This window comes from Haloflavibacter putidus, from assembly GCF_006546625.1.
Classification (GTDB): domain Bacteria; phylum Bacteroidota; class Bacteroidia; order Flavobacteriales; family Flavobacteriaceae; genus Mesonia; species Mesonia putida.
In genome coordinates, this window is record NZ_VIAR01000016.1 from 1 (window position 1) to 56,013 (window position 56,013).

Genomic DNA, 56,013 nt, shown 5'->3' on the forward strand with positions numbered 1-56,013 from the left:
TTCAACGGCCGTTTTTCCGTTATCAAATTCTTTGAGGATCTTAGCGATCTGTTGTGGGGAAAATTTACTCTTTTTCATACTGTTTAAATTTAAGATAAATATTCTACTTTTAAACAGTTCGGTTTTAAGGGAAGCTTACACTTTTATGCGCTTCTCAAATGTAAACATTTATTCATAAAAAAAGTAGTTGCCTCAAAAGCTATGTGTTTTAAGACAACTACTAATTCTATAAACTTTTTAATTTTTTAATACTTCGTCAAAACCCATTCTCCTTTTTGAATAAGCGGAATGGCTTGTTTGTATTTTAAAGTTTTACTTTCCCCGTTTCGCACATTTTTGATGGTAACCTTATCATTACGTCCAATTTTTGGTCGGTCGCGCGTTATGGTTTCGGTTACTTGTGGTTTTTGTTGTGCTTGCTCGCCGGCAGCTCTGCTTTGTGCCGCACGCTCGTCCATATTAGGAATTTCTTCCTTGCTGGTTTCTACTTGTTCTTTCGGTTTTTCTGCAGCCTCCTGAATATTATTTTCTTGCTGCTGCGGAATTTCCCCTTTAAACAAGAACGAAATTACATCTCTATTAACCTCTTCTAACATGGCTTTAAAAAGTTCAAAAGCTTCAAACTTATAAATTAATAAAGGATCTTTTTGTTCGTGAACGGCCAATTGTACACTTTGTTTTAGCTCATCCATTTTGCGTAAATGGGTTTTCCAAGCATCGTCTATAATCGCCAAGGTAATATTCTTCTCAAAATCTGTGATAAGGTTTTTACCTTCGGTTTCGTAAGCTTCTTTTAAGTTGGTAGCAACCTGCAAGGTTTTGCTGCCATCTGTAAACGGTACGGCAATGCGCTCAAAACGGTCGCCTTGCTCTTCGTAAACCCGTTTAATTACCGGATAGGCTAATTCTGCATTCCTATCCATTTTATTTTGGTAGTTTTCGTAGGCTAAATCATAAACCTGCGCAGATAATTTTTGCGTGCTTATTTTTTCAAATTCTTTTTCCGTTACCGGGGAATTCATCGAGAAGTACCGAATTAACTCAAACTCAAAGTTTTTAAAATCGGCTGCAGCCTTATTGTTTTCGGTAATCGAAGCAGCAATATCAAACAACATATTGGCAATATCTACGCGCAATCTTTCGCCAAATAAGGCGTGGTATCTACGCTTGTAAATTACCTCCCGTTGGGCGTTCATCACATCGTCATATTCTAACAATCGTTTACGTACGCCAAAGTTGTTTTCTTCTACTTTTTTCTGGGCGCGTTCTATAGATTTTGAAATCATTCCGTGCTGAATAACTTCGCCTTCTTCCAAGCCCATTTTATCCATCAGCTTCGCAATACGTTCCGAACCGAAAAGACGCATTAAATTGTCTTCTAAAGAAACATAAAATTGCGAACTTCCGGGATCTCCTTGTCGACCGGCACGACCTCTTAACTGGCGGTCTACTCGTCTGGAGTCGTGACGTTCTGTACCAATAATGGCAAGACCTCCGGCTTCTTTTACTTCTTTGCTTAATTTAATATCTGTACCACGTCCGGCCATATTGGTCGCAATGGTTACAATACCAGATTTACCGGCTTCTTCTACAATATCTGCCTCTTTTTTATGCAATTTGGCGTTCAAAACATTATGCGGAATGTTTCTAATTTTTAACATTCTGCTTAGCAATTCAGAAATATCTACAGAAGTAGTACCAATTAGCACCGGTCTGCCGGCTTTAGAAAGTTGGGTTACTTCTTCTATAACTGCATTGTACTTTTCGCGTTTGGTTTTGTAAACCAAATCTTCTTTATCTTTTCTTGCAATTGGACGGTTGGTAGGTATTTCTACTACGTCTAATTCGTAAATTTCCCAAAACTCTCCTGCTTCGGTAACCGCAGTACCGGTCATCCCCGAAAGTTTATGGTACATTCTAAAGTAATTTTGAAGCGTTACGGTTGCAAAGGTTTGTGTGGCGTCTTCAATTTTTACATTTTCTTTGGCTTCTATAGCTTGGTGTAAACCATCACTATAACGGCGCCCGTCCATAATACGACCGGTTTGCTCGTCTACAATTTTAACCTTGTTTTCCATCACCACATATTCGGTATCTTTCTCGAATAGGGTATAGGCTTTTAATAATTGTCTAAGGGTGTGAATGCGTTCACTTTTAACGCTATAATCTCTAAAAAGCTCTTCTTTTTTCTCTGCTTCTTCTTCTTTGCTGAGGTTTTGGTTTTCTATTTTAGAAATTTCCATTCCCATTTCCGGCATTACAAAGAAATCCGGATCTTCTTTTCCAGATAAAAACTCAACCCCTTTATCGGTAAGTTCTATTTGGTTGTTTTTTTCATCAATAGTAAAATACAACTCGGCATCTACCTTTGGCATTTCTCTATTGTTGTCTTGCATATAATGGTTTTCGGTTTTTTGTAGCAACTGCCGAATACCTTCCTCACTTAAAAATTTAATAAGAGCTTTGTTTTTTGGTAAACCACGGTAAACGCGTAGCAGTAAAAATCCGCCATCTTTGGTATCTCCTTCTTTAATTTTCTTTTTAGCTTCTGCCAATACGCCAACTAAATATTTGCGTTGGGCTTCTACCACTTTAGAAATTTGCGGTTTTAATTGGTCAAATTCGTGCACATCGCCTTTTGGCACCGGTCCCGAAATAATAAGCGGCGTTCTGGCATCGTCTATTAAAACGGAGTCTACCTCATCTACAATAGCAAAGTTATGCGGACGTTGTACCAAATCTTTGGGTGAATGACTCATATTGTCACGCAGGTAGTCAAAACCAAATTCGTTATTGGTGCCATAAGTAATGTCTGCATTATAAGCTTTTCTACGCGCTTCAGAATTTGGGCGGTGATAGTCTATACAATCTACACTCATCCCATGAAATTGAAATAAAGGTGCCATCCAGGCGCTATCTCTTTTTGCCAAATAATCGTTTACGGTAACCAAATGTACCCCGCGCCCGGTTAAAGCATTTAGGTATACCGGTAAGGTAGCTACCAAGGTTTTACCTTCACCGGTTTGCATCTCTGCAATTTTACCTTGGTGCATGGCAACCCCGCCAATAAGCTGTACATCGTAGTGAATCATATCCCAGGTTACTTCTTTCCCAGCGGCATTCCATTGGTTGTGCCAAATGGCTTTTTCGTCTTCGAGTACCACGTAATCTTTGGTAGCCGAAAGTTCGCGGTCATAGGCGCTGGGTGTAACTTCTAAGGTTTCGTTATGGTAAAAGCGTTTTGCGGTTTCTTTTACTACGGCAAAAGCTTCGGGAAGTATGTCGTTTAATACAGCTTCAGAAAGTTCGTAAACTTTTTCTTCTGCAGCATCTATTTGGGCATAGATATCTTCTTTTTCGGTAATATCTTCTGATTCTTCTGCTTTCTTTTTTAAATCTGCTATTTCTTGGGTAACAGATTTAGTAGCTTCTGCTATCTTTTCTTTAAACTCGGTGGTTTTAGCACGAAGTTCGTCTAAAGATAGTTGTTCTAATTTTTCTTCAAAAGATTTTATTTTGTCTACGATAGGCTGTAGCGCCTTTACATCCTGTTTGGATTTATCGCCTACAAATAATTTTAGTATAGAGTCTAAAAAACTCATAATAGGTGTTTGTTTTTAAATAGGGTTCAAATGTAAGCAAAAAAAAAGCCTCAATTTGAGACTTTTTATACTTAGTTTTTTGCTTTTTTAATATTCATCCTCGTTCCAGAGATAATCTTCATCTGTGGGATAGTCCGGCCAGATCTCTTCTATAGAGTCGTAAGAATCTCCTTCGTCTTCAATGGCTTGCAGGTTTTCTACAACCTCTAAAGGAGCTCCTGTTCTAATTGCATAATCTATTAACTCATCTTTTGTTGCCGGCCAAGGAGCATCACTTAAATAGGATGCTAATTCTAACGTCCAATACATCTGATTCTAGTGTTTTAATTTTTGCAAAAATAAATTTTTAATTGTAATAAGCAAGTAAAAAATCTATTAATTAATCAATACTTTTAAGAACTTAGTTTGTTTTTTACAATTTTGCTAGATGGATTCTTAATGGCCAAAAAATATAGCAAAAAATTTTAAAAACAATAATTTTTTCTCTTAAAAGAAATAAAATGGTAAGTTTTTAAGGTAATTATTCCTTTTCCTTTTTCGGAATCCATTGTATTTCTTCTGCGTTTAAGTCTTTTGTCAACTTTCGTGCCAGCACAAATAAATAATCTGACAATCTATTTAAATATTGCAAAATAGCATCGTCAAATGCTTCTTCGTGGTATAAAGCAGCAGCACGGCGTTCTGCGCGTCTGCAAACGCAACGCGATAAATGACAATATGACACGGTTGGGTGGCCGCCCGGAAGTATAAAATGCGTCATTTGTGGTAAATCATCGTTCATCTTGTCTATTTCTTTTTCCAATTGCTCAATATGACTGGCATTTATTTTAGAAATATCAAGTCGGTCTTTACCGCTTTTTAGCTTTGCTTTTTTAGGATCTGTGGCCAATTCCGCGCCAAGCGTAAATAAATTATATTGTATATCTTTTAAAACATCTTTGCTATGCTTGTCAATAGCTTGATCTGCTATTAAACCAATATTCGCATTTAACTCGTCTACCGTGCCGTAAGCTTCAATACGGTAATGACTTTTAGGAACGCGCGAACCGCCAAATAAAGCAGTAGTGCCTTTATCGCCGGTTTTAGTATATATCTTCATAGTATTTTTTCTTTTAATCTCTAAAGGTATAAAAAGTTTTTGAGTGGTTTGGTTTGTGAGTTAAGGAGTTTTTGAGTTTTCAGTAAAAAAGTAAACCAGTGAATCGGTAAATTAGTGAACGAGTCAACGAATCAACAAATCACCGAATCAACCAATTAACCCATCAACTAATCAACTATTCTCTTCTTTATTCTGTTGCTTTTCTCGTTTTTCGTAAAAATTTTCTCTGAAATTTCTACTTTTTCTATGGTAGCGTTTGTTTTTGTTTCGGCGATTATTGGCTACTACCGCAAAAAACAAAATACCTATTAAGACAATGCTAATTATAAGTTGAATTTCTTCGGGAATACCTTTTAACATCCTTATAGCTTTTTACGTTCGTCGCTTTCTATCAAGCCGTCCCGAAGTCGGATGATTCTGTGTGCGTGTTCGGCGATGTCTTCTTCGTGGGTAACCAAAATAACGGTATTTCCGGCTTGGTGAATGCTGTTAAACAGTTTCATTATTTCTACTGAAGTTTTAGAATCTAAATTTCCGGTAGGTTCATCTGCCAAAATAATGGAGGGCTTGTTTACCAAAGCTCTTCCTACAGCAACACGTTGCCGTTGTCCCCCCGAAAGCTGATTGGGTTTATGGTCCATCCGGTCGCCCAGCCCTACTTCTGTTAAAACTTGTTCTGCTCTTTTTACGCGGTCTTGTTTGCTTTTTCCGGCATAAATCATTGGTAAAGCCACATTATCTAAAGCAGTGGTGCGGGGTAAAAGGTTAAAGGTTTGAAACACAAAACCAATTTCTTTATTGCGTATTTCTGCCAATTCATCGTCGCTTAACTCCGATACATCTTTTCCGTTTAATACATAGCTGCCGGCAGTGGGCGTATCCAGACATCCTAATAAATTCATTAGAGTAGATTTACCCGAACCCGACGGTCCCATAATGGCAACATATTCTCCTTTATCTATTTGTAAATCTATACCTTTAAGAACCTTAACTATTTCCTGCCCTAGCGGGAAATCTCTTGTAATTTTTTTTATCTGTATAACTTCCTTGTGCATGCTGGTTTTCTTTCTAAATTAAAGACGCTTTTATATTGCATTTGTTACAAATATACTAACAAGTGAAAGAGTAAAATAGTCAAAAAGGTTAATAGTTGATTAGTCATTGAGTCAATGAGTTAAGAAGTGAAAGAGACAAGGGGTTTAAAAGATAAAAGTCAATGAAGGCGATAAGGTTTATGCTGTAAGTAATGTTTTATACTGTATAATTTTTAATTTAAAATTCTGAATTTTTTATCCCTACTTGGAATAAAGATCTCTCCTTCGTCGAGATGACATTTCTAAGTCAAAGAATATTTTCGCATTCATTGCAGTGGAGAAAATGATTAATAAATCCATTCGCTTAAAGCATATAGCATTAAAAAAAGATGGAGGAATGACTGAGCAATCTTTTTGCTTAAAGCTTATTGCTTACCGCATATAGCGTTAAAAACAGATATCTTCTTTCGTCGAGATGACTTGCGAAAAACAAAAACTATACTCGCTGTCATTTCGATGGAGGAACGAGTGAGAAATCTTTTTCTGCATTAACATGAATCTATCCAAAACGGTTAACATTATGTAGGGCAGCGCAGTCTAAATTTGAAATTTGCCCTCACCACTCACCACTGCCAACTTAAAACCAACATTCACCAATACGAATATTCGAAAAGAGCGATAAAGAGATTCTGAATAAAATCTTTCCTCCGGTCAGATTTTTCCAGAATGACAGCTTTTGATATTTCCTAATCCCTAATCCCTAATCCCTATGCTACAATCGAACCTTAAAATGTTCTTTACGTTGCTCTTTACGGAAAAAAATCAGGCCCCAGAAAAAGGTGTCGATACTAACTTTTACTTGCGGATACGCCTTGATTGTTTCCCAAGCTTCTTGCATTTCCGGAGACCAATAAATATCGTCTAAAATGAAAAATGAATTGTTATGAATGTAAGGTAAGAGTTTTTCGAAGTAACTTAAAGTAGCTTCTTTTTGGTGATTGCCGTCTATAAACGCCATATCTATTTGCTTAAATGGTATTTCGGCAATTTTTTCCGTAAAGTCACCTTGGGCCAATTGAATATTATTAAATCCGAATTTTTTAAAGTTATTGCGCGCCACATTAGCAATCTCGGGACAACCCTCTATCGTATATAAATTCACCGGATTTTCACAAGCAATGGCGGCGCTGCCCATTCCCACAGAAGTTCCCAGTTCTACTGCATTTCTTACCTGAAAATAGGCCGTTAACCTATTTAAAAACTTGCTGCGTTTTAAACCTGTAGCCGAATTTTTTGCTACCTGTGCAACTTTTCTTTTTTCGTTATTAAACACGCGCGACCCAGCACCTAAGTCGGTTACATTTAATTCCCGTTGATCACGCAACAAGTTTTTGCGATATTGCTTTAAGATAGGATAGGAGGGATGTTCTTTTTTGTCGTAAAAACACCGCGTTACCAATTGGTATACAAAAGGAGAATGTATACCGTGTTGGTTAGAACTTTTCCACCAGAATTTTGGATACGATTTTACTAAATGCTGCATAGCTGTGTTTTTGCAAAGATACGGAATTGGGGGATTAGCTGTAAACGATTTTTAATTTTGAAATTTTTTGCGAGTTATCGGAATATCACGCGCCAAAAGATCTCTCCTTTCGTCGAGATGACAAACGGAAAGCAAAACACCTCATTGCCGTTGGAAGAATATCCAAAAATTGATAATTAAAAATTCATCATTCCTAATTAAGTAAATCTATATTCTCCTGTCATTTTGATGGAGGAACGACTGAGAAATCTTTTTCTGTATTGTCTTTTAGCCTATCCAAAACGGTCAATGTTATTTTTGAGAACATCAGCTATTTGCTATTTTTTAAACTGTATAATGTATACTGTAAATTGTATAATGCGGTTTAGAATTCACTGACTAATAAACACTTGCCATATCAAGGACAAAGTAGTATTTCTGACACCTAATGACTAATTCTTAATCCCTAATTTTGATATTTGATATTTGATATTTGATATTTGTAATTTGAAGTTTTTTCATTTTAAACTCACCAACTCACCAACTCACCAACTCACCACTGTCTACTTAAAACCACTAATCGCCAATACGAATATTCGGATACCCTATAAAGAGATTCTGAATAAAATCTTCCCTCCAGTCAGATTTTTTCAGAAGGACAGTTTAACTTTTTTTACCATAACTGACCACTAAACCCTGCCAACTTAAAACCAACAATCACTAATAGGACTATTCGGATACCCGATAAAGAGATTCTGAATAAAACCTTCCCGCTGGTCAGATTTTTTCAGAATGACAGTTTGGATTTTTTTACTCATCAACTCATCAACTCATCAACTCACCAAGCTCAAACCAGCGTTCTGTTTTTTGTTCTATATTATCTTCTATTTCTTGGAGTTTAATGGACTTTTCTGTTATTTCTTCTTGACTTAAGTCCTTTAGGAAATCTTTTTGTAGTTTTTCTTTTTTAGCTTCTAATTTGGCGATTTCCTTTTCTAAATTTTTGTATTCCTTTTGCTCCTGATAGCTCAGCTTGGCCGTAGTTTTACTCTCTTGCCATTCTTTTTTGGCGGCAGAGGTTTTCTTTTCGGTTTCTCCTTGGTGTTTTTTGCTGCTTTCGTAACTGCGATAGTCGCTGTAATTGCCGGGGAAATCCTGAATTTTGCTTTCTTTCTTAAAGATAAATAAATGGTCTACTATTTTATCCATAAAATATCTATCGTGGGAAACTACGATTAAGCATCCCGGAAAATCTAATAAGAAATTTTCTAAAATATTTAAGGTTACAATATCCAAATCGTTGGTAGGCTCATCCAGAATTAAAAAGTTGGGGTTTTGTATTAAAACCGTACACAAATACAAACGCTTTTGTTCGCCTCCGCTGAGTTTCTCTACAAAATCATACTGCTTTTTACGATCGAATAGAAAGCGTTCCAACAATTGCTGCGCAGAGATTTGCCGACCTTTCTTTAGCGGAATATAGTCGCCAAACTCCCGAATTACATCAATTACTTTTTGACCTTCTTTTATAGTAATGCCGCTTTGGGTGTAGTGACCAAATTTTACGGTTTCGCCAATAACAATTTTGCCGGTATCCGGTTTAATATTCCCCGTAAGGGTTTTTAGAAAGGTGGTTTTACCCGTGCCGTTTTTACCGATAATGCCAAGTCGCTCACCGGGTTGAAAATTATAATCAAAATTTTCAAAAAGCGTTTTTTCTTCATACGATTTAGAAATATTATGCAGCTCTACAATTTTGTTTCCCAAACGTTCCATATTTATTTCCAACTGCACTTTTTGTTCGTTTCGGCGTTGCGATGCACGAGCTTTGATATCCGAAAAGTCTTCTATACGCGATTTAGATTTGGTGGTGCGGGCTTTGGGTTGCCTGCGCATCCAATCTAATTCTTTTTTATAGAGTTGTTTGGCTTTTTCTGTATTCGATTTTTCGTTTTCTATGCGAGCTTCGCGCTTTTCTAAATAATAGCTGTAATTGCCTTTATAATTATAAAGAATGCCGGCTTCCAGCTCTATAATCTCGTTACACACCCGCTCTAAAAAATAACGATCGTGGGTAACCATAAATAAGGTGATGTTTTGTTTTTTAAAGTAACCTTCCAACCACTCTATCATCTCCAAATCGAGGTGGTTGGTGGGCTCGTCTAAGATTAAAAGATCAGGATTATCTAATAAAGTTCCCGCCAGGGCCAAACGCCGTTTTTGTCCGCCAGAAAGTAATTTTACTTTTTTATCTAAGTTTTCCAGGTTTAGTTTAGAAAGTATTTGTTTGTATTGGGTTTCAAAATCCCAGGCCTGTTTTGCTTCCATTTGGTCAAAAGCTTTTTGATAAGCCTCGGTGTCACCGGCATTTTTTAAAGCCTTTTCGTAAGCAGCAATAGTTTTTAAAATTTCGTTATCGGAAGAAAGAATGGTTTCTTCTATCGTTAAGTTTGCATCTAAGCTTGGTTGTTGCGGTAAGAAAGAAACTTTTATGTCTTTACGATAAGCCACTTCGCCACGATCGGGGAGATCTAATTTGGCCAAAATATTCAGTAGGGAAGTCTTGCCTGTACCGTTTTTGGCAATCAAGCCTATTTTTTGACCTTGGTTAATACCAAAGGATATATCCTCAAACAAAACCCGCTCGCCATAAGATTTTGCAATTTGTTCAACCGAAACGTAATTCACCACAATAATTTTTGCTGCAAATTAAAATAAATTATGGAGTATTCCCATTTCATGTTTTAATATTAAGCTTGAAAACTTATATTTGTCGCTCAATTTTTTAGCGAAAAGAAAATAGATGAAATATATACGCTTTTTAACGCTTTTGTTGTTGGCTCTACAAATGGGTTCGTGCATTGGTACCAAAAAACTTACTTATTTGCAACAGCCCGAAAATCAAGAGATGCTAGATAGTTTGGTAAGCGTAAAGCGTATACAAAAGCCGTATCGCGTACAGATTAACGATTTGTTAGACATTAATGTAAAAGCTTTGGATCAAGCTGTGGTCCAAATGTTTGATAAATCTACGCAAGAAGGTAGTAGTGGGGGCCAGAAAATGAATGCGGAACAATTATATTTTGATGGTTATCTAGTAGACGCGCACGGCAACATACGTGTTCCTACTTTAGGAGAAATAAACGTCTTAGGCTATACTACCGAAGAGATTCGTAAAAAAATAGAAAGTCTATTATTGGAAAATTATTTTAAAGAAGAGGCAAATTTATTTGTCACCGTAAAGTTGGCCGGGGTTCGTTATACTACTGTCGGTGAAATTGGTACGGGAACACAAATTTTATATGATAATGAAGTTACCATTATGGAGGCTATTGCGAATGCTGGCGATATTCCCGTGACCGGCGACAGAAAAGACGTTATGATTTTACGCCAATATCCCGAAGGACAAAAAGTACACCATATAGACCTTACCAGTATAGATGCCGTAAACTCTCCTTATTATTATATACAGCCAAACGATTTGATTATCGTAAAACCCCTGCCGCAAAAATCTTATGGTTTTGGGGTTAGTGGATTAGAAACTTTTTCGGCAATTGCCAGTGTAGTAACCTTGTTTACTTCCTTGCTTATTTTAACAACCCGCTTATAGATGGAAGAAGAATTTGAAGTACAGGAATCGAATATAAACTTTGATTTTAAAGGGTTTTTACTTAAAATCTTAAGTTATTGGTATGTGTTTGTACTGGCTATTGTAATTGGCTTGGGCATTGCCTATTATATAAATGTACGCAAGTTGCCGGTATACCGTTTAAGCAGTTTAATTACCATAAAAGATGCACAAAATCCGTTATTTACCTCTAATCAAAGCTTAACATTTAACTGGGGAGGCGTTTCCGATAAGGTAAATACCGCCGTAACTACTTTGCAAACCCGTTCGCATAACGAAAAGGTAGTGGAGCGTTTAGAATATTATGTACAATATTTACAAGAGGGCGAATATCAAAAAGTAGATGCTTATGGCAGAGTACCGTTTCGTTTTGAAGTAGATAGTTTACATGGACAAATTTTAAACACGCCTATTGCCATAGAGTTTATAGATTCTACCCGTTTTAAACTTCGGCTTAGTATAGAAGAACCGGGTAGCTTTAATCTGATGCGTTACGATCAAAACTTGGTTAAATCTTTATATATAGACAAAAAACTCAGCGAGTATAAATTTAGATTGGGACAGCCAATAGATTTACCGTTTATTCATGGTAAACTAGAAAAAAATGAGCGTAAAATACTTCCCGGTCAAATTTACTACCTTCAATTTTTAAACTTTAACAGTGTTGTTCAGCAGTACCAAAATATTCAGGTGGGTAATCAAGGTAAAGGTAGTTCTATCATTAATTTGGCGCTGACCGGAAACAACAAAAAGAAAATAGCAGATTATCTTAATACTACTACCAAGGTATTGCGGGAAGATATGCTTAACCGTAAGAATTTGTTTGCTACCAAAACCATTCGGTTTATCGATTCTACTTTGGCGGTAAAGGCAGATGAGTTGCGGGATGTTGAAAACGAGATGAACCAATTCCGTATAGAAAACGAAATTCTCGATATTACCGCAGAAGGGCAGGAATTGCGTACCAAGCTTACAAAGTTAGACCTGCAAGAAGAGGAGGTAGAACGGGAAGTTTCCTACTACAATACCTTACGAGATTATTTAGAAACCCGGGACGATTATTCTAACGCGCCGGCACCATCGGTGGCGGGTATTCAAGAACCCAGTATAAGTGCTGCGGTAGGCCGTATCGTACAGTTGGCAGAACAACGCAAGCAGTATGCTTATTCTATGCAAGAAAGTTCTCCGGTTTTTGAAGATATAGATAGAAAAATAAATGCTACCAAATCGGTTTTATTAGAAAATATTAGCTCCTCCAGATCTTTACTGAATAAAGAACTCAATACTATTCGTGGCGAAATTGCACGCTTAGAGCAGCAAGTGCGGTCTCTACCCAAGGAGCAGCAAAATTTACTTAAAATTGAGCGCCGCTATAATATTAGCGAACAAACCTATAACTTGTTTTTGGCAAAACGCAACGAAGCCGGTCTGGTAAAAGCAGCCAATGTAAGCGACGTTAAAGTTATTGATAAAGCTAAAGACGTAGGCGGCGGAAAAATTGGTCCCAATACGCAACTCAATTATGTGATGGCCATATTAATTGGCAGTTTTGCGCCTTTGGTTATTATATTTTTGCTGGTATTTTTCGATAATAAAATAAAAACCGTAAAAGATGTGGAGCGCTTGTCCAACATTCCGGTGCTCGGGTTAATTGGAAAAAGTAGGCAAAAGACCAATCTCGTAGTATACAACAAGCCAAAATCGGCTATAGCCGAAAGCTTTAGAGGTCTGCGCACCAGTTTGCAATTTATTTATCGACAAAAAAATATTCAAGGCTCAAAAACCGTGTTGGTTACTTCCTCGGTCAGCGGGGAAGGAAAAACCTTTGTTTCTATGAACTTGTCTTCTGTTTTCGCTTTAAGCGGAAAACGATGCATCTTGGTTGGCGTTGATTTAAGAAGACCGAAGATTTTTGATGATTTTGAAATCAGTAATGATATTGGTTTAGTAAACTATCTGATAGGCGATAAAAACAAAGCGGAGGTTATTCAGGAAACCCGTTTTGATAATTTAGATGTGATTACCGCCGGACCCGTTCCGCCCAATCCGTCAGAGTTGTTGATGGATGACAAGATGGAGGTTTTAATGAATGAATTAAAAACAGAATACGATTATATTATTTTAGATAGTCCGCCAATTGGTTTGGTGGCAGACGCTTTAACCTTGGGTAAGTTCGCTGATGCTTCCCTGTATATCGTTCGGCAGAATTATACCAAAAACGGTATGCTCAACGTTATCAACGAAAAGTATAAAAAAGGGGAAATTGGCAGTATAAGTTTTGTCTTGAACTACTTTCAGCAAAAAGCTAAATACGGTTATGGTTACGGCTACGGTTATGGCTATGGTTATGGCTACGGCAGCAACTATAACAAAGGTTACCACGAGACCGAAGTACACGAAAGTTGGTGGCAGCGCATAAAAAATAAAATAAGAAAAAGAAGATAGGTATGGATAAAGATCCCATAATTGCAGTAATTGGTTTAGGTTATGTAGGCTTGCCGTTGGCAGTGGCTTTCGCCGAAAAATATAAAGTAATTGGTTTCGATATTAACAAGGCTCGAGTAGAAGAATTGCGTACCGGGCACGACCATACCTTAGAAGTAGAAGATGAAGCTTTGCAAAAGGTCTTATCTACCGGCAATTTAGAAGTAAATACTGCGGTAGACACGCTAAAAACCGCGCAAGTATATATAGTAACCGTACCAACCCCAACAGATAAAAACCATCGGCCTATTTTAACGCCTTTGGAAAAAGCCAGCGCTACCATAGCAAAGGTTTTAAAACCGGGCGATACGGTAATTTATGAATCGACCGTCTATCCCGGGGTTACCGAGGAGGTTTGTGTACCTATTTTAGAAGAAATTTCCGGCTTGATCTTTAATAAAGATTTTTATGCCGGTTATTCTCCAGAGCGTATCAATCCGGGCGATAAAGTACATACTGTAACACAAATTTTAAAAGTAACTTCCGGTTCTACTCCGGAAATAGCCAAAGACATAGATGCTTTATACGCTTCTGTGATAACAGCCGGCACGCATTTAGCACCAACTATAAAAGTAGCAGAAGCCGCAAAAGTTATTGAAAATTCGCAACGCGATATTAATATTGCTTTTGTAAACGAACTTTCAAAAATATTCCGATTATTAGATATAGATACCGATGCGGTTTTAGATGCGGCAGCAACCAAATGGAATTTTATTAAATTTACCCCCGGCTTGGTGGGCGGACATTGTATCGGCGTAGATCCTTATTATTTGGCGCAACGCGCACAAGAAGCAGGTTATAATCCGGAAATCATTTTGGCCGGCCGCCGAATGAACGACGGAATGGGACGTTATGTGGCGCAAGAAGTTATCAAATTGATGGTAAAAAAAGACGCTCCCATAAAAAATGGGAAAGCTTTAGTTCTGGGCATTACCTTTAAAGAAAACTGTCCCGATGTACGCAATACCAAAGCCATAGACGTAATAAACGAATTAAAAGGCTATAATTTAGACGTAGAAGTTTGCGACCCGTGGGCCAATCCAAAAGAAGTAAAAGAGATTTTCGATATAGATTTAACCACCTCTTGCGATGCGTTAAAACAAAAATACGACAGCATTATTTTATGCGTTTCTCACCAGGAATTTTTAGAATTAGACTATAAAAACCTAAGCAAAGACCACACGGTTATTTTTGACGTAAAATCATTTTTACCAATGGCATTGATAGACGGGAGGCTGTAGATTTTATATTGTATACTGTCAGGTCGAGTGCTGGTTTTTGGAAGCGATAGCGAAGAAAAGCAGTGTATCGAGACCTGGTATACAAGAGTCAAAGAGTCAAGGAGCCAAAGAGTAAAGTAGGGTTAAGCTATAAATTCTTAAAAAAAATTCCATTGTCTTTTCGATGGAGGAACGAAGGAGAAACCCTTTCTCGCTTACTGTTTATCCAAACTCGGAAAAAAGATCTCTCCTATCGTCGAGATGACAGTTTGATTTTTTATAAGAATTAAGATTTTTAATCCCCTAATCCCTAATCTCCAATACACGAATACACGAATACACGAATACACGAAAAACTAAAAATGCCCAACTAAAAACGCCCAACAAACCAACACACCACTGCCAACTAATCACTGATCACTACCAATCAACAAAAAACGCTAAACGCTAAACGAATAACGAATACACCAATACACGAATACACCAATACACCAATAATCAAATAATCAAATACACGAACCACACTGGTCTATCAAAAAAAACTATATTTGCAAGCGGTATTTTTAATTAGAAAAAATAATTGGATGTTTAAGCACGCCTATCACGAAAAAGATTTACATAATTATATATTTTTAGTAACCGGAGGAGCCGGGTTTATTGGTTCTAATCTGGTTGCGTATCTTTTAAAATACGGGGCTAAAGAAGTGCGGGTGTTAGACAATCTTTCCAACGGCTATTATGCTAACATCAAAGAATTTGAAGATCAGCCGAATTTTAAATTTATCGAAGGGGATATTCGCGATTTAGAGACTTGTAAAAGCGCCATGCAAGGTGCAGATTATGTGTTGCATCAAGCTGCATTGGGTTCGGTGCCGCGTTCTATAGACGATCCGGTTACTACCAATGCCGTTAATATTAGCGGGTTTGTAAATATATTGGTGGCACAAAAAGAAACCAATAGTGTAAAACGTCTGGTTTACGCAGCTTCGTCTTCCACTTATGGCGACAGTAAAGAATTGCCTAAAAAAGAAGAAAATATAGGAAATCCGTTATCGCCCTACGCTGTAACAAAGTATGTCAACGAGTTATATGCTAATGTGTTTGCCAATACTTACGGCATCGAAATTATCGGGTTGCGCTATTTTAATGTTTTTGGACCAAAACAAAGTCCGCAAGGCGCTTATGCTGCGGTAATCCCATTGTTTATGCAAGCCTTAAAAGACCAAAAGGCACCTACTATTAATGGCGATGGCGAGCAGACACGCGATTTTACTTTTGTAGAAAATGCGGTACAAGCCAATATAAAAGCCTTATTCGCTTCCGCGGAAGCGACAAATAAGGTCTATAATGTAGCTTACGGAGAACGAATAAGCTTAAATGAATTATGGCAAAGCTTGCAACAAGCCGCCAATACAAGAATACAAGCCAATTACGGACCGCCGCGCCAAGGCGATGTGCGCGACTCGTTGGCCAACATTCAAAAAGCAAAAGATTTATTAGATTACCAGCCGCGTTTTAGTGTACAAGACGGCTTACAACTAACCTGGGAAAACTTTTAAAAATGAAGAAAACGCAAACCGATTGGTTATACGAAATTACGCCGCATAGAAGTCTATTCAACCTGAATTTAAAAGAAATTTGGCGGTATAAAGATTTGCTTATTCTTTTTGTAAAGCGCGATATTGTTACGGTTTACAAACAAACCATTTTAGGGCCCTTGTGGTATTTTATCCAGCCTTTGTTTACCTCGGTAATTTTCACCTTGGTATTTAACAATGTGGCCGGGGTTACCACTGGTGCGGTGCCTTCGTTTTTGTTTAACTTAGCAGGAATTACGGCGTGGAATTATTTTAAAGAATGCCTTACCGGTACTTCCAATACCTTCCGTGGCAACGCAGCTATTTTTGGAAAAGTGTATTTTCCCAGAGCTATTATGCCAATGTCGGTTACCATTTCTAATTTGGTTAAATTTGGTATTCAGCTGCTTATTTTTATAGGCTTTTATATCTATTTTGTTTTAAGTGGGGCAGAGGTTGCGCCCAATTCTTTGTTGCTGTTGTTTCCGCTTTACGTATTGATGATGGCTTTAACCGGACTTGGTTTGGGAATGACTATTTCGGCAGCTACCACCAAATATCGGGATTTAACCGTGTTGGTTGGTTTTGCCACTTCTTTATTGATGTATATTTCGGCAGTGCCTTTTCCGTTGGATAAAGCCGAAGAAAAGTTGCCGGAAATAAGCTGGTTGTTTGAGTACAATCCTTTAGCACAAATCATTGAAGGTTTCCGATTTATCACGTTAGATTTTGGTGATTTCACTTGGGGCGGATTGCTTTATGCCTTCTGTTTTTCGGTAGTTATCTTTTTTATAGGCTTAGTAATTTTTAACAAAACCGAGAAGAATTTTATTGATACAGTTTAGGAGGTAGTAGTAAAAGAGGTAAAAAGTTAAAGAGGCAAATAGATAAAGAGGCAAAGAGTCAAGGAGATAAAGAACAAAGTAGTATTTCTGACACCTAATGACCTTAATCTCTAATTTTGAAATTTAAAATTTGAAAATTGCAATTTGAAATTTCTCCATTTTTAATTCACCAACTCACCACTAAAAAGATCTCTCCTATCGTCGAGATGACAGTTAAATAAAATTCTCGCTGTCATTCCGATGGAGGAACGACTTAGAAATCTTTTTTTTACACCGTATTTGAGTCTATCCAAAATGGTCAACATCAGCTGTACGCTAAAAAATTAAAAATCATCCAACGAAAAACACCAATCGAAAAAATACCTGCTTGTTAGTCAGCATCACAGTTTTTGATATAGACTTCTCGATACAACCGATTAAGAAAACTTACGCAATTCTCAATTGCTTGTTTTCTAAAACCGCCCACTCGAAGTGACAGTTAGGAGCCATTGTCAGGTCGAGTGCTGATTTTTTGTAGCGATAGCGAAGAAAAAGCAGTGTATCGAGACCTAGTTTATTGACGAATTTTTTTGTAGTCTGCTAACACCCATTTTTGAAATTTATAACCACTCAGCAACTCACCAACTCACCACAATCAAAGAGATCTCTCCTATCGTCGAGATGACAGTTAAATAAAATTCTCGCTGTCATTCCGATGGAGGAACGACATAGAAATCTTTTTCTACTTAACCCAAAGATTCTGAATAAAACCTTTCCGCTGGTCAGCTTTTTTCAGAATGACAGGTCTTGGGAGTGTTTGCCCAATTTTGAATTTTTTTATTACCCACGACCACCTATTACCGACTAGGATCTACACAAAAAAACGAATATTGGAATTATCGAAATACGAAAAACGACCAACGACCAACGATAAACGCTCAACCAAAAACGCCAAACGCCCCACGACTCTCGCCCCACAACCCACGAATATACCAATACACGAATACACGAATAAAAACCTTATCTTCGGGGCAATAATTTGTAGTTATGATTCCGTTTAATAAGCCTTTTCAATCGGGGAAAGAAATTAATTATTTACAACAAGTTTTGGCCGTGAATAAGTTGGCGGGAAATGGCGTGTTTACCGAGCAAGTCCAAGCTTATTTTGAACAACATTACAATCTTAAAAAAGCTTTTTTAACCACTTCTTGCACAGATGCTTTAGAAATGGCTGCTTTACTGATAGAGGCTTCTCCCGAAGATGAAATTATTATGCCTTCCTATACTTTTGTTTCCACGGCTTTGGCTTTTGACCGGCAAGGGGCAAAAGTAATTTTTGCCGATGTAAAAAAAGAATTTCCAAACCTGTCGGTTGCTGCGGTTGCAGAAAAAATAACGCCTCGTACAAAAGCGATTGTGGTAGTGCATTATGCCGGTGTTCCGGTAGATATGGACGGAATTATGGCTTTAGCAAAAAAACATAATTTATATGTAATAGAAGACTGTGCTCACGCCATAGGTGTAAAACAAGAGGCCGGATATCTTGGCAGTATCGGACATTTATCGACTTTTAGTTTTCACGAGACCAAAAACATAAGCAGTGGAGAAGGTGGAATTTTGGGTATCAACGATCCTATATTTGTAAAACGTGCAGAAATGATTTGGGAAAAAGGAACCAATCGCGCTGCTTTTTTTAGAGGCGAAACCACTGCTTATAATTGGAACGATACCGGCTCTTCTTTTATGCCGGCCGAGTTTATTGCAGCGGTTTTATTGGCACAACTCCCCGAAATTAAAAAGGTAAACCAAAAGCGCTTAGACTTATGGAATTATTATTACCAAAAATTAGAAGTTTTACAAAAAGAAAATAAAATAAAACTTCCGCAGCTGCCACAAAACACGCCCCACAACGCACATATTTTTTATCTGCTTTGTTCTTCCGCCAACGAGCGTAATGATTTAATAGCTTTTTTAAAAGAGAAGAAAATTCATAGTGTTTTTCATTATTTAGGTCTGCATACCAGTCCGTATTATTTAAAAAACAATCCACAACAATCTTTACCCAATACTGAATATTTTGCAAGTTGTTTATTGCGCTTGCCTTTATATTACGGCCTAAGTCAAGCAGAACAAGACCAGGTGATTGAAGCTATTTTTGAGTTTTATGAATAGTGAAAAAGTGAAAGAGTGAAAGAGTAAAGTAGCGTTAAGCCATATGCTTTAAGCTGTATGCTACTTAAATAATTTTAAATTTTGAGTTGTTTTATCCACATTCAGAATAAAGACCCCTCCTTTCGTCGGGATGATAAAGGAAAAACAAAATAACGATGTCATTTCGCGGGAGGAACGACATAGAAATCTTTTTCTGTATTGTCTTTGAGTCTCTCCAAAACGGTCAATGTTTTTTGGGAAACATCAGCTGTACGCTAAAAAATTAAAAATCATCCAACGAAAAACACCAATCGAAAAAATACCAGCTTGTTAGTCAGTATTACAGTTTTTGATATAGACTTCTCGATACAACCGATTAAGAAAACTTACGCAATTTTCAATTGCTTGTTTTCTAAAACCGCCCACTCGAAGTGACAGTTAGGAGCCATTGTCAGGTCGAGTGCTGATTTTTTGAAGCGATAGCGAAGAAAAAGCAGTGTATCGAGACCTAGTTTATTGATGAATTTTTTTGTAGTCTGCTAACACCCATTTTTGAAATTTACTCACCAACTCACCAACTCACCAACTCACAAACTCACGACTCACCCACTCAAAAAAGATTCCTCCTATCGTCGAAATGACAATTGGAAAGCAAAATAATACTGTCATTTCGATGGAGGAACGACTGAGAAATCTTTTTCCGCATTTGTGTTAAGACTATCCAAAACGACTCATGACTTAACTGTATAATGTATACTGTAGATTGTATATTGAGTAATTTTGTCAGGTCGAGTGCTGATTTTTTGAAGCGATAGCGAAGAAAAAGCAGTGTATCGAGACCTTATTTTAGCATCTCATTCCCGTTATTCATTATATGTAAGGTTATTGGTAGCAGACTTTATTCCAATGCCTTGATTTCTTGTTTTAGTTTTTTCAAATGACGATTTAAAATTGCCCAAACTATTGAGTTGTCTATACTATCGTAGGCGTGTATTAATCTATTTCGGAAGCCAATAATTTGCTTATCATTCTCAATCTCTATAGTAGGTTTGATTTTTTTGAGTTTATTTAGAGCTTCTCCAATAATTGCTAATTGCCTTTCGACGGCACTTTGGGTTTTTAAATCATTCTGATAAACCTCAAAATCTGTAATGTCAACCGTAAATTTCTCTATCAAATCGACAGCTATTAAAATATCAGATAGATATTTTTTGCTCTTTTCCGTCATAGATCAAAATTTTCGTTGAATCAATACTTTTTCTGAGAATAGGGTTTTTAATGGAAGTGTTTGTCAATAAATTGACTTTTCTTTGAAAGAACTGTTCCAACTTATCCCAAATATTCATAAGGTCTTCTCCGCGTTCAATTGGGTCATCATTATCAATCTCAATCAATAAATCAATATCGCTTGATTTCTCATTAAATTGATTTGTAATGGAAGAACCAAACGCGTACAGTTCTTTTACATTATGAGCTTTACACAATGTCAAGAAATCTGCCATTTTATCCTTAATAGACTCTTTCAAATTCATAAGGCTAATATAATGGTTTTTTTCGAAACCGTTTTTCTAATTTACTACCAGCTTGAGACTAAGCAGAATCTTAATACTAACTTTTGACCAGAAATTTCTCCTATCGTCGAAATGAACTGGGAAAACAAAACAACACTCGTAAAAAAGATCTCTCCTATCGTCGAGATGACACCGGGAAAACAAAACAACACTGTCCTTCGATGGAGAAACGACTGAGAAAATAAATGTGTTGATTAGTTAATTAGTTGATTCGCTTACTTCAAACGGTGGAAGATTTCATAAACTTTTAAATTAAAAACTCATAATTTAGCTAGCTGCCAAGTGAACACTGATCACTGAACACTGACCACAACCAAAGAGATCTCTCCTATCGTCGAGATGACAGTTAAATAAAATTCTCGTTGTCATTTCGATGGAGGAACGACTGAGAAATCTTTTTCTACTTAACCCAGAGATTCTGAATAAAAGCTTCCCGCTGGTCAGCTTTTTTCAGAATGACAGCTCTGACGGGGGATGGTTGCTAAATTTTCTACTACTTACTACCCAAGACTCTCAACTAAAGACTAGCACCTACCCGAATACACGAATAAACGAATATTCGGAAAACAAAATAAAGCAATAAGCTCTATGCAATAAGCTTTAAGCGAATGATTTTTTTGAAATTTTACTGACCACTGAATACTGACCTCTTACCAACTAAGCCAAAAAAGATTTCTCCTATCGTCGAAATGACAAATGCCCCATAAACAAATTCAAAAATCCTTCTTAAAAACCCATCTAATTTCTTTTAATCCCTTAAATTTGACTTTTTTAGAAAAAAAGCAATGAGTGATATAATTTTAAAAGCCGAAAATGTATCCAAACAATACCGTTTAGGGGTTGTTGGTACCGGTACCTTGAGCCATGATTTAAACCGTTTTTGGCATCAAATACGCGGAAAAGAAGATCCATATACTAAGGTGGGAGCGGTAAACGACCGTAGTGCCAAGGCAGAAAGTGAATATGTATGGGCGTTACGCGACATTAATTTTGAAGTAAAACGCGGGGAAGTCTTAGGTATTATTGGTAAAAACGGAGCCGGTAAATCTACACTTTTAAAAATCTTATCGCGGGTAACCGGCCCAACCACCGGCAGTATTAAAACCCGCGGCCGTATTGCTTCTTTGTTAGAGGTAGGCACGGGCTTTCATCCCGAGCTTACCGGAAAAGAAAATATTTACCTTAACGGTGCTATCTTGGGAATGACCAAAGACGAGGTAAGTGAAAAATTAGACGAGATTGTAGAGTTTTCCGGCTGTAAACTTTATATAGATACCCCGGTAAAAAGATATAGTAGCGGAATGCGCGTACGTTTGGCTTTTGCCGTAGCTGCCCATTTAGAACCGGATATTCTTGTAATAGACGAGGTATTGGCCGTTGGTGATGCAGAATTTCAAAAAAAGGCTATTGGTAAAATGCAGGATATTTCGCAAGGAGAAGGAAGAACAATTATTTTTGTTAGTCATGATATGGGAGCTGTTCAAAATTTGTGCAACAGATTGTTAATTTTAGAAAATGGAAAAACTTGCTTTGAAGGAGATGTTCAAGAAGGAATTGATAATTATTTAAAAGACAATGAAACGAAAGATAGTGTTTACTTTAATCCTGACGTAACTACAGGTATTTTGAAATTAGAATTTTTAAATAGTAAAGGAGAGGTTGTACAAAATATAATGACCGGTCAAAATGTGTTTGTCAGGTTGCACTATTTAAATGCAGAGCAGAAAAACTTATCTTTTACCGTAGCGTTTAGTGATACTAACGGTACTTTCATGTTTGGATGTAGAAGCGATATAGTTAATACTACTTTTAGAAAAAAAGAAGGAGTAGCTGTTTTACAGATACCTAAATGGCCGCTAAGTGAAGGAGTTTATCACTATAATATTCTTTGTCACTTCCGGGGACAACCTTTAGAATATAAGAAAGGAGTTGGGGCTATTACGGTATACAAAGGAGATTTTTACGGCACTGGTAAATTACCCGGAGGTAAAAAAGCTTTTTATGTAGATTATGACTGGAAGGAGAAGGAAGATGCTTAGAAACTTTAAAAAAAAATTTTGGAAGTATATTATACCTAAAATTGCTAAAAAATTAGCTAAAAATAGAATAGAAGAAATTGACTTGCATCGAGAAAAAATTTTTAAGCAATTTCAAAGTGTTGGTGCGAATTGTACTCTAAATGGCGCAAATTGGCGAATTAAATCTCCTAAGAAAATTATTCTTAGTAATAATATTCATATTGGTAATAATTTTTTTATGGATGGTAGAGGTGGAATTACAATCGCTAACAATGTTCATATAGGCGAGAATGTAAGTATTATAAGTGCTTTTTCAAATTATGAAGGAAATGTTTTACCATTTGATCAAACGGTCAAATTTAGTCCTCTTCATATAGAGGAGAACGTTATAATAGATAGTGACGTTTCTATAATGCCTGGAGTACATATAGGAAAAGGGGCTATTATAGGAAGAGGGGCTGTGGTAAATAAAAATATTAAAGCTTACGAAATCGTTAGTGCGCCGGAAGTCAAGCATCTTAAATTTCGGAATGAAAGCCATTATATAAAGTTAGAAAAGGAAAAAAGGTTTGGTGATATAAAAGGTGCGGCAATGCTGGATTTGAATCAAAATTTTTTACCCACTTATAAAGAAAAGAGAGAAGCAAAGATAATATTTATATTAGGAACAGGGAGATCAGGGAGCAATGCTATTGTAAATATTCTTAATCAGAACCCTAATTGTAAAGCTTTTCACGAAGATATTCGACAATTAATACGAATAAGTACAAAATTGGCTGAGAATCCTAACCGTAAAGAGGATTATTTTAAAGAGCTAGAAGATATTTTTAATACTAAAATTTGGCAAGCATCCGATAATCAGATTTTAATACATTCCGATCAGCGCCTATGGAACCTTATTCCATTTTTAAAAGAATATTTTCCTAATTCTAAATATATTCATCTGGAACGAGAAAAGTATTCTTGCATTAAGTCTATGTATGCTAGGAATTGGTATGCTCAGAATGAATATCCCTATCTTATGGACCATGATTGGGCTAAATATAGACTACAAGCAAATAAAATTAATGTCTTATCCGATCATGATTGGCAAAAATTAGATGCTTTGGAAAAATGCGCTTGGTATTGGAATTTTATTAATAAGCAGATTGAAAATGAACTATCGCAAATAGGAGAAGGTAGAGTGTTGAGTCTAAATTTGAAAAATTTAGAACAAACCAAAGCTAAATGGTCAAGGTTTATTTCCGAGGAGGATTTTAATTATAATATTGTAAAAACTAATCAAGTTAAAAAGAATCATTTAAATAAATATGAGAATATGGAGGAGGAAGAATTACGCAATAAAATTGATGCATTTTTAAATTTATCAAAAACCTTCTAAGTACATAGATAATTATATTTTTATAAGATTATTATATAGGTCCACTAATGACATTATTTATTTTTAAATCATTTGTCAAATATGAAAACATTTAACTAAGTATAGAGCCGGAAAGTTATAAATGAAGCTTTAGCAAAAAGATTGGATATACAATGAAAATAATTAGTACGCAAATAGAAGACTGTTTTATAGTAGAACCCTCCGTTTTTAAAGATAATAGAGGGTATTTTATGGAAAGTTATAATTCCAAAGAATTTCAGAATAAAACAAATTTGCGAGTAAATTTTGTTCAAGATAATGAATCTATGTCCTCTTACGGTGTAATTAGAGGTTTACACGCACAGTTAGGAGCACATGCGCAAGCTAAATTAGTAAGAGTGGTAAAAGGAAAAGTTTTGGATGTTGTGGTAGATGCCCGATCTTCGTCCCCTAGTTTTGGAAAAATTGTTTCTAAGATATTAGATGCAGATAATAAAAAGCAATTATTTGTACCAAAAGGTTGTCTCCACGGATTTGCAGTTTTAGAAAATGATACCATATTTTCTTATAAGTGTGATGCATTTTATAATAAAGAAAGTGAAGTAGGAGTCAATCCTTTAGACTCTGATTTACAAATTGATTGGAAAGTAAAAATAGGTGCAGAAATTATTTCAAAAAAAGATAAAGAAGCTTCTAGTTGGGCTGAATTTTATAAGCAATTATAAGATTTTTACAATCGTTTATAACTTATCTATCTTTATTTCTCAAATTTAATCCGTTGCGCAAAATGTAGGTTTTGGTTGAGCACCAGTGCAAATTCTACGGGATCTTCCCAAGCATCGTAATTATATAAATCAATCAAAAATAAACAAGAACTTTTACGGTTAAAATAGTCAACTATTTCTTTTTTTCTTTTGCGGGCTGTTCGTTCTTGCACGCCAAAATACGCCTCTATGTGATAGGTATATAAAGGAGTGTAAAGAAAGTTATGTTTAACAGCCGCTTGCATGCTAACTTATTGTTTATTTATAGTTTGGCAGATTTGTACTAATATTTCTATGGGAAAATCGTAATAATTTGCTACTTCTTCCAAATTTAATACGTGATGCTGCTCTTTCTTATAGTGTTTTTTGATTGTACGAACTTTTCTTTGTGCCGATTTTAAGGACAAATTTTGCCAAGCTGCTAAATCTTTTGGTTTAATAATTTGGTATTTTTCTATATCTTTCATTGCTACATTTTTTTAAATTATTTTTTTACTTTTTAAAACCGATATAAAGCTACTTATGCTTGCCCAAAAAAGTTGTGACATGAACTTTATAGATTCGGTCATAGTGCTAAGTATTGATTTATATGGGCTTACGAGCATATTGTTTCTGCTTTATATTTCTCTTACAAAGCTTATTTATTTAAAGAATAAAAAAAAGGACATGTAAATACACCCTTTTTTTTGGAGAGGAAAATCTTCTTTTACAAGCAATTGCATTTGCTTTTTTAACAATGTTAAGGTCTTCATAATCAAAATACTGTAAGATTGTGGCTCTTGTAAAAAGTCGCAGAAAGAACTAAAACGCAGGAGTCTGCATTAGGTGTTTTTCTTGAAATGAAATAAAGCGAGGCAGTTGCGACAGAAAGTCCCCAAAAAAGATAAGGTGAAATTCTACTTGCCCTATATTTCAAAACCAACCTCTATGCAAAGCCTATGTAAAGCCTATGTAAAGGCTATACAAGCTAACTTATGTTTTTACAAATTTTTCCGGCAGTTTCAATGGAGTATTTAACTATTTATAGCGTAAAAAAAAGGTACAAAATGGAACTAAAAGTTTCAGAAAGTATCAAAAGGTATTAAAAAGTAGCAAAAAGTAGGTTTTATTAAAAAACCGGTAAATACTGTCACGATTGGTATAGATCGGCATTTACAAAAAAGCATTCGATGTAGGTTTGTAGTGTTCTGTTAAAGCTTGGGTGCACATAATAAAAAACCAAGTTTTGACTTGTCGACAACAAAAGAACAATGTCCTAACAAAGGACTCAGCTAAGGAAAGAGTTTCTAAAGCGAAAAATAAATAATCGGAAAACTGTTCACGAACAGTTAGTAAAATATTAGATACAAAAAATGTCTGATAAAATAGAAATAGACACTTGCTATCTAAGTTGTTCTAAACAGTTTTCCTAAAAATTAATAATTATGGCATCACAAGAGTCATTTATCAAAATTAAAGGCAATATAGAAGGGTTGTCTTTTTATAAAGGCGCAGACGGCGCTTATTACGTACGATCTAAAGGCGGAATAGATAAAAACCGAATCAAAAACGATCCGGCTTTTAAACGCACTCGTGAAAACGGTCGAGAATTTGCACACATTAACACCAGTGGTAAATTATTGCGTAGGGCAATTGCCAATTTATTAGCTAGTGTGCGGGACAGAACAAAAAGTTATAGGTTAACCCAAGTTTTGTCGCGTATAAAAAATCTGGACACCACCTCCAATAGAGGAGAACGAAAAGTGCATATAGGTATGCAAACTCCGGAAGGAAAAGACCAACTTCGGTTTTTTGATTTTAATCAAAGTGCCGGTTTAGATCAGGTCTTAAAGAAGGAGTATAGCTTAGATGCCACAAACGGACAGGTAGATTTGCTGGAATTTAATCCGGAATTAAACCTAAAGGCTCCCGAAGGGGCAACCCACGTTAAATTTCAGGCGGGACATCTTAAGTTCGATTTTGAAACCGGAGAGTCTGATTTGGTGTTAAGCAATACCGAGCAGTTGGAGTTGGATGAAAATGAGACAGACGTCCATTTAATTTTTGGTTCTGTTCCTACAGGAAACGGATTGGATTACTACTTTTTAAAAGTAGAATTTCAACAGCAACTTAACGGTACGTTTTATATGCTGAACAACGGCGCCCACAACGCCTTGCAGATTATAGAAGTGGTGTAAAATAATTGCATCCTTAAAATTAAACCATCCCAAATACTTAAATTAGGTCTTGGGATGGTTTTTTATTGGTTAGTGAATTTGTTAATAGGTTGATTGGTTAATTTGTGGTGAAATAGTATAACCTCACTAAACTCGAAAACTAAAATTACATAAAAGTAAAATTTGCGTGACATAAATAACTTTAAATAGAGATGTAAAAAAATATTTTCTGAAGTAAAAGACGAAATTCTATAGCTAATGTTAGGCTAAATAGTAAACATTACCCTCTACCATCTTAAAAATGTGTAATATTGCAGTTGAACTTAATTTTGTTACCATAGATTCAAATTCTATTAGTATTCGAATAAGTGCAATTTTAAGTTATTTTATAAATATTTAAAGTCTGGACAAGACAAAATGTTTTTGTTTAAAACCACAATGTAGAGCTTAAATAGTTTCAAAAAACACGAAATTGAGTAATAAAATTAAATGATTGATTATTTAAAACAAATACTTTCACGTGAAGATAGAAAAAGATTGCATAGAAAGAAATGGGCAATTTTTCATGGCAACGAACCAAAAGTTTTTGGTATAGGGTTGAACAAAACGGGTACAACATCGTTAACTAAAGCCATGTCTGGTTTAGGGTATAGAGTGGGAGATCAATATAATGCTTTAAAGGACTTTGAAAGTTACCAAAAAAGAGATTTCAAGCCAATAATTAAATATTGTAAAACTGCACAATTTTTTCAAGACATTCCTTTTAGTTTACCTTTTACTTATGTTATTTTAGATCATTATTTTCCCAATTCAAAATTTATTTTAACAATTAGAGATAATCCTGAGCAATGGTATGAATCTTTAACAAGTTTTCATGCCAAACTATGGGGTAAAAACAATAAAACACCAGTAAAGAAAAACTTGATTTCTGCTAAATATATTCGTAAAGGTTTACCTTGGGATTTGATTCAGGAGTTTTTTGACACACGTGATAATGATCCATATGAGAAAGAAACGCTTATTAATCATTACTTAAATCATAACAAACAAGTAAAACATTATTTTCAGAATAGAACAGAAGATTTGCTGGTTCTTAACGTATCTAAAAAGGGAGCTTATAGAGAGCTATGTCGATTCTTAAATAAGCCTGTTAATGCAGAAGAGTTTCCTTGGGAAAATAAAACTTAATTTTTTTCATCTTTAGCATTTTTAAAAACAATGATTCACGTCACCAAAACTTTTTTTCCGCCCATAGAAGAATACCAAAGCTATTTAGAACGTATTTGGGAAAATAAATGGCTTACCAATAACGGAGAGTTGTATAAAGAATTATCTGCTAAACTCACCAATCATCTTGGTGTAAAACATATTTTGCCAATGACCAATGGTACCTTGCCAATGCAGATTGCGCTTAATGCTTTTGCCAAAGAAAGAGAGGTAATCACAACACCTTTTAGTTATGTAGCAACCACTTCTTCCATAGTTTGGGAAAAATGCACCCCGGTTTTTGTAGATATCCACCCTGATTATTTAAGTATAGACGAAACAAAAATAGAAGCTGCAATAACAGACAAAACAACTGCAATTTTGGCAACTCATGTTTTTGGAAATCCTTGTTATATTGAAGAAATCGAGCGTATCGCTCATCAATATAACTTAAAAGTGATTTATGATGCAGCGCATTGTTTTGCTGTAAAATACCAAGGACAATCTATTTTTAATTATGGCGATGTGAGTACTTGTAGTTTTCATGCCACCAAGCTTTTTCATACAGGCGAAGGCGGAGCTGCCTTTGTACAAGATGAGAAAACTTATCATGAGATGTTTTACAGACACAACTTTGGTCATAACGGCCCTTTAGAATATCATGGTTTGGGCATCAATGCCAAAATGAGTGAGTTGCAAGCAGCAATGGGCTTAAGTGTTTTGCCTTATATGAATAAAATTGTAGCCGAACGTAAAAAAGTTTGTGATTTTTATGACGAACATTTAAATTTTTATGCAATAAGTAAATTAAAGATACGAGAAGGTACGCAATGGAATTATAGTTACTATCCAATCATCTTTAAAACAGAAAAAGATTTATTGGAAGCAGAAGCTGCTCTAAAAGAAAAAAACATTTTTCCGCGAAGATATTTTTATCCTAGTTTAGAGCAATTACCTTATGTAAAATCGAATGATTGTACAATTGCTGCTAGTACTGCTAAAAGAATTATGTGTTTACCTTTGTATGTCGGACTAACAAAAAATGAATTAAATTTAATAATTACTACCTTATGTTAATTGTTGGTGCTAAAGGTTTTGCTACGGAGTTACTACAAAGTTTGCCAGAAGACAACTTACAGTCATTAGTGTTTTTTGATGATGTTAGTCAAGACAATCCTGAAAAACTTTATGAGCAATATCCAATTTTAAAAACGAAAGAAGAAGCGAAGAAATATTTTAGCACAGTTAGTCAACATTTCACATTAGGCTTGGGTAATAGTAGTCTACGTAAAAAGCTTTATTCTCAATTTATAAAATTAGGAGGCATTTTTAAAGGGACAACAAGTAAGATTGCAAATGTTGGCAGTTACACTAATATTAAAGAAGGCTGTAATATTTTAGCTGGAGCTCATATATCCAACGGAGTAACTATAGGTAGGGGCGCATTAATTTATTATAATGTCATAATTACCCATGATGTTCAAATTGGAGATTTTGCCGAGTTATCTCCCGGGTGTAAGATTTTAGGTAGGGTGCAAATAGGTAATCAAGTACAGGTGGGGAGCGGGGCTATTATATTACCTGATTTAAAAATAGGAGAAAATGTTGTTATTGGTGCAGGAGCGGTAGTAACAAAAGATGTAGAAGCAAATTCAGTTGTAATAGGAAACCCGGCAAGAAAATTAAAAAATAAAAGAAAATAGAACTGGCATTCACAAGTATGTTGTAACGCTTTCTATGTGAAAGAAAAGAATAATACTGCGTTTGTGTTTTTATTTTAAATAGTAATAAAATATTTTATGAAACATTTTTTAATAACCAGGTTTAATGTTAGGGTAGAAGGTTGGGAAACCTCTCGTGATGGGGAAAAAGTACTAACCCCAGAATGGTTGGAAGAACGTTTTCGCTTGTTTGAAACATATTGCTTACCGTCTGTTATTAACCAAACCAATCAAAATTTTGATTGGTGCATTTTTTTTGATATAAATACACCCCAACAGTTTAAACAAAAAGTGACCAAACTTTCTCAAACTTATCCCAATATAGTTGCTATTTATATTAAAGACATGTCTTCCCTTATTCCAAAGTTTAGGCAATATATATTATCAAAAGCAGATAAAGAAGAGTTTATAATTACCAGCAGGTTAGATAATGATGATCTAATACATAAAAACTTTATACAAACTATTCGAGATAATTTTGTAGAAAAAGCTAATGTGGTGATAGATCTGCGTAGAGGTTACCAGGTTACTTTAGGCGATGATTTTCAAGAAATAAGAGCGTTTGATTTTAATTTTAACCCATTTGTTAGTTATATTGAGAAAGCAAAAGCATCGTTGAAAACTGTAATGCATAAAAATCATAGAGATTTTAAATATACCAAATTACAAACTATAGTCAAACAACCGCCTTTGTGGATAGAGTTGGTGCATTCTAGCAATAAGTATAATTCAGTAAGAAAAGAGTATAAAAGAATTTTAGATTTTGATAATGCTGCATTTGGTTTATCTGGTAAATTGGTTTTTAAAGAGCGAAGCCTTGCGGTTTTTGTGCACAATAATATTATAAATTTAAAAAGTAAACTAAAAAAAATAAAGAGAAAACTAAATGTATAATCTTTGTTAAGAATCCCGTAATTACATTAAGTACCTGCTAAAAACACCTATATTCGCAATCGCTATTTTTAAAAGCTATGTCAAAGCACCCTTTAGTTTCTATTATTATCCCTACGTTAAATCGTGCTGATTTAATCGCAGAAACATTAGGTTCTATCAAAGAGCAAGAATATCAAAACTGGGAGTGTATTATCATAGACGATGGTTCTACAGATAATACTATTGAAGTGGTTAAAGCTTTTTCAAAAGAGGATAAAAGATTTTCTGTTTTTTCTCGTCCCGCAAATTACGCTCCCGGCGGAAATGGTGCCCGTAATTATGGATTCAGAAAATCTCAAGGCACATATATACAGTGGTTTGACTCAGATGATATAATGCTATCAACAAAATTGGCAGAAGAAGTAAAAACATTAGAAAAACACAACTTAGATTTTGTAATTAGTTCTGGCTATAGTGCAGATAATAAATTACAAAACTTAAAAGAAAAGCACTTAGATGTTGGTCAAGATTTATATGTAAATTATACCACTTGGAAATCCAAAATATTCTTACCATCTATATGTTTTAAATCAACTTTTATCAGAAAATATAAGTTGTTTAATGAGAAGCTCTTGCGCGGTCAGGAAAATGAGTTTTTTTCGCGCGTTTTTTATAAGTCCAGAAAATTTGCCAAATATTTTGCTATAAGCGGTTTTCATTATATTTATCGGCAACACGATAACAATAAACGGAGTAGGCAACGAAACCAATATATTTCTGCTTACATGAATTCGTTTGTTTTTTTATCTTTAGAGAACTTTAAAAGAGGAAAAGAAATAGCATCCAAAGAAGTAATAAATTTTCATTATAAAAATTTACTTGCTTTTTTTTATTTAGCACTTAATAACAACGATAAGAACTTATGTAAACAAATTCTTAGTGATTTTTTGCCATTTCTATGGCAAACTAACAAAAGAATTGCCTTTGCTTTTTTTGTTGCAGGGCACTTATCTTTAATAAGAGGGAATAGTATTTATTTTTTAGAACAAAAATTAAAAAATACGGTTTTATGAAAAGTATTCTTTTAATAATACCGTATTTTGGTCAATGGCCTTTATGGTTTGATGCCCATTTAAAATCTATAGAAAAAAACCCTACAATTAACTGGCTTTGTCCAACAGATTGTGTTGTGCCAAACCGCTACCCAGAGAATATCAAGTTTTTAAAAACGAGTTTAGAAGAGTTTAATCAGAAAATAAATAATAAGGTAAAGGTAGATGTGCCCTTAGCAGGACGTAAATTTTGTGATCTTAAGATTGCTTACGGAGATGTTTTTGCCGAAGAGGTAGCCGAATATGATTTTTGGGGTATATGTGATATGGATATAATTTGGGGGGATATCCGAAAATTTATGACAGAAGATTTGTTAATGACCTACGATGTAATCTCTAGTAGGAAAAATGCCATTTCCGGACATTTTAATATATTTAAAAATGACAAAAAATTGAATGAACTTTATAAAAAACTTCCACACTATAAGACTCTATTCTCTTCTGAAAAGTTATACCGTACCGATGAGGTAACGCTCACGGATTTTATTAAAGAATCAGAAGTTTTTAAAAGAGAAGATTTAAAAGTTTACTGGAATAAAATTTTATGCAACCAAGAACGTGGCAGAGACTCGCATCAAGAGTATTATTTAGACCGCTGGCTATGGGATAATGGTAAAATGCTAAACACCCAAACCGGTGAAGAAGTCATGTATTTACACTTTATTAACTGGAAAAAAAAGATGCATTTTTCGCAAATAAATTTTAGTGATGCTCAGTCATTTTTTTATATTTCCTTTAATGGCATTCACTACAAGAAAAATTCTAAACTAAAAAAAAAGATTCAATTTTTTCTCAATAGCTTTATGGGTTATTATATAAAAGAGAAAAGACGCTTACGAATTAAGAAGTTAAAAAAAATAAAGCATCGAATTCAGAGAAAAATTTTAAAAAATGTTTCTATTTACACATATTGAAAAATGTGCGGGGACTAGTTTTAACCGTACTTTAAGTTTAACTTTTCCTGGTTATGTTCATGTCACTAGAAATCACTACGGAGGTAATGATTTTAAAAATGACTTAACCCACGATGAATTTAAGCAGCTAAAAAAAATATGGGTATCTGGTATAGGAGGGCACTCTGTAAGGCCATATTTATCTTTTTTAGAGATAGAGAAAAGTTTTAATATTACTTTTTTAAGAAACCCTATAGAAAGATATATGTCGCAATTTAATCACGAACGTGAGATGGGTTTCTCTGAAAATATTGAGTCTTTTATCGCTAAAGATTATACAGAAAATTTCATGGTTAATAAATTGGCAGGTTGTAATGATTTTAATTTGGCAAAAAAAATTTTAAATAATTATGATTTTATTGGAGATGCCAATAATTATTTAAAGTCTATATCGCTTTTAGCAGCTAAGATGAATGTTAATTTTTATGGAGATGGTATCAAAAGAAATAGTAGAAGACAAAACGAGAATTATCTAACTTATGAAGATTTAAGTTCTACTCAGCAGTCAGTGGTATTAGAGCAAAATAAATTAGATATTGATTTATATCAAGATTTCATATTAAAAGATAATTATATAACTAAATGTCAAAAATATGACTTTAAAAAGCCTTCCATTCTAAGATTAAAAATTATACAGAAATTGGATAAAATAAAAAGACAGAAAGTTAATAAAATCAGAAGAACGCAGTAAAATCCTTTAATTTTCTGATATTAGAAAATCATTAATAAAATAGTTATTTAAATTTCTATAAAATATAAAGTTTGTTAATTAACCTTTTTCACCCATTTTCTGGAGAAGCCATTGGTCTAAAAGAAAATGATTTATACCACTCGCACAGCAAACCGCATCAGTTAGCATTAGAAAGTTATGCCGCTAAGACAGGGCATAAAACATCTATTTCTTATTTTACCCAGGGCATTTTACCTTATAAAAAAGTATGTGATGGGGTACTTAAAAAGTTTTATCCCGTAACCGCACCTTTAGGTAAACGCAGAAGCTCTTGGAGAGCGCAACATTCTTTTTGGCATTATTACGCAGCACCAGCAGCTGTAACTATAATAAACATGTCTGGTCATGGAAGTAAATATACCTTTAAATATGCTAAGAAGCTCCATAATAATGATAGACCGTACATTGCGATGATAGGTGGTGTAAATATGAGTTTAAAAGGAAATGCACTGCGGTATTACCAAAACGCACACCATATTTTGGTGCATACTAAATTGCAACAACAAGAATTATACAAACACGCTAATTTTGCTAAACTGGATATTAGAGTGTTACCTTTAGGAATTGATTTAAATAAATTTAAACCTTTAGAGAAAAAAGAAATCAAAGTATCTTATAATTTACTATTTGTAGGAAGAATAATGGCTTTAAAGCGGTTAGAATTAATAATAGATGTGGTAAAAGCTTTAAGCGATGCAAAAATAAATTGTACTTTGCAGATTATTGGTTTCTCTGGTGATAAAGCTTATTATAAAGGTTTGCAGACCAAAATTACAGCCCTAAAACTTAGAGATAATATTAGATTTTTAGGAACAAAAAAACAAGCAGATTTGGTTGCTTACTATCAAGAAGCAGATTTATTATTGTTGCCTAGTGAGCACGAGTCTTTTGGCATGGTAATGGTGGAAGCGATGGCTTGCGCTACCCCCGTAGCAGCAATTGCCAACACCGGTGGTGCTGACGAAATAATAAACGCACAAGAAGATGGTTTGTTGTCGCATAAAGATAATTATGTAGAGCAGGTGGTAAAACTGTTTAAAAACCCGCAGAAGTTAGAAAGTTTGGCAAAAGCGGCAAGAAAAAAAGTAGAGCGAGAATATAGTTTAGAAAAAACTTTTCGAGTGTTTGAGAATTCTATTAATGATGCTTTAAAAAGCACGAGTAATGAGTAGGTACAAAGTTCTTGTCTATACACCTTTAGAGTTAAGCCAATCATCCTATTTCTTGACGGGGCTTTTTATGTTAGCGGAAGAAGGAAAATTGCAAATAGAAGTTAAGCAAGATTTCAAGCTCAAAAAAGGTCGGTTAATTGTGGCAGACCACAAAGTGAAAAAAGTTAATAAACCATTTCCTAAAGCTGCTTATTTTAAACTAATTGATATTAAAAATCAAACCTCTATTTCTTTTGCTACCGACACCTATGATTTTGATAACCAGTTTTCTGCTTACGCCCTAAAGCATTGTGATTTTGTTTTTAAACGTAATTATCTTCAAAAAAACATTGATTTTTTGCCTCTAAACAAGAGAGCTAAGATGTATAAAATGGGCTTGACTTTTAAAGTTTATTCAGATTTATTCAGAAAAAACAAAACTCTGCAATTAGGTTTCCTAATCGTAAACCTTAAAGCAGATTTTAAAATAGATAGGCACTCTCTTTCAAGATTATATAAAAGTTTTAAAAAGCATAAGAAACAGATAAAATTATTAAAGAACGCCAGACTCATAGAGCAGTACAACAAGGTGAAGAAGGGAGATGAAAATATAGTTTTTTTTCAAACTCGTTGTTTTAGCGAAGAATACCATGAAGATGTAAGACGAATACACGAACAACGCTATCATATTATTAAGCTTCTTAAAAAAGAATTTCCAAAATATTTTCGAGGAGGTTTTATTCCATCCAAGATAGTAAATAACAGATTTGCAGATGCTATTACAGATGTGCCTACTGAAGCACACGCTTATTTAGAAGCACTTAAAAACGCTAAAATTGTAATTTACACACGTGGTTTAGCAAATTCTCCTGCGTGGAAGATGGCAGAATACCTGTCACAAGGCAAGGTAATTATTGCAGAAAGACTCACTACTAATCTGCCCTTTGAATTAGAGCATGGAAAACATCTTTTATTTTTTCAGAATGATCAAGAATTAATAGAAAATATAAGCCTCGTTTTGAACAATCTTGATTTAGCAGAAAAATTATCAAGAAATGCACGTTTGTACTATGAAAATTACGTTCATCCTCGGGAAAACGCTAAACGAATTTTAGAACTAATGACACCTACGAAATTATGAATACTATATTTATACATCATCGTTCAGCGCATCATGCAAAAAACTCTGGCTATAGTAGGCTATTAGATTATTTTCCTAATGCTAAAAAAATTTACGGCTTAGAGTCTATGTCGTATAAATTGGCAAAAACAATAAGTCGGTTAAGTTCTAAAAAAGCAGGTTTGTACGATTCTTCCAGTGTAATGAAAGAGTATGAATTGTATAAAAGTTTGCAATCTGCTAAAAAAGAAAATGTTACTATACATTATTTAAATGCAGAACGAGATATTAGGTATATAACTAAATTATATGCAGGTAAAAAAAACTTTAACTTTGTAGGTACTTTTCATCGTCCGCCTGCTATTTTAGCCCAGCGAATCAAAAATTTAAATTATCTTAAACAATTAGATGCTGCGGTTACAGTAGGCAAAAACCAAGTAGCTTTTCTTCAAGAATGGTTAAATATAGAACAAGTTGAATACATACCTCACGGGGTAGATGTTAACTTCTTTAGACCGTTAGAAGACTCCTCATCTCGTTCTTTTAAAAAAATGTTATTTGTAGGAAAGCATCTTAGAGATTTTGATATTTTAAATAAAACCATAAAGGCATTATTACCCAATAAGAAAGATCTTTATTTAGATGTTGTGGTTGGTAAAAGTTATACTAAGTTTATAGAGAAACATGAAAGGGTAACCTTCTACAGTAATTTAAACGATTTAGAATTAAAACGTAAATATCAAGAAGCAGATTTATTACTGTTGCCTTTAAAAGATGCCACGGCTTGTAACTCTATTTTAGAAGCTTTAGCTTGTGGTAAACCCATTATAACGTCTAACGTTGGCGGTATTCCGGAATATCTAAATAAGACAGATAATATTTTGTGCCCTCCAAACGATGCAGATGCTTTTGTTGCCAACAGTCTTGAATTATTATATAACGATAGCAAATTATCGCAATTAGCCATACAGTCTAGAGAGAAGTCTTTAGATTATGCTTGGGATAAAGTAGCATTGCAAATCGAATCTTTTCATAATAAAACAATAAGTATCAACGGCTAGTTTAGTTATATAATAATTTCAATCTATTTAACTTACATCTTCTAAGTATGAAAAAATCAAATATTTTACTGTCTGTTTGCATGATTACTTATAATCATGAAGCCTATATAAAGCAAGCCATTGAAAGTATTAAAAGGCAAAAAGTAGATTTTGATTTTGAGTTAGTTATTTCTAACGATTGTTCTACAGATAAAACACATCAAGAAATTTTAAAAAGCACAGCATCATTGCCGCAAAACATTCAAGTTCGTTATTTTAATCAAAAAGAGAATCTTGGTATGTTTGGTAATTTTACTTTTGCTTTAAAAGAATGTAGAGGGAAATACATTAGCTTTTGCGAGGGAGATGATTACTGGTTGGATGACTATAAAATAGCAAAGCAAGTAGATTTTTTAGAAAAAAATAAAGCGTATAGCTTGATTACAGGAGGTATAAAAGAATATCACCAAGATAGCAGTAAAGTAAAATATATAGGCAAGAAAGAAGCGTATACCTTTACCTATAAAGATATGATTGTACGTAACCATTGCCATACGTGTTCTACCACTATTCGTAATTTTATTAAATATGAAGAAAATTTTCAATTATATCAAGATAGAGGTAGTGATTCACAAGTTTGGCTACGTGCTTTGGGAAAAGAACAAAAAGGCTGGTACTCTAATGAAACATTTGCCTTATATAGAAGACATGAAGGCGGAGTATCTATAATAAACGATCAAGAAAATACGGGGTATGAAAATAGAATTAAAGCTTGTAAGCGAAAAATTAATAAAGCAGAGTTTTGGAATACTTATTTTGATGAGTCTGCTACTTCCTCTGTATTAAAGGTTAAAAAGAAAATGTATAAACGCATGTTTAAAACTGCTTGGCAACATAAAAAATATTTCGAAAGCTTATCTTTTTTGGCGTATCTTTTAACTATACCAAGTCCAAATGATAATTAAATTTTTCTTTATTTAAAAAATATTCTAACGTATGACTATCAACGAAGGGAATAGAAAAAAACTTCTCATTACCGGCGCAGCTGGGTTTAACCCGTGAAATAATGGCAAAATGGATAGTTATTATTACATATATGTACTTTTAAGTGAGAAAGACGGTAAAAAATATACGGGTTATACAACCAATTTGCCATTAGGAATTGAGGCTCATCACAAAGGAAAAGTAAAATCAACAAAGCACCGTAGACCATTAAAATTGATTTACTTTGAAGGTTGTTTGTCGCAAGATGATGCTATTAAGAGAGAAAAATATTTAAAAACGCACTATGGAAAAATGTATTTGGGGAAGCGCCTCAAATCTTATTTATCCTGTCAAACTAAAAACAAAAACAAATAACGCCTTAAGAAATCTAATACTTGTTTAACAGGATTTCACAGGTCAAGAAGATAAGTAATGAACTTAGAACAATTTAATCAGCTTAAAGATAATAAGATTTTAGTTACTGGTGCCGCTGGGTTCATCGGTTTCCATTTATGCAGACAATTGCTGGAACAAGGTTATTCGTTAATCGGATTAGACAACCTAAACAACTATTACGATGTTGGTTTAAAATTTGACCGTCTGGCAGAATTGGGTATAGAAAAAGACGACGCTTCCTATTATAACAAGCTTTGTACTTCTTCAAAACATGCCAACTTTCAGTTTATACAACTAAAAATAGAAGATCGCGTCCAGTTGCCTAAATTGTTTCAGCAACATAATTTCGATAAAGTCTGTAATTTAGCAGCCCAGGCCGGCGTGCGTTATAGTATAGAAAACCCGGAAGTGTATGCAGATTCAAACATCAGCGGGTTTTTAAATCTATTGGAATGCATGCGTCATAACGAAGTGAAAAAATTGGTTTATGCCAGTAGTTCTAGCGTATATGGTAACAACAAAAAAGTGCCATTTGCCGAAACCGATAATGTAGATGAACCCATAAGTGTCTATGCGGCTACAAAAAAATCGAACGAATTAATGGCGCATACCTATAGCCACCTTTACGGAATAGAATGTATAGGTTTGCGCTTTTTTACAGTTTACGGACCGTGGGGTCGCCCGGATATGGCATTATTTTTATTTACCGATGCCATCTTAAAAGACAAACCCATAAAAGTATTTAACCACGGCGATTTGTCGCGCGATTTCACCTTTATAGATGATATTATTACCGGAGTCGTAAATACTTTAGAAAAAAGTTTACCTAATAAAAGCTTGCACGAAGTTTATAATATAGGCAATTCCAGTCCGGTACAATTAATAGATTTTATAAAAGCCATAGAAGAAGCAACGAGACGCGAAGCAAAAAAGGAAATGCTCCCCATGCAACCCGGCGATGTAGCAACCACCTACGCAGATGTTTCTAAACTCAAAAGAGATTTCAATTACGCCCCCAACACCAAGGTAAAAGAAGGAATTCGTAGTTTTGTGGAGTGGTATAAGGGGTATTATGGGGTTTAGTTGAATAGTCGAAAAAACGTATATTCGAATAGTCTAGAGAGTCAAGGGTTGAAGAGTCAGGAGTCGAAGAGTCAAGAGTTGAAGAGTCAAGAGTTGAAGAGTCAAAGAGTTAGGGAACATCAGTTTACCTAATTAAGTCCCAAGACTAATGATTACAGACTAATGACTATCGACTACCGACTAATGACTAATGACTAATGACCACCGACTAAAGACTCCTACTAATAATAAAGAGTATGAATAATTTTAAATTTGAAGAATTAAAAGTATATCAAAAGAGTTTAGACTTCGTTGATCTTATATATGCACAGGTAAAAACCTTTCCAAAATCTGAACGCTATAATCTCAGTTCCCAATTCCGTAGGGCTTCAACTTCAATTCCCTTAAATATTCGACCTGTGAAATAAATTCAAAGCCTTATGAAAGATTTTTATTACATTTACGTCCTGCAAAGCGAAGTCGATGGCAAAAACTATACGGGTTATACTCAGGATTTGAATTTACGATTTGAGCAACATAATAAAGGCTATGTAGAATCTACAAAAAATCGAAGACCGTTTAAAATTATTTATTTTGAAGCTTGTTTATGTCAAAATGATGCGCTGAAAAGGGAAAAATACCTTAAAACCCACTACGGTAAAATGTTCTTAAAAAATAGACTCAAATCGTATTTCATAGGTTAGACGGAAGGTCAAGGAAATACGAATTTGCAATTTAACAGATATATTATGATTGCAAAGTCCTCAGTAAATGAATGTATCGTATGCAATACTATTGCCAAGCGTCAAAATTATATAACCGATAAAGAATATGATAAAAATCGAAAAGATTTAGTTGAAATCTCAAAAATGTTAACTAAGTTAAGCCAATATTTAAAAAGAGAGTAAATTATAGGGTCAAGGGGTCAAGAGTCGATAAGTAAGGAATCAAAGATTGAGTCTATTCAATTAAGTCCCAAGACCAAAAACTACCGACTACAGACTCACGACTCACGACTAAAGACTAACAAATGAAAATCACCATCTTCGACGGTTCCTTTAAAACCACCGCTTTTATCCGGCGCTTAATGCAAGGCTTGGTTAAAAATGGGGTGCAGGTTAGTGTTATAGGTTTTAATGAAGACAACCCTAATCCGGTGTCCGGGGTAAACTATAGAAGCTTGGGCAGTAACCAAAATAAGTTGAGTTTTATAAAAACCAGTCTAAGCTTAGCTTTAAGATCTCGATCTTTATCAAAAATCACCTCTACTTTAAATTTTCTTGCTAAAGGTAAACGCAAAGCCTTACAAAACCAAAATCTAGATTTAGTTTTACACGATCTTCAGCCAGATATTGTTCACTTGCAATGGCCATCCTTATTGCCATGGATGGAGCCCTATTTGGAAAAAGAGAGTTTTAAAGTTATTTTAAGTCAGCGCGGGTTTCATACCAATGTGCGTCCCTTTGTAAACAAACAAAATTTTGATTATTTGCAGAAAATATATCCACAATTAGATGGTTTACATTCGGTCTCCGAAGCAATTTCTAAAGTAGGTAAAAAAATAGGCACTCCGAAAACTAAAATAGATCGTGTGGTATATACCGGATTACATTTAGCAGATTTTCCTTTTGAAGTGAAAGTAGCAAACCACAAAAAATTGCAATTGTTATCGGTAGGCAGGCCGCACTGGAAAAAAGATTATCCTACAGCTATAAAAGCCTGTGCAATTTTAAAAGAAAAAAACATATCCTTTCATTACACCATCGTAGGAGGGGAGGGCGATGAAGAAAGTTTGTTTTTGATACACGAATTGGGATTGGAGAATCATATTAGCCTTACGGGGAAACTTCCCCAACAAGAAGTTTTTAAAAAAATGCGGGAAGCTGATTTGTTTTTATTGCCAAGTATAGAAGAAGGCATCGCCAATGTTGCAGTAGAAGCGATGGCTTTAGGTACGCCGGTAATTTCAACTAATTGTGGCGGAATGGAAGAGTTGATTAAAAACAAGAAAGAAGGTTGGATAATACCCACTCGCGATGAAGTGGCCTTGGCAGAAGCTGTTGAAGAATTTATTGCTTTAGAAGAGTCTGAAGTAATAGAAGTCATTAAAAATGCCAGAAAAAAAGTAGAATTCCAACACCAAGAATCAAAAATGGTAAGAGATATGATCGACTTGTATAAGGCTGTAATAAAAGACTAAAGTTGTAAGTATTTTTAAGACTCCACGTCAAAAAACTGTCATTTCGATGGGTGGACGAATGAGAAATTCTCTCCCGCTTACTGCTTATCCACACTCGGAAAAAAGATCTCTCCTATCGTCGAGATGACAATTGGAAAACAAAATAACACTGTTATTTCATTGGAAGGAAGACTGAGAAAATTCATTAGTCAATGAGTTAATTAGTTGATTCGAGAAACGAACAACATTAAACGCTAAATCAATTCATTAATTTTGAATTTTGAAATCAGTATAACTGCCAACTGACCACTGACCACTGTAAACTAGTATAATGTAAATTGTATACTGTACATTGTGTATTGAAAAGAATAGTAAAATATACCATCACCACTAATCACTCAGCCACTCAAAACAGCCAAAAAGTTTTTTTCTACCGTCCAAATGACAATCAAAAAAATCCTAGTGTCATTTCGATGGAGGAACGACTGAGAAATCTTTTTCAACTCTGTCTTTAGTCCATCAAAAACGGTCAGCAAATGATTTTTTTTAAAATCTTACTCAGCACTGCTTACTAATTTCCAGTTAATCAATTAACGAATTGAACAATACAATGAAATTTCGAGCTGTACTTTTTTACTCACGGTTTATTTTTATTTTACTATTGGAGTTCGTGAATCTTCGATTTCCATTGCCGTAAAAAGTACCAAAAAAGGCTAGACTTATTTTCCTGGACTTGAAAAACAAGAAAAAAATCTTTTCCACCGTATGGCAATCACTTCGTTAGGCCATACTGCTACGGCCAACGCTAGATTTTTTTCTGTTTTTACTACGCCCATGAAAAGTAGGTCGGAAAAGGGTGTTTTCTGCGTAATTTGTAATTTTGCTATTTTCAACTCATCAACTCATCATAACTAAAGAGATTTCTCCTATCGTCGAAATGACAGATAAAAAAGATTCTCGCTGTCATTTCGATGGAGGAACGACTGAGAAATCTTCTTCTGATCTGTCTTTCAGTCTATCCAAAACGGTCAACGTTGCGTAATAAAGTAAACATCAATCCCTAATCTCTAATTAACCAATCAACGAATACACAAAAAAGTATACTGTATAACGTAGATTGTATATTGTATTGTCAGAGATAAAGTTGTGCATTTTAATTCCCTATTCTCTAATTATCTAATACACCAATACACGATTACACCAATCAACGATTACACGATTACACGATTACACCAATCAACGATTACACGATTACACGAACAACGTTTAACGAAAATAAGCAATAAGCTCTATGCCGTAAGCTCTAAGCAAATGATTTTTTTAAAATCTTACTCACCACTCATCAACTCATCATAACTAAAGAGATTTCTCCTATCGTCGAAATGACAGATAAAAAAGATTCTCGCTGTCATTTCGATGGAGGAACGACTGAGAAATCTTCTTCTGCTCTGTCTTTCAGTCTATTCAAAACGGTCATCGTTGCGTAGGGAAGCAAACACTAATCTCTAATTAACCAATTAGCAAATACACGAATATACCAATACACGAATAATCAAAAATTCCTATCTTCGTCGCTAAATTATTTCCAGAAAGAAAAAGTAATGCAAATAAAAACCGATATCATTCCTTTACACCAGCAATTTGCCAAAAGAGCAAACGCACCCCAAGGCATAGATAAAAAGGCTATATGTGTTTTCGCGGCTACCGGGTTTTTTCTTGGGGATGATAGTTATTATCAACATCAAAAAGTATTGCAACCCGGAGTGCAGTATCAGCTTAATAAAAATAAGGAGGTAGTTAGTTCAGAGTCTTATTTCAAATGGCATTACAGTCCGCGCAATATCAGTTTTCAAACAGCGGTAGATGAATTTACCGATTTATACGAACAGATTCTAAAAGAGCAAACCGGAAACGAGCGTGTTTTGCTGCCTCTATCCGGAGGTTTGGACAGTAGGAGTCAGGCTGTGGGTCTAAAACAATTGGGGGCTGAGGTACATTCGTATTCCTATTCTTTTACGGGCGGCTTTAAAGAACATAAAATCTCCGAGCAAATTGCTAAAGTGTGTGGTTTCCCATTTGATGCTTTTCTTGTTCCGCCAAATTATTTATGGAATTCGATAGAAGATTTAGGAAATTTGAATGGCTGCTATTCCGAATTTACCCACGCAAGACAAATGGCAGTTTTAGAACGATTTAAACAAATGCAAGGCGAGTTTTCCCTTGGCCACTGGGGTGATGTTTTTTTTGATAGGGGAATTGCTGCCGGCGATGAAGATAAATCTGATATTGAACTCATTTATAAAAAAGTCATTAAAAAGGGTGGTTTGGCAGTTGCAGAGCAGCTTTGGAAAGCTTGGGAATTAGAAGGGAATTTTGAAGATTATTTAAAGCGAAAGATTCAAAAATTGCTCAACCAGATTGAGATAGAGCACAAGCCTTCCAAAATAAGGGCTTTTAAAAGTTTATATTGGGCCCCGCGGTGGACGAGCATTAATTTAGCCGTCTTTGAAGCGGCGCATCCTATTCATCTTCCCTATTACGACAATCGGATGTGTGAATTTGTATGCGGTATTCCCGAAGAATATTTGGCAGATAGAAAAATGCAGATTGAATACATAAAGCAACGCAACCCAAAAGTGGGTAAAATTATGTGGCAAGACAATAAGCCTTATAATTTATACGATTACCACAAAAACACTTCTCCCCGAAATTTACCCTATCGCATAAAAAATAAGTTAATTCGTGAAATCAATGCAAAACTGGGGAAAAAATATGTACAACGTAATTGGGAAATTCAGTTTCTCGGCAAAGAAAATGACGCTAATTTACGTAGTTATTTGTACCGAAAAGATTTTGTAGATTTTGCGGGAAAAGAAACCATCGATATTATTTACAACAATTTCAAAAATAAAGACGCGGTATTTTATTCTCATCCAGTTAGTATGTTGTTAACCTTGAGCGTGGGGTTAAAGCAGCAGTAGCTTTTACCTACAACCCACCACCCACCCACATAAAACTGTCTTGCTGAACGTCCGACGATAGGAGGACTAGATTCAGCATCTCATGCGATAGAAACCCGACCTACCCGAATCAAAACTCCATCACAAATACCGCAGAAACTAAAGCTTCTATTAACATATATCGCTTTTGCAAGAAATTTAGGTCTTTCCAATCCCAAGACCCTGAATGCAACCTCCCTCCGGTCGTTTGCTTCAGAGTGACAGGACGAGAAGGCTTTTAGCAGAAACATGACTTCATAACGTGAATTCGATATAAGATTTAAATTATTTTCTTCTTTTTCTTCCGTATAGCTAAACTTTTCCGTCAAGAATTTTCGAAGCCTTGGAGAAAATTTAGGAAAAGCTTAGCGGTTTTTCGCCCTAAGCGAAAAAATACCTTAGAAAAAGCGTCTTTTCTTTTGGTTCGTTTTCTTTGGACGAGCAAAGAAAATGAACAGTGCTTCTTAAAATGCAAAATTCTTCCGGTCGTTTGCTTCAGGCTGACAGATAAGGGTGTGTGTTTTCTGAAAAATAATTTGTATAGTAAACCGCTCAAAAATAACTGTCATACTGAACGGTCCGACGGTAGGAGGACTAGACTCAGCATCTCCACGGGGAAGCATCCAAACAGCTCAAATCAAATCCTACCTCAAAAATAAAACAGAAAACAAATTACTTACTACCATATCTCGATGTCACGAACCAACAAATTAACCAATCCACCAATCCACCAATCCACCATATATTATTTCATTTAAAATTTCTATTTTTGTTTTTTTAATCCACGCCTTACTATATGTCAAAAAAGATTAGAATTCTTTATACTATTCCTAATTTCAAAACGGCTGGTAGTCAATACGTAGTTTTGTCTTTGATTGCAGGTATAAATAAAGAAAAGTTTAATGTATATATAGGGGTGGAAAAATATCCCGAACTAATACCCGATCTAGTACCGCATGAAAACAAAATACACTTTGCTAGAGAAGGTAATTCAATAAACGATATTCATAATTTTGCTCAATTAGTAAAGCAACACAAAATCGAAATCATACATTCTTGGGATTATAAATCGCAGTTTGTAGAAGTATTGGGTAGCCGGTTGGCGGGAGTTAAATATCTATATACAAAGAAAAATGCTGCTTGGTCTAAGCGCTGGTTTCTTAAAAGTATGTTATCATCCCATATTGCATACGATAACCCCGAAATGGAACAAGCTTTTTTTAGTAGTATTGTATTAAAAAATAAGATAAGTTTTATACCGCATGGTGTAGATACAAAATTATTCCGCCCTTTAGATTCGTCAAAAAGCTCGAATAATTCTAAATTTAACATGTGTTGTATAGGAAATATTGGTGAGAATAAGAACCAACTTTTTCTCATTAAAGCTTTAAGAAATCTACCATCCGATATTTATTTAAACCTTTATGGAAGAGCAGAGACCGTTTATTTGAAAAAACTAGAAAAATACATAGTAGAATTAGATTTAGAAAATCGCGTGCATTTTAAAGGTTTTGTTAAAAATCACGAACTACCGAGAGTATTAAATGAACAAGACTTGTTTGTTTTGGCGTCCAAAAAAGAAGGTTTGCCTGTTTCTATTCTGGAGGCACTGGCTTGCGGTGTTCCGGTATTAACTTCTGATTCAGGTGGTGGCACCCGTCATATTTTTAAAGATAGAAAAGGAGGAGAAGTTTTTTCTATAAAAGATACTTTAGAGTTTGAAGAGTTTGTGCGTAAATTGTTTAAAAGCAAACAAACTTATAACAAGAAAGCTAAAGAAGCAAGAGATTTAATTTTAGCTAATTACAGATTAGATAAGGAAATTGAATCTTATGAAAAACTTTATTTAAACTTAAAATGCTAATGAAAATAGGTATTGTGCTTTCTTCCCCTCCTGCTTATTCCGAAACTTTTTTTCGTTCGAAAATAAAAGGATTACAGGAAAATGGGCACGAAGTGGTTTTAATTACTGCTAAAAGTAAGAATACTTTTGACCTATGTTCGCATAAAACGCATCCCAAAGTTTATTCCAATAAATTAGTACAAGTTGGAGCTATGTTTTTGGTTGGCTTAAGCTTACTTCCTTATTGGCGACGCGTAAAAAACTATTACCGTTTAGAAAAAAGGCAAAAAACTTCCGTAAAGCGAAGTATAGAAAAAATATATATTAATTCCACACTTTTAAAATTAGAGGTAGATTGGTTGCATTTTGGTTTTGCAACAATGGCTATAGAACGGGAATTGGTAGCTAAAGCTATTGGGGCAAAAATGGCGGTTAGTTTTAGAGGCTACGATATAAATGTTTATCCACTAAAACACGCTGGTTGTTATAAAAAGCTTTGGCAGCAAGTAGATAAAGTACATAGCATTTCAGAATTTTTAATTCAAAAAGCCTATGCTTTGGGCTTATCAACCAAAACAAACTATAAAATCATACCTCCGGCAGTTAACATTCCGCCATTAACGAAGTTGACAGAAAATTCTACACCAACAACTAAAATAAATATTGTAACCATAGCTAGGTTGCAATATATAAAAGGCATAGATATACTTTTACAGACCGCGGAATTTTTAAAAAAACAACAACTAGGTTTTAATTGGTATATAATTGGCGATGGTAAAGCGGCCGATAAAGAGCGCTATTTATACCATCGTTATGAGGCAGAATTAGAGAATGAGGTGCATTTTCTTGGGAAACTTACACATACAGAAACTTTAAAGAAACTATCTCAAGCAACTATATATGTACAAACCAGTCTTAACGAAGGTTTTTGCAATGCGGTTTTGGAAGCACAAGCTTTGGGGAAAATTGCTGTTGTTTTTAATACCGGCGCATTGAAAGAAAATATTATAGACCGTTATACCGGCTTTTTAGTAAAGGTGGTAACACCCACCGCTCTTGGTCGAGAAATAATAAAGGTCTTAAATCTTTCTAGCATAGGAAAAGATAAAATTACCCAACAAGCCCAAGAACACGTAAAAAATAGCTTTACTTTGCAGGAACAAAAAGAAGTATTTAATCAATTTTACAATTAGTTTATGAATATAATCTTTTGTGCCGGTATATCGGTTAGGACAGGTACTAACTATATGGGTAGTATTTTTTCTGAAATACCAGAAGTAGCTTCTGTGCCTAAGAATTATTCGAAAGGTGAATTTCCTTTTTTTAGAAAACAAGTTATTCAAAATTATGACAGTTGGATTAAAGGTTTTAACAGAAGAATGTTTGCGCAGCCACCATTGAATAAAAAGAAATTTGCTTCTTTTTACGGAGAAAGTTTCCTGAATTATTTAAAAGCAGAATATGAAATAAAAGAAAAAACAATTTTCGTAAAAGATCCGGGGTTGTATAATATTGAGCGGTTTTATGACTACTTCCCAAAAGGTAAATTAATAATATTAACGCGTAGCGCACCGGATTTAATTGCTTCTTCTTTGAAAGCTTCTTTGCAAATTAGGAAAAGTCAAAGCAAGAAGAAAAAAATTAGTGCTAAGATAAAATACTATAGCGGTTATAATATGTATACCTATGCAAAAGCATACAAAAAACACGCTACACATTTGAGGTTTTTGAGAGAACAATTAAAAGGGGGCTTTCTTGAAGTTAAATATGAAAATTTGGTAAATGAGCCGAATAAATATATTTGTGAAATTTTAGATTACTGTGAGGTGCCTTATAATAACGAAATAATTCAAAATACAGTTAATGCTAAAGTTGTCGGATCATCATACTTTGGCTCTAAAAAACATTCGCAAGAGTGGGGGGCTTTAGAGAAAACTAGTGATTTTAAACCTGTTGGGAGATACAAATCTTGGGGATGGTTCAATAGGTTTATTTATAATAGAATAGCTAAAAAAAGTAATGAATTTGTAGGTTACAGTCATAATTTATAATACATTGAAAATATATTATCCTCAAAAACACTATAATAAAGAACATCGCGGACAGTTATTCCCGTTACTAAAGCCTTTTATAAAAAATACAGACTTTACCGATGTGGATAGGATAAAAATGTATGGGCTAAGCGAAAAAGATTATTTTTTTACAGATAAGTTGCAGGATGCGGAGGTGGTAATTTTAACGATGTCGTGGAACTATTATCAAAAAAAGCAACAAATACAGCTTGCCGTAGACTTAATTGAAAAGGCTGCAAAATACCAAAAAACAGTATGGAGTTATAATTCCGGCGATTTTGGAGTAAAAGTTCCTTATTTCTCCAACTTAAAAGTGTTTCGGTTTAGCGGTTACCAAGCCAATAAGCAAAAAGGACATTACGGTATGCCGGTAATGATAAAAGACTATTTGCAAGAAAATTATGGATTGGACTCGTATTGGAAAAGAAACTATATTCAACAGCCAAGCGTTGGATTTTGCGGACAAGCGGATGCCAGTAAATTTACCGCAGCTAAAGAAATTACACGCACTTTAATGCGAAATACAAAAAGCAATTTGGGTTGGCGAGCCGAAGAACCCCAACAAGTTATTTCAACTACCAATTTACGTGCAAGGCTTTTAAAACAACTGGAGAAAGCAAAGACTATAAACGACAATTTTATAAAACGTAAAAAATACCGTGCAGGGGTCTCCAACAATAAAAGTCAGCACCAAAGCACCCAAGAGTTTTACGACAATATTTTAGAATCCGATTATGTTTTGTGCGTTCGGGGAGGAGGGAATTTCTCTGTACGTTTTTACGAAACCTTGATGATGGGGCGTATTCCACTGTATATACATACCGATGGCTTTTTACCCTTGGGAGAAGATATAAACTGGAAAGAACATGTGGTCTGGGTAGACTATAAAGACATCCCTAAAATGCAAGAAAAGTTAATAACTTCCCATCAAAATTTAAACGAAGAAAAACTCCAAAGCTTATTTAAAAAGAACAGAAGATTATGGGAAGAGAAATTACGTTTGGATGGTTTTTTTAAAAGTGAGTTTGGCAAATTATGATTTTTAATTTTCTTAAATATTTAAAACCTACATCTTATTTCCGCTTAAAGCGAAACGATAATACCTTCGTTTTTCCGCGAACAGAGAAGCTCAATAAATCTGTATTACAAAATCTCGATAAAGATAAAAACTATCAAAGCAGCTTAGCTCAAGCATACGATCTTTCTTGGCAAGCCATTCAAAAAGGCTACATAGGTAATGCGAAAACCTATACCCATTTTGAAAAACTGCCGATAGAAGATGAATACCGATTTATTCGAAAAAACTTCCATAAAGCTTGGGTGCTTTACGTTTTGTTGCTACGTCTAGTATCTTTTAAAAATCCCATTAAAGAAATTCGAGCTTATCGAAAAACCAAAAATGCCAAGCGCCAAAACTTTGCATCAACCCCAATACAATATCCCGCTTATAACGAATTTAAGTCTCCGTTGCTGGAGGAGCAACCACTGGTTAGCGTGGTAATTCCAACTCTTAATCGCTATGCTTATTTAAAAGACGTTTTAAGAGATTTAGAGAAGCAGAATTACAGCAATTTTGAGGTGATTGTAGTGGATCAATCCGAACCTTTTCAAAAAGAATTTTATAAGGATTTTGACTTAAACCTTAATCTTATTTACCAAAAAGAGAAAGCTTTATGGCTGGCGCGCAATACCGCGATTAGAAAGGCTAATGGAGAATACATTTTATTGTTTGATGATGATAGTCGAGTGGAGGCCGATTGGATTGAAAAACATCTTAAGAGCTTAGATTTTTTTAAAGCCGATATAAGCTCTGGGGTTTCTATTTCTAAAGCGGGTGATGAAGTGCCGGAGAATTATGCCTATTTTTTAATCAGCAGTCAGTTAGATACCGGAAATGTGCTTTTACCCAAACAAATTTTTAAAGAAATAGGTTTATTCGACAGGCAGTTCGAAAAAATGCGTATGGGCGATGGCGAGTTTGGTTTACGGGCTTATTTGGCCAACTACCGCAATATTTCCAATCCGTTGGCAAAGCGTCTGCATCTTAAAGTAGGCTCAGGAGGTTTGCGCGAAATGGGAGCTTGGGATGCGTTTCGAAGTGCCAAATGGTTTGCGCCAAAACCGGTGCCCAGTGTTTTATATTTATACCGAAAATATTTTGGAAAAAAAGCGGCAAAGCTAGCCTTGCTAAAAAACATTCCGCCTTCTATGATTCCGTACCGATTTAAAAAAAATAAAAAATTACTGCCTGTTGGACTTCTATTGGCGTTATTTGCATTTCCTTTAGTGGCCTACCAAGTAAGTAAATCATGGAAAATAGCCGGTAAAATGCTAAAAGAAGGAGCCAAAATTGAAAAGCTGTAAAGAAGAATAGTTAATTTTAAAATTAAAAATGTTTGATAAGAAGTTTTGACTTCCAACACTATGAAAGAGCGCACGCGGAAGGATTGTTTCTCGATACTTAGGGAGAGTGCAGTCGAAAGGAATGTCTCCCGACACTTCGGGAGAGCGCAGTCGAAAGGCATTTCTCTCAACATTTTGAAAAAGCGCAGTCGAAGCTTACTTAAAAGTAAAAAAATAATTATTTTGACCAACATGTCAGTCTGAGCGCAGTCGAAATTTTTGTCTCCCGACACTTCGGGAGAGCGCAGTCGAAAGATAAGACAAAAACATCCCTAAAAAAACGAACAACGAACAACCAAAAACGAACAACGAACAACCAAAAACGAACAACGAATATTGAAAAACCCCAAAACCATACTCCTCATCACCTCTGAATTTCCCCCACAACCCGGAGGGATAGGAAACCATGCCTATAATTTAGCAAAAGGTTTAGACGGGAATAGCTATTCCGTAAAGGTTTTAGGCGACAGACGTTCAGCTGACGGGGAAGAAGAAAATGCTTTTGATAGCAGATTAGCTTTTATGGTAAATCGTGTAAAAAGGGAAAAACTGATTTTTAAAACCTATTACAAACGTCTGCAAAAAGCTAAACACTTAGCTAAAAACGCAGACATTGTTTTGCTTTCTGGGAAGTTTCCTTTGTGGCTTGGGGCTTATTTACGCTTTGTTTTTCCACAAAAAAAACTTTTTGCCATTATTCACGGTAGCGAGGTGCAATTGGGTTCTTCCGCTTTACGGAAGTTAACAAATTTCTCGTTAAAGAAGATGAATGGCGTGATAGCCGTTTCTTCCTTTACCTTAGATTTAGTGAAAAATTTACATTTACAGAATACCAAAATTATTCCTAACGGCTTTGATTTGGGGAAAAGTATTTCCGTAAAGAAAACTTTCGTAAAAAATAAAGAAAACTTGCGTTTGATTACTGTCGGAAATGTAAGTAGGCGCAAGGGACAAGAAAATGTAATAAAAGCTTTACCGGAATTATTGGCTGTCTATCCTAAATTGGAATACCACATTGTAGGAATACCAACTTTACGGAAAGAATATAGCGCCCTTGCTAAAGATTTGGGAGTTGAAAAACACGTGTTCTTTCACGGAAAAGTAGACGAAACTCGAAAAATAGAACTCTTGCAAACTGCCGATATTTTTGCGATGCTAAGCCAAACTACAAAAAGCGGCGATGTAGAAGGTTTTGGAATTGCTATTTTAGAAGCAAACGCCTTAGGGATTCCGGCAATAGGCTCTAAAAACTGCGGAATAGAAGATGCTATAAAAGAAAATTATTCCGGTTTTTTGGTAGATCCTAAAAATAACAAGGAAATACTGCAAGCTGTAGCGGAAATATTATCGCATTATGGTAGTTTTGCAGAACAAGCGGAAGAATGGTCTAAAAATTTTAAATGGCCTAAAATTAGTAAGCAATATGTAAAATTTATCGAATCTTGAAGTTAGCCATTATATCGCATACCGAGCATTATTATACCAAAGAAGGAGAGTTAGTAGGTTGGGGGCCAACCATTAGTGAAATTAATCATCTTGCCGAAGATTTTGACGAAATTATACATGTAGCTTTCTTGTACGAAGAAGAGCCAAAAACAAGTTCGTTACCTTATACAAAGCCCAATATTAAGTTTGTTGCTTTGCCGGTAAGTGGTGGTAAAACCTGGCTAGAGAAGACGAATATTCTTAGCAATATGCCCAAAACCATTGCTACAATAAATAGTGTGCTTGACAAAGTAGATGTTTTCCAATTCCGAACCCCCATAGGTTTTGGCGTTTATTTAATTCCGTACCTAACGCATTTTGTAAAAACCAAAGGTTGGTATAAGTATGCCGGGAACTGGAACCAGCAAAATGCTTCTTTGGGGTATCGTTTGCAACGTTCTTTTTTAAAAAAACAAAATAGAAAAGTAACTATTAACGGAAGTTGGCCCAACCAGCCTGAGAATTGTCTCACCTTTGAAAATCCTTGTTTAACCTTACAAGAGCGGAAAGAGGGTAAAGTGATTTTACAAAAAATAAACTATACAGGACCTTTTCAAATGTGTTTTGTAGGAAGATTGGAAGACCCCAAAGGGGTGCAACGAATAATAGATGCTGTTGCAAGTTTACGTGATAAGACACATATAAGCAATATTCATTTGGTAGGTGACGGTGAAAGACGAAAAGCCTACGAAGCTCAAGTAGTCGATAAAAACCTACCAATACAATTTCACGGATTTTTATCGCGCGACAAGGTTTTTGATTTGTATAGAAACTCCCATTTTCTGTTATTGCCATCCACTGCTTCCGAAGGATTTCCTAAAGTTATTGCAGAGGCAATGAATTACGGCTGTATCCCAATTGTTTCAGATGTATCAAGCATAGGACAATATATAAACCAAAAAAATGGCTTTATTGTAAACCCGACTACCAGTGAAAAGTTGGAAGAAATTTTTAGTACTTTAGCCCAAACTAAAAAAGAAGAATTACAAAATAAAGCCGAAAAAGCTTATGCTGTAAGCGAGGCTTTCACTTTCGAGCATTACCGGCACCGTATACAAACCGAAATTTTAGAATAATTGCTAAATCTGCAAAATGAAAGCTTTTTCTTTTAAGAAAAATTTAAAATCTATCCTGCCAATCCTGTTCCATGTGGGATTGGGCTTATTGTTTTATTTTGCTGAATCCTTAAGCATTCTCTATTATTTTGGAATTCTTTTTTACTTTCTTTACCATATTTTTAAAAATCCACAGTCAAAAATTTGGCCTTTATTGGGAGCTGGATATATAACCGGCGTAGAGATTTTTTTACGAATGACTAAAGGTTTTATCTTTTGGGAATTCGGTAAATACTATGTAATACTTTTTTTAATGATAGGTTTGTTTAATCATGGATTTAAAATTAAAGCTTGGCCGTTTTTACTTTACATACTTTTATTATTGCCCGGAGTTTATGTAGCTTATCTAAATATGGACTTTATGGAAGAGAGTTTTAGGAAAACTATCTTGTTTAATCTCTCCGGTCCTTTAAGTTTGTTTGTATCGGCTCTCTATTGCTATCAATTGCGTATCAAATTGACAGATATGTTTAAGATTTTAGATTATATTGTCTATCCGCTTATAGCTATGGCCGTTTTTATAATTTTTTATCAACCCGATACACAAAATGTATTTGCTGCAGCAGAATCGAGTGCAGCGGCTTCGGGAGGCTATAGTGGAAATCAAGTTTCTACTATCTTAGGTCTGGGTATGTTTATTTTGTTTGTGCGGTTTTTGATTCCATACCGCCATAAAGTAAAACAACTTTTAATGATGGGCGCATTGGCCTTATTAAGTTTTCGGGCGTTATTAACCTTCTCTCGCGGTGGAGTGGTGGTTGCAGGCTTGATGATGGTATTCTTTAGTTTGTTTTTTTATTTTCGGATTAACTTATTGCAAAAGGCAAAAGCTTCAATAAAATTTATTTTACTTGGTATAGGAGTAGTAGCTTTATGGGGCTATTCGGTGGCTACTACCGATGGGATGATTGTAAACCGCTATACCGGAAAAAACTCCCAGGGTATAGAAGAAGAAGACATCTCTACCGGTCGCTTAACCTTAATCATTGAAGAGTTGGCCGCGTTTGAAGAAAAACCTTTTTTTGGTCTGGGAGTCGGCTTATCTAAATTTTACCGAGAAAAGAAAACCGGTATAGAGCTACCTTCGCATAACGAAATAACCCGGATGATTGGAGAACACGGTATGTTAGGCATTTTAGCTTTAGGTGTTTTGTTGATTACCCCCTTAGGAATGCTATTATCTGGTAATCGCAATTTATTTTTAATCCCTTTTGTTATTTTCTGGGGCGCGACCATTAACCACTCCGCCATGCGGGTAGCAGCTCCGGGCTTTATTTACGGTTTGGCCTTGTTAAATGTAAATTACCGTACCTATAAAAAGAAAAAGAAAAGACCATATGGCAACGAAGCAAGACGAGTTGGTGTACATAGGCAACCGGCTCTCCCAAAAGGGTAGAAATGTTACTTCTATTGAAACTTTAGGTACTTTTTTAGAAAAAGAAGGTTATATAGTACATAAAGCTTCGTCAAAAAAGAACCAATTTTTACGCTTGGCAGATATGTGCAGCGAAATTCTAAGAAACCGTAAGTGCGCAGATGTAGTCTTAATAGATACCTATTCTACCTTAGGATTTTGGTTTGCTTATATTGCTGCTAAAATATGTAAATGGTCTAAGTTGCCGTATATCCCTATATTAAGAGGAGGCGATTTACCAAAACGTTTGAAAAGCAATCCCAAACTATCGCAAGAACTTTTTGCTGCCGCCAAAGTAAATGTAGCACCATCGGCTTATTTGATGCATTATTTTAAAAAAGCCGGTTTTACAAACCTGGTTTATATACCCAATACCATAGAAATTAAAAATTATCCGTTTAAAGTCCGTAAAAATATAGCACCTAAATTATTATGGGTGCGGGCTTTTGCCGATATCTACAATCCGATGCTGGCATTAAAGGTTTTAGAAAACTTGTTAGCAAAACATCCGGATGCAGAACTCAGTATGGTAGGCCCTTTTAAAGACAACTCTATCGAAACTTGTAAAGCTTACGCGGAAAAAAAGAGACTTCCGGTTACGTTTACCGGCGGCATGCCGAAAGAAAAATGGTTGGCCTATGCCAAAGATTTCGATATTTTTATAAATACCACCAATGTAGATAACACCCCGGTAAGCGTTATAGAAGCAATGGCTTTAGGCTTGCCGGTAGTTTCTACCAACGTTGGCGGACTCCCATTTCTGTTGGAAGATAAAAAAGACGCTATTTTAGTCCCTCCCAAAAACACACAAGCTTTTACAGAAGGCGTAAAAGTACTTTTAGAAAACCAAGAACTTGCCCAATCCGTAGCAAAAAAAGCCCGAAAAAAAGCCGAAAGCTTCGATTGGGAAAGTGTTAAATACCAATGGGATGAGATGTTGGGTAGTAGGTAGTAGTTAGTATTGAGTATTTAGTAGTTAGTGGGTAGAGGCGAAAGGAGAGATTCTTGTAAGCTTCCCCTAATTAGAACTGTTCATTTTTCTAAAACTTCGATAAAGTTATTATTTTTTATTCTTCTGGGGCTAGCCCCAGAAGAATATTTTTTTGCATATGCTACCGGGGACATTTTTTCTAGTGCGTCGTGAG

General features: G+C 35.1%; 47 protein-coding genes and 1 pseudogene. 37 read left to right on the top strand and 11 right to left on the bottom strand.

The window, feature by feature from the left end; translation table 11 throughout:
- Positions 1 to 245: 245 nt before the first annotated feature.
- The 7 genes from secA to FKR84_RS12600 form a co-directional block, all read right to left on the bottom strand.
- Positions 246 to 3,602 (bottom strand): preprotein translocase subunit SecA, encoded by a 3,357-nt coding sequence (gene secA, locus FKR84_RS12570; protein WP_141422669.1) that lies wholly within the window; start codon positions 3,600 to 3,602, stop codon positions 246 to 248.
- 87 nt (positions 3,603 to 3,689) lie between these two features.
- On the bottom strand, positions 3,690 to 3,911 hold the full coding sequence (locus FKR84_RS12575) for a DUF2795 domain-containing protein (RefSeq protein ID WP_008272287.1): 222 nt from the start codon (positions 3,909 to 3,911) through the stop codon (positions 3,690 to 3,692).
- A gap of 211 nt (positions 3,912 to 4,122) precedes the next feature.
- On the bottom strand, positions 4,123 to 4,701 hold the full coding sequence (locus FKR84_RS12580) for a cob(I)yrinic acid a,c-diamide adenosyltransferase (RefSeq protein ID WP_141422670.1): 579 nt from the start codon (positions 4,699 to 4,701) through the stop codon (positions 4,123 to 4,125).
- A 171-nt stretch (positions 4,702 to 4,872) separates the two neighbouring features.
- Entirely contained in the window at positions 4,873 to 5,061 is a 189-nt protein-coding gene (locus FKR84_RS12585; protein WP_141422671.1) for a hypothetical protein, read from the bottom strand.
- Positions 5,062 to 5,063: 2 nt separating this feature from the next.
- Complete coding sequence (locus tag FKR84_RS12590; protein ID WP_141422672.1) at positions 5,064 to 5,756, bottom strand: ABC transporter ATP-binding protein; 693 nt, start codon at positions 5,754 to 5,756, stop codon at positions 5,064 to 5,066.
- Between the two features lie 751 nt (positions 5,757 to 6,507).
- Positions 6,508 to 7,278 (bottom strand): O-methyltransferase, encoded by a 771-nt coding sequence (locus FKR84_RS12595; RefSeq protein WP_141422673.1) that lies wholly within the window; start codon positions 7,276 to 7,278, stop codon positions 6,508 to 6,510.
- 804 nt (positions 7,279 to 8,082) lie between these two features.
- Complete coding sequence (locus tag FKR84_RS12600; protein ID WP_141422674.1) at positions 8,083 to 9,945, bottom strand: ABC-F family ATP-binding cassette domain-containing protein; 1,863 nt, start codon at positions 9,943 to 9,945, stop codon at positions 8,083 to 8,085.
- 115 nt (positions 9,946 to 10,060) lie between these two features.
- Between FKR84_RS12600 and FKR84_RS12605 the strand changes: the two genes are divergently transcribed.
- From FKR84_RS12605 to rffA, 6 genes are all read left to right on the top strand, one after another.
- A complete protein-coding gene (locus FKR84_RS12605) occupies positions 10,061 to 10,867 on the top strand; it encodes a polysaccharide biosynthesis/export family protein (protein WP_141422675.1) in 807 nt (268 codons plus the stop codon).
- Positions 10,868 to 13,330 (top strand): GumC family protein, encoded by a 2,463-nt coding sequence (locus FKR84_RS12610; protein WP_141422676.1) that lies wholly within the window; start codon positions 10,868 to 10,870, stop codon positions 13,328 to 13,330. It begins immediately after the preceding gene.
- A gap of 2 nt (positions 13,331 to 13,332) precedes the next feature.
- The gene (locus FKR84_RS12615; RefSeq protein ID WP_141422677.1) at positions 13,333 to 14,610 is read left to right on the top strand and encodes a nucleotide sugar dehydrogenase; all 1,278 of its coding nucleotides are present in this window, start codon (positions 13,333 to 13,335) and stop codon (positions 14,608 to 14,610) included.
- Positions 14,611 to 15,173: 563 nt separating this feature from the next.
- Complete coding sequence (locus FKR84_RS12620) at positions 15,174 to 16,148, top strand: SDR family oxidoreductase (RefSeq protein ID WP_141422713.1); 975 nt, start codon at positions 15,174 to 15,176, stop codon at positions 16,146 to 16,148.
- Between the two features lie 2 nt (positions 16,149 to 16,150).
- The gene (locus tag FKR84_RS12625; RefSeq protein WP_141422678.1) at positions 16,151 to 17,011 is read left to right on the top strand and encodes an ABC transporter permease; all 861 of its coding nucleotides are present in this window, start codon (positions 16,151 to 16,153) and stop codon (positions 17,009 to 17,011) included.
- A gap of 1,026 nt (positions 17,012 to 18,037) precedes the next feature.
- The gene (gene rffA, locus FKR84_RS12630; protein WP_141422679.1) at positions 18,038 to 19,162 is read left to right on the top strand and encodes a dTDP-4-amino-4,6-dideoxygalactose transaminase; all 1,125 of its coding nucleotides are present in this window, start codon (positions 18,038 to 18,040) and stop codon (positions 19,160 to 19,162) included.
- A gap of 877 nt (positions 19,163 to 20,039) precedes the next feature.
- On the opposite strand, the gene FKR84_RS12635 is transcribed toward rffA, so the two are convergent.
- Together FKR84_RS12635 and FKR84_RS12640 are read right to left on the bottom strand one after the other, a co-directional pair.
- Positions 20,040 to 20,369 carry a HepT-like ribonuclease domain-containing protein gene (locus FKR84_RS12635; protein WP_141422680.1) on the bottom strand — a complete coding sequence of 110 codons (330 nt, stop codon included), beginning with the start codon at positions 20,367 to 20,369 and terminating at the stop codon, positions 20,040 to 20,042.
- The gene (locus FKR84_RS12640; protein ID WP_233357768.1) at positions 20,338 to 20,673 is read right to left on the bottom strand and encodes a nucleotidyltransferase family protein; all 336 of its coding nucleotides are present in this window, start codon (positions 20,671 to 20,673) and stop codon (positions 20,338 to 20,340) included. The genes FKR84_RS12635 and FKR84_RS12640 overlap by 32 nt, the downstream gene beginning before the upstream one ends.
- 824 nt (positions 20,674 to 21,497) lie before the next feature.
- Here FKR84_RS12640 and FKR84_RS12645 point away from each other — a divergent pair.
- The 3 genes from FKR84_RS12645 (at position 21,498) to rfbC (ending at position 24,815) form a co-directional block, all read left to right on the top strand.
- Positions 21,498 to 22,751, top strand: coding sequence for an ABC transporter ATP-binding protein (locus FKR84_RS12645; RefSeq protein ID WP_141422681.1), 1,254 nt, complete (start codon positions 21,498 to 21,500; stop codon positions 22,749 to 22,751).
- A complete protein-coding gene (locus FKR84_RS12650; protein ID WP_141422682.1) occupies positions 22,723 to 24,111 on the top strand; it encodes a sulfotransferase in 1,389 nt (462 codons plus the stop codon). Before FKR84_RS12645 ends, FKR84_RS12650 begins: the two co-directional genes overlap by 29 nt.
- Before the next feature lie 152 nt (positions 24,112 to 24,263).
- A complete protein-coding gene (gene rfbC / locus FKR84_RS12655) occupies positions 24,264 to 24,815 on the top strand; it encodes a dTDP-4-dehydrorhamnose 3,5-epimerase (protein ID WP_141422683.1) in 552 nt (183 codons plus the stop codon).
- Positions 24,816 to 24,847: 32 nt separating this feature from the next.
- Here the strand turns inward: rfbC and FKR84_RS12660 are convergent, their stop codons facing one another.
- On the bottom strand, positions 24,848 to 25,099 hold the full coding sequence (locus FKR84_RS12660; protein WP_141422684.1) for a hypothetical protein: 252 nt from the start codon (positions 25,097 to 25,099) through the stop codon (positions 24,848 to 24,850).
- A gap of 6 nt (positions 25,100 to 25,105) precedes the next feature.
- On the bottom strand, positions 25,106 to 25,321 hold the full coding sequence (locus FKR84_RS12665; protein ID WP_141422685.1) for a hypothetical protein: 216 nt from the start codon (positions 25,319 to 25,321) through the stop codon (positions 25,106 to 25,108).
- A 957-nt stretch (positions 25,322 to 26,278) separates the two neighbouring features.
- Here FKR84_RS12665 and FKR84_RS12670 point away from each other — a divergent pair.
- From FKR84_RS12670 to FKR84_RS12805, 28 genes and pseudogenes are all read left to right on the top strand, one after another.
- Positions 26,279 to 27,031, top strand: coding sequence for a hypothetical protein (locus FKR84_RS12670; protein WP_141422686.1), 753 nt, complete (start codon positions 26,279 to 26,281; stop codon positions 27,029 to 27,031).
- A gap of 468 nt (positions 27,032 to 27,499) precedes the next feature.
- Entirely contained in the window at positions 27,500 to 28,198 is a 699-nt protein-coding gene (locus tag FKR84_RS12675; protein ID WP_141422687.1) for a sulfotransferase, read from the top strand.
- A 30-nt stretch (positions 28,199 to 28,228) separates the two neighbouring features.
- Positions 28,229 to 29,293, top strand: coding sequence for a DegT/DnrJ/EryC1/StrS family aminotransferase (locus FKR84_RS12680; protein ID WP_141422688.1), 1,065 nt, complete (start codon positions 28,229 to 28,231; stop codon positions 29,291 to 29,293).
- Entirely contained in the window at positions 29,287 to 29,919 is a 633-nt protein-coding gene (locus FKR84_RS12685; RefSeq protein WP_141422689.1) for a NeuD/PglB/VioB family sugar acetyltransferase, read from the top strand. The genes FKR84_RS12680 and FKR84_RS12685 overlap by 7 nt, the downstream gene beginning before the upstream one ends.
- A 96-nt stretch (positions 29,920 to 30,015) precedes the next feature.
- The gene (locus FKR84_RS12690; RefSeq protein WP_141422690.1) at positions 30,016 to 30,831 is read left to right on the top strand and encodes a glycosyltransferase; all 816 of its coding nucleotides are present in this window, start codon (positions 30,016 to 30,018) and stop codon (positions 30,829 to 30,831) included.
- A 77-nt stretch (positions 30,832 to 30,908) separates the two neighbouring features.
- The gene (locus tag FKR84_RS12695; RefSeq protein WP_141422691.1) at positions 30,909 to 31,883 is read left to right on the top strand and encodes a glycosyltransferase family 2 protein; all 975 of its coding nucleotides are present in this window, start codon (positions 30,909 to 30,911) and stop codon (positions 31,881 to 31,883) included.
- Entirely contained in the window at positions 31,880 to 32,836 is a 957-nt protein-coding gene (locus FKR84_RS12700) for a DUF6625 family protein (RefSeq protein ID WP_141422692.1), read from the top strand. Before FKR84_RS12695 ends, FKR84_RS12700 begins: the two co-directional genes overlap by 4 nt.
- Positions 32,814 to 33,566: a sulfotransferase family 2 domain-containing protein gene (locus tag FKR84_RS12705; protein ID WP_141422693.1), complete on the top strand. Its 753-nt coding sequence runs from the start codon at positions 32,814 to 32,816 to the stop codon at positions 33,564 to 33,566. The genes FKR84_RS12700 and FKR84_RS12705 overlap by 23 nt, the downstream gene beginning before the upstream one ends.
- Before the next feature lie 71 nt (positions 33,567 to 33,637).
- Positions 33,638 to 34,777: a glycosyltransferase family 4 protein gene (locus FKR84_RS12710; protein WP_141422694.1), complete on the top strand. Its 1,140-nt coding sequence runs from the start codon at positions 33,638 to 33,640 to the stop codon at positions 34,775 to 34,777.
- Positions 34,770 to 35,897: a glycosyltransferase gene (locus tag FKR84_RS12715; RefSeq protein ID WP_141422695.1), complete on the top strand. Its 1,128-nt coding sequence runs from the start codon at positions 34,770 to 34,772 to the stop codon at positions 35,895 to 35,897. The genes FKR84_RS12710 and FKR84_RS12715 overlap by 8 nt, the downstream gene beginning before the upstream one ends.
- Positions 35,894 to 36,937 (top strand): glycosyltransferase family 4 protein, encoded by a 1,044-nt coding sequence (locus FKR84_RS12720; protein ID WP_141422696.1) that lies wholly within the window; start codon positions 35,894 to 35,896, stop codon positions 36,935 to 36,937. The genes FKR84_RS12715 and FKR84_RS12720 overlap by 4 nt, the downstream gene beginning before the upstream one ends.
- Before the next feature lie 47 nt (positions 36,938 to 36,984).
- A complete protein-coding gene (locus FKR84_RS12725) occupies positions 36,985 to 37,881 on the top strand; it encodes a glycosyltransferase family 2 protein (protein ID WP_141422697.1) in 897 nt (298 codons plus the stop codon).
- A 109-nt stretch (positions 37,882 to 37,990) separates the two neighbouring features.
- A complete protein-coding gene (locus tag FKR84_RS12730; RefSeq protein ID WP_141422698.1) occupies positions 37,991 to 38,275 on the top strand; it encodes a GIY-YIG nuclease family protein in 285 nt (94 codons plus the stop codon).
- 57 nt (positions 38,276 to 38,332) lie between these two features.
- Positions 38,333 to 39,379, top strand: a complete 1,047-nt coding sequence (locus FKR84_RS12735) for a GDP-mannose 4,6-dehydratase (protein WP_141422699.1) — start codon at positions 38,333 to 38,335, stop codon at positions 39,377 to 39,379.
- A 236-nt stretch (positions 39,380 to 39,615) separates the two neighbouring features.
- The gene (locus tag FKR84_RS12740; RefSeq protein ID WP_233357769.1) at positions 39,616 to 39,786 is read left to right on the top strand and encodes a four helix bundle protein; all 171 of its coding nucleotides are present in this window, start codon (positions 39,616 to 39,618) and stop codon (positions 39,784 to 39,786) included.
- Between the two features lie 12 nt (positions 39,787 to 39,798).
- A complete protein-coding gene (locus FKR84_RS12745) occupies positions 39,799 to 40,062 on the top strand; it encodes a GIY-YIG nuclease family protein (RefSeq protein ID WP_141422700.1) in 264 nt (87 codons plus the stop codon).
- Between the two features lie 15 nt (positions 40,063 to 40,077).
- Positions 40,078 to 40,266: pseudogene (locus tag FKR84_RS12750) on the top strand (four helix bundle protein); the annotation flags it as partial.
- A 122-nt stretch (positions 40,267 to 40,388) separates the two neighbouring features.
- Positions 40,389 to 41,558 carry a glycosyltransferase family 4 protein gene (locus FKR84_RS12755; RefSeq protein ID WP_141422702.1) on the top strand — a complete coding sequence of 390 codons (1,170 nt, stop codon included), beginning with the start codon at positions 40,389 to 40,391 and terminating at the stop codon, positions 41,556 to 41,558.
- Between the two features lie 1,580 nt (positions 41,559 to 43,138).
- Positions 43,139 to 44,518, top strand: a complete 1,380-nt coding sequence (locus tag FKR84_RS12760; RefSeq protein WP_141422703.1) for an asparagine synthetase B family protein — start codon at positions 43,139 to 43,141, stop codon at positions 44,516 to 44,518.
- A gap of 814 nt (positions 44,519 to 45,332) precedes the next feature.
- Entirely contained in the window at positions 45,333 to 46,400 is a 1,068-nt protein-coding gene (locus FKR84_RS12765; protein WP_141422704.1) for a glycosyltransferase family 4 protein, read from the top strand.
- Positions 46,400 to 47,572 (top strand): glycosyltransferase family 4 protein, encoded by a 1,173-nt coding sequence (locus FKR84_RS12770; RefSeq protein ID WP_141422705.1) that lies wholly within the window; start codon positions 46,400 to 46,402, stop codon positions 47,570 to 47,572. The genes FKR84_RS12765 and FKR84_RS12770 overlap by 1 nt, the downstream gene beginning before the upstream one ends.
- A 3-nt stretch (positions 47,573 to 47,575) precedes the next feature.
- Complete coding sequence (locus FKR84_RS12775) at positions 47,576 to 48,430, top strand: sulfotransferase (RefSeq protein WP_141422706.1); 855 nt, start codon at positions 47,576 to 47,578, stop codon at positions 48,428 to 48,430.
- 4 nt (positions 48,431 to 48,434) lie between these two features.
- A complete protein-coding gene (locus FKR84_RS12780) occupies positions 48,435 to 49,490 on the top strand; it encodes an exostosin domain-containing protein (protein WP_141422707.1) in 1,056 nt (351 codons plus the stop codon).
- Entirely contained in the window at positions 49,487 to 50,815 is a 1,329-nt protein-coding gene (locus FKR84_RS12785) for a glycosyltransferase family 2 protein (protein WP_141422708.1), read from the top strand. Before FKR84_RS12780 ends, FKR84_RS12785 begins: the two co-directional genes overlap by 4 nt.
- 375 nt (positions 50,816 to 51,190) lie before the next feature.
- Positions 51,191 to 52,300 (top strand): glycosyltransferase family 4 protein, encoded by a 1,110-nt coding sequence (locus FKR84_RS12790; protein WP_141422709.1) that lies wholly within the window; start codon positions 51,191 to 51,193, stop codon positions 52,298 to 52,300.
- Positions 52,297 to 53,415, top strand: a complete 1,119-nt coding sequence (locus tag FKR84_RS12795) for a glycosyltransferase (RefSeq protein WP_141422710.1) — start codon at positions 52,297 to 52,299, stop codon at positions 53,413 to 53,415. The genes FKR84_RS12790 and FKR84_RS12795 overlap by 4 nt, the downstream gene beginning before the upstream one ends.
- Positions 53,416 to 53,608: 193 nt before the next feature.
- Positions 53,609 to 54,850, top strand: a complete 1,242-nt coding sequence (locus FKR84_RS12800) for an O-antigen ligase family protein (RefSeq protein WP_233357772.1) — start codon at positions 53,609 to 53,611, stop codon at positions 54,848 to 54,850.
- Positions 54,792 to 55,820, top strand: a complete 1,029-nt coding sequence (locus FKR84_RS12805; RefSeq protein ID WP_141422712.1) for a glycosyltransferase family 4 protein — start codon at positions 54,792 to 54,794, stop codon at positions 55,818 to 55,820. The genes FKR84_RS12800 and FKR84_RS12805 overlap by 59 nt, the downstream gene beginning before the upstream one ends.
- Positions 55,821 to 56,013: the final 193 nt, after the last annotated feature.

What these genes read in the sequence shown, in the direction of transcription:
- secA (WP_141422669.1), bottom strand. Translation starts at nt 3,602, where the DNA reads ATGAGTTTTTTAGACTCTATACTAAAATTATTTGTAGGCGATAAATCC.
- FKR84_RS12575 (WP_008272287.1), bottom strand. Translation starts at nt 3,911, where the DNA reads ATGTATTGGACGTTAGAATTAGCATCCTATTTAAGTGATGCTCCTTGG.
- FKR84_RS12580 (WP_141422670.1), bottom strand. Translation starts at nt 4,701, where the DNA reads ATGAAGATATATACTAAAACCGGCGATAAAGGCACTACTGCTTTATTT.
- FKR84_RS12585 (WP_141422671.1), bottom strand. Translation starts at nt 5,061, where the DNA reads ATGTTAAAAGGTATTCCCGAAGAAATTCAACTTATAATTAGCATTGTC.
- FKR84_RS12590 (WP_141422672.1), bottom strand. Translation starts at nt 5,756, where the DNA reads ATGCACAAGGAAGTTATACAGATAAAAAAAATTACAAGAGATTTCCCG.
- FKR84_RS12595 (WP_141422673.1), bottom strand. Translation starts at nt 7,278, where the DNA reads ATGCAGCATTTAGTAAAATCGTATCCAAAATTCTGGTGGAAAAGTTCT.
- FKR84_RS12605 (WP_141422675.1), top strand. Translation starts at nt 10,061, where the DNA reads ATGAAATATATACGCTTTTTAACGCTTTTGTTGTTGGCTCTACAAATG.
- FKR84_RS12610 (WP_141422676.1), top strand. Translation starts at nt 10,868, where the DNA reads ATGGAAGAAGAATTTGAAGTACAGGAATCGAATATAAACTTTGATTTT.
- FKR84_RS12615 (WP_141422677.1), top strand. Translation starts at nt 13,333, where the DNA reads ATGGATAAAGATCCCATAATTGCAGTAATTGGTTTAGGTTATGTAGGC.
- FKR84_RS12620 (WP_141422713.1), top strand. Translation starts at nt 15,174, where the DNA reads ATGTTTAAGCACGCCTATCACGAAAAAGATTTACATAATTATATATTT.
- FKR84_RS12625 (WP_141422678.1), top strand. Translation starts at nt 16,151, where the DNA reads ATGAAGAAAACGCAAACCGATTGGTTATACGAAATTACGCCGCATAGA.
- rffA (WP_141422679.1), top strand. Translation starts at nt 18,038, where the DNA reads ATGATTCCGTTTAATAAGCCTTTTCAATCGGGGAAAGAAATTAATTAT.
- FKR84_RS12635 (WP_141422680.1), bottom strand. Translation starts at nt 20,369, where the DNA reads ATGACGGAAAAGAGCAAAAAATATCTATCTGATATTTTAATAGCTGTC.
- FKR84_RS12640 (WP_233357768.1), bottom strand. Translation starts at nt 20,673, where the DNA reads ATGAATTTGAAAGAGTCTATTAAGGATAAAATGGCAGATTTCTTGACA.
- FKR84_RS12645 (WP_141422681.1), top strand. Translation starts at nt 21,498, where the DNA reads ATGAGTGATATAATTTTAAAAGCCGAAAATGTATCCAAACAATACCGT.
- FKR84_RS12650 (WP_141422682.1), top strand. Translation starts at nt 22,723, where the DNA reads ATGACTGGAAGGAGAAGGAAGATGCTTAGAAACTTTAAAAAAAAATTT.
- rfbC (WP_141422683.1), top strand. Translation starts at nt 24,264, where the DNA reads ATGAAAATAATTAGTACGCAAATAGAAGACTGTTTTATAGTAGAACCC.
- FKR84_RS12660 (WP_141422684.1), bottom strand. Translation starts at nt 25,099, where the DNA reads ATGCAAGCGGCTGTTAAACATAACTTTCTTTACACTCCTTTATATACC.
- FKR84_RS12665 (WP_141422685.1), bottom strand. Translation starts at nt 25,321, where the DNA reads ATGAAAGATATAGAAAAATACCAAATTATTAAACCAAAAGATTTAGCA.
- FKR84_RS12670 (WP_141422686.1), top strand. Translation starts at nt 26,279, where the DNA reads ATGGCATCACAAGAGTCATTTATCAAAATTAAAGGCAATATAGAAGGG.
- FKR84_RS12675 (WP_141422687.1), top strand. Translation starts at nt 27,500, where the DNA reads ATGATTGATTATTTAAAACAAATACTTTCACGTGAAGATAGAAAAAGA.
- FKR84_RS12680 (WP_141422688.1), top strand. Translation starts at nt 28,229, where the DNA reads ATGATTCACGTCACCAAAACTTTTTTTCCGCCCATAGAAGAATACCAA.
- FKR84_RS12685 (WP_141422689.1), top strand. Translation starts at nt 29,287, where the DNA reads ATGTTAATTGTTGGTGCTAAAGGTTTTGCTACGGAGTTACTACAAAGT.
- FKR84_RS12690 (WP_141422690.1), top strand. Translation starts at nt 30,016, where the DNA reads ATGAAACATTTTTTAATAACCAGGTTTAATGTTAGGGTAGAAGGTTGG.
- FKR84_RS12695 (WP_141422691.1), top strand. Translation starts at nt 30,909, where the DNA reads ATGTCAAAGCACCCTTTAGTTTCTATTATTATCCCTACGTTAAATCGT.
- FKR84_RS12700 (WP_141422692.1), top strand. Translation starts at nt 31,880, where the DNA reads ATGAAAAGTATTCTTTTAATAATACCGTATTTTGGTCAATGGCCTTTA.
- FKR84_RS12705 (WP_141422693.1), top strand. Translation starts at nt 32,814, where the DNA reads ATGTTTCTATTTACACATATTGAAAAATGTGCGGGGACTAGTTTTAAC.
- FKR84_RS12715 (WP_141422695.1), top strand. Translation starts at nt 34,770, where the DNA reads ATGAGTAGGTACAAAGTTCTTGTCTATACACCTTTAGAGTTAAGCCAA.
- FKR84_RS12720 (WP_141422696.1), top strand. Translation starts at nt 35,894, where the DNA reads ATGAATACTATATTTATACATCATCGTTCAGCGCATCATGCAAAAAAC.
- FKR84_RS12725 (WP_141422697.1), top strand. Translation starts at nt 36,985, where the DNA reads ATGAAAAAATCAAATATTTTACTGTCTGTTTGCATGATTACTTATAAT.
- FKR84_RS12730 (WP_141422698.1), top strand. Translation starts at nt 37,991, where the DNA reads ATGGATAGTTATTATTACATATATGTACTTTTAAGTGAGAAAGACGGT.
- FKR84_RS12735 (WP_141422699.1), top strand. Translation starts at nt 38,333, where the DNA reads ATGAACTTAGAACAATTTAATCAGCTTAAAGATAATAAGATTTTAGTT.
- FKR84_RS12740 (WP_233357769.1), top strand. Translation starts at nt 39,616, where the DNA reads ATGAATAATTTTAAATTTGAAGAATTAAAAGTATATCAAAAGAGTTTA.
- FKR84_RS12745 (WP_141422700.1), top strand. Translation starts at nt 39,799, where the DNA reads ATGAAAGATTTTTATTACATTTACGTCCTGCAAAGCGAAGTCGATGGC.
- FKR84_RS12755 (WP_141422702.1), top strand. Translation starts at nt 40,389, where the DNA reads ATGAAAATCACCATCTTCGACGGTTCCTTTAAAACCACCGCTTTTATC.
- FKR84_RS12760 (WP_141422703.1), top strand. Translation starts at nt 43,139, where the DNA reads ATGCAAATAAAAACCGATATCATTCCTTTACACCAGCAATTTGCCAAA.
- FKR84_RS12765 (WP_141422704.1), top strand. Translation starts at nt 45,333, where the DNA reads ATGTCAAAAAAGATTAGAATTCTTTATACTATTCCTAATTTCAAAACG.
- FKR84_RS12770 (WP_141422705.1), top strand. Translation starts at nt 46,400, where the DNA reads ATGAAAATAGGTATTGTGCTTTCTTCCCCTCCTGCTTATTCCGAAACT.
- FKR84_RS12775 (WP_141422706.1), top strand. Translation starts at nt 47,576, where the DNA reads ATGAATATAATCTTTTGTGCCGGTATATCGGTTAGGACAGGTACTAAC.
- FKR84_RS12785 (WP_141422708.1), top strand. Translation starts at nt 49,487, where the DNA reads ATGATTTTTAATTTTCTTAAATATTTAAAACCTACATCTTATTTCCGC.
- FKR84_RS12805 (WP_141422712.1), top strand. Translation starts at nt 54,792, where the DNA reads ATGGCAACGAAGCAAGACGAGTTGGTGTACATAGGCAACCGGCTCTCC.